This is a genomic window from Haemophilus seminalis, assembly GCF_006384255.1.
GTDB classification, from domain to species: Bacteria; Pseudomonadota; Gammaproteobacteria; order Enterobacterales; family Pasteurellaceae; genus Haemophilus; species Haemophilus seminalis.
In genome coordinates, this window is the sequence record NZ_VCED01000008.1 from 1 (window position 1) to 57,671 (window position 57,671).

44 protein-coding genes and 1 rRNA gene (1 of these 45 running past the window's edge) are annotated in these 57,671 nt (G+C 38.7%); 35 read left to right on the top strand and 10 right to left on the bottom strand.

The annotated features are described in order from the left end of the window. The first annotated feature begins 8 nt into the window (after positions 1-8). The 8 genes from rrf to tnpA all read left to right on the top strand — a co-directional run bounded on the left by rrf (position 9) and on the right by tnpA (position 6,575). Positions 9-124 (top strand): 5S ribosomal RNA (gene rrf, locus FE813_RS09250). A 257-nt stretch (positions 125-381) separates the two neighbouring features. After that, entirely contained in the window at positions 382-891 is a 510-nt protein-coding gene (gene def, locus FE813_RS09255; RefSeq protein ID WP_005633001.1) for a peptide deformylase, read from the top strand. Positions 892-966: 75 nt separating this feature from the next. Further along, a complete protein-coding gene (gene fmt / locus FE813_RS09260; protein WP_139990316.1) occupies positions 967-1,923 on the top strand; it encodes a methionyl-tRNA formyltransferase in 957 nt (318 codons plus the stop codon). Continuing rightward, positions 1,923-3,275, top strand: a complete 1,353-nt coding sequence (gene rsmB, locus FE813_RS09265; RefSeq protein ID WP_139990317.1) for a 16S rRNA (cytosine(967)-C(5))-methyltransferase RsmB — start codon at positions 1,923-1,925, stop codon at positions 3,273-3,275. The genes fmt and rsmB overlap by 1 nt, the downstream gene beginning before the upstream one ends. A gap of 8 nt (positions 3,276-3,283) precedes the next feature. Then, positions 3,284-4,087, top strand: a complete 804-nt coding sequence (locus tag FE813_RS09270; RefSeq protein ID WP_139990318.1) for a glycosyltransferase family 2 protein — start codon at positions 3,284-3,286, stop codon at positions 4,085-4,087. A 3-nt stretch (positions 4,088-4,090) separates the two neighbouring features. Then, positions 4,091-5,467, top strand: a complete 1,377-nt coding sequence (gene trkA, locus FE813_RS09275; protein WP_005633005.1) for a Trk system potassium transporter TrkA — start codon at positions 4,091-4,093, stop codon at positions 5,465-5,467. Between the two features lie 73 nt (positions 5,468-5,540). Continuing rightward, entirely contained in the window at positions 5,541-5,927 is a 387-nt protein-coding gene (mscL, locus tag FE813_RS09280) for a large-conductance mechanosensitive channel protein MscL (protein ID WP_005630888.1), read from the top strand. Positions 5,928-6,110: 183 nt separating this feature from the next. Continuing rightward, entirely contained in the window at positions 6,111-6,575 is a 465-nt protein-coding gene (gene tnpA / locus FE813_RS09285; RefSeq protein WP_139990319.1) for an IS200/IS605 family transposase, read from the top strand. 123 nt (positions 6,576-6,698) lie between these two features. Here the strand turns inward: tnpA and rpoD are convergent, their stop codons facing one another. The 3 genes from rpoD to rpsU form a co-directional block, all read right to left on the bottom strand. Then, complete coding sequence (rpoD, locus tag FE813_RS09290) at positions 6,699-8,582, bottom strand: RNA polymerase sigma factor RpoD (RefSeq protein WP_139990320.1); 1,884 nt, start codon at positions 8,580-8,582, stop codon at positions 6,699-6,701. A 71-nt stretch (positions 8,583-8,653) separates the two neighbouring features. Further along, a complete protein-coding gene (dnaG, locus tag FE813_RS09295; protein WP_139990321.1) occupies positions 8,654-10,435 on the bottom strand; it encodes a DNA primase in 1,782 nt (593 codons plus the stop codon). 133 nt (positions 10,436-10,568) lie between these two features. Further along, on the bottom strand, positions 10,569-10,784 hold the full coding sequence (gene rpsU, locus FE813_RS09300; RefSeq protein WP_005627632.1) for a 30S ribosomal protein S21: 216 nt from the start codon (positions 10,782-10,784) through the stop codon (positions 10,569-10,571). A 231-nt stretch (positions 10,785-11,015) separates the two neighbouring features. On the opposite strand from rpsU, the gene tsaD reads away from it, so the two are divergent. From tsaD to FE813_RS09315, 3 genes are read left to right on the top strand one after another with little or no spacing between them, the layout of a single operon-like run. Further along, positions 11,016-12,044: a tRNA (adenosine(37)-N6)-threonylcarbamoyltransferase complex transferase subunit TsaD gene (tsaD, locus tag FE813_RS09305; protein ID WP_139990322.1), complete on the top strand. Its 1,029-nt coding sequence runs from the start codon at positions 11,016-11,018 to the stop codon at positions 12,042-12,044. Between the two features lie 8 nt (positions 12,045-12,052). After that, positions 12,053-12,634 (top strand): thymidine kinase, encoded by a 582-nt coding sequence (locus FE813_RS09310; RefSeq protein ID WP_046942645.1) that lies wholly within the window; start codon positions 12,053-12,055, stop codon positions 12,632-12,634. 36 nt (positions 12,635-12,670) lie between these two features. Continuing rightward, positions 12,671-13,891, top strand: a complete 1,221-nt coding sequence (locus FE813_RS09315; protein WP_139990323.1) for an aromatic amino acid transport family protein — start codon at positions 12,671-12,673, stop codon at positions 13,889-13,891. 86 nt (positions 13,892-13,977) lie between these two features. On the opposite strand, the gene FE813_RS09320 is transcribed toward FE813_RS09315, so the two are convergent. Further along, positions 13,978-14,238, bottom strand: a complete 261-nt coding sequence (locus FE813_RS09320; protein ID WP_005627640.1) for a YfhL family 4Fe-4S dicluster ferredoxin — start codon at positions 14,236-14,238, stop codon at positions 13,978-13,980. 77 nt (positions 14,239-14,315) lie between these two features. Here FE813_RS09320 and FE813_RS09325 point away from each other — a divergent pair, with 77 nt between their 5' ends. The 3 genes from FE813_RS09325 (at position 14,316) to fbaA (ending at position 17,553) form a co-directional block, all read left to right on the top strand. Continuing rightward, on the top strand, positions 14,316-15,098 hold the full coding sequence (locus FE813_RS09325; protein ID WP_139990324.1) for a ribonuclease T2 family protein: 783 nt from the start codon (positions 14,316-14,318) through the stop codon (positions 15,096-15,098). A 95-nt stretch (positions 15,099-15,193) separates the two neighbouring features. After that, positions 15,194-16,354, top strand: coding sequence for a phosphoglycerate kinase (pgk, locus tag FE813_RS09330; RefSeq protein WP_046939837.1), 1,161 nt, complete (start codon positions 15,194-15,196; stop codon positions 16,352-16,354). Between the two features lie 119 nt (positions 16,355-16,473). After that, positions 16,474-17,553, top strand: coding sequence for a class II fructose-bisphosphate aldolase (fbaA, locus tag FE813_RS09335; protein WP_118843716.1), 1,080 nt, complete (start codon positions 16,474-16,476; stop codon positions 17,551-17,553). Between the two features lie 332 nt (positions 17,554-17,885). Here the strand turns inward: fbaA and FE813_RS09340 are convergent, their stop codons facing one another. After that, the gene (locus tag FE813_RS09340) at positions 17,886-18,263 is read right to left on the bottom strand and encodes a helix-turn-helix domain-containing protein (protein WP_046939835.1); all 378 of its coding nucleotides are present in this window, start codon (positions 18,261-18,263) and stop codon (positions 17,886-17,888) included. A 137-nt stretch (positions 18,264-18,400) separates the two neighbouring features. Here FE813_RS09340 and FE813_RS09345 point away from each other — a divergent pair, with 137 nt between their 5' ends. The 3 genes from FE813_RS09345 to FE813_RS09355 all read left to right on the top strand — a co-directional run bounded on the left by FE813_RS09345 (position 18,401) and on the right by FE813_RS09355 (position 21,701). Then, positions 18,401-19,015, top strand: coding sequence for a Slam-dependent surface lipoprotein (locus FE813_RS09345; RefSeq protein ID WP_114891198.1), 615 nt, complete (start codon positions 18,401-18,403; stop codon positions 19,013-19,015). Between the two features lie 54 nt (positions 19,016-19,069). Next, positions 19,070-20,425, top strand: a complete 1,356-nt coding sequence (locus tag FE813_RS09350; protein WP_139990325.1) for a surface lipoprotein assembly modifier — start codon at positions 19,070-19,072, stop codon at positions 20,423-20,425. A gap of 235 nt (positions 20,426-20,660) precedes the next feature. Continuing rightward, positions 20,661-21,701: a glycosyltransferase family 9 protein gene (locus FE813_RS09355; protein ID WP_139990326.1), complete on the top strand. Its 1,041-nt coding sequence runs from the start codon at positions 20,661-20,663 to the stop codon at positions 21,699-21,701. On the opposite strand, the gene yczE is transcribed toward FE813_RS09355, so the two are convergent. Beyond that, entirely contained in the window at positions 21,645-22,313 is a 669-nt protein-coding gene (gene yczE, locus FE813_RS09360) for a membrane protein YczE (RefSeq protein WP_139990327.1), read from the bottom strand. The two genes, FE813_RS09355 and yczE, sit on opposite strands and share 57 nt — an antisense overlap. A 209-nt stretch (positions 22,314-22,522) precedes the next feature. Between yczE and FE813_RS09365 the strand changes: the two genes are divergently transcribed. From FE813_RS09365 to rpoC, 8 genes are all read left to right on the top strand, one after another. Then, positions 22,523-24,067, top strand: coding sequence for a YjjI family glycine radical enzyme (locus FE813_RS09365; RefSeq protein ID WP_139990328.1), 1,545 nt, complete (start codon positions 22,523-22,525; stop codon positions 24,065-24,067). 8 nt (positions 24,068-24,075) lie between these two features. Next, a complete protein-coding gene (locus FE813_RS09370; protein WP_139990329.1) occupies positions 24,076-24,864 on the top strand; it encodes a 4Fe-4S cluster-binding domain-containing protein in 789 nt (262 codons plus the stop codon). Between the two features lie 101 nt (positions 24,865-24,965). Next, a complete protein-coding gene (locus tag FE813_RS09375) occupies positions 24,966-26,219 on the top strand; it encodes a NupC/NupG family nucleoside CNT transporter (protein WP_005633049.1) in 1,254 nt (417 codons plus the stop codon). A 69-nt stretch (positions 26,220-26,288) separates the two neighbouring features. Continuing rightward, the gene (gene deoD, locus FE813_RS09380) at positions 26,289-27,005 is read left to right on the top strand and encodes a purine-nucleoside phosphorylase (RefSeq protein WP_048952894.1); all 717 of its coding nucleotides are present in this window, start codon (positions 26,289-26,291) and stop codon (positions 27,003-27,005) included. 170 nt (positions 27,006-27,175) lie between these two features. Next, entirely contained in the window at positions 27,176-27,604 is a 429-nt protein-coding gene (rplK, locus tag FE813_RS09385; RefSeq protein ID WP_005633053.1) for a 50S ribosomal protein L11, read from the top strand. Positions 27,605-27,608: 4 nt separating this feature from the next. After that, positions 27,609-28,298, top strand: a complete 690-nt coding sequence (rplA, locus tag FE813_RS09390) for a 50S ribosomal protein L1 (protein ID WP_005649467.1) — start codon at positions 27,609-27,611, stop codon at positions 28,296-28,298. Between the two features lie 383 nt (positions 28,299-28,681). Beyond that, positions 28,682-32,710 carry a DNA-directed RNA polymerase subunit beta gene (gene rpoB / locus FE813_RS09400; RefSeq protein ID WP_139990330.1) on the top strand — a complete coding sequence of 1,343 codons (4,029 nt, stop codon included), beginning with the start codon at positions 28,682-28,684 and terminating at the stop codon, positions 32,708-32,710. 125 nt (positions 32,711-32,835) lie between these two features. After that, complete coding sequence (gene rpoC / locus FE813_RS09405; RefSeq protein ID WP_139990331.1) at positions 32,836-37,104, top strand: DNA-directed RNA polymerase subunit beta'; 4,269 nt, start codon at positions 32,836-32,838, stop codon at positions 37,102-37,104. Positions 37,105-37,299: 195 nt separating this feature from the next. Here rpoC and FE813_RS09410 read toward each other — a convergent pair whose 3' ends face one another. Both FE813_RS09410 and ansB read right to left on the bottom strand, forming a co-directional pair. Then, entirely contained in the window at positions 37,300-38,622 is a 1,323-nt protein-coding gene (locus FE813_RS09410) for an anaerobic C4-dicarboxylate transporter (protein WP_139990332.1), read from the bottom strand. A gap of 157 nt (positions 38,623-38,779) precedes the next feature. Further along, positions 38,780-39,829: an L-asparaginase 2 gene (ansB, locus tag FE813_RS09415; protein WP_139990333.1), complete on the bottom strand. Its 1,050-nt coding sequence runs from the start codon at positions 39,827-39,829 to the stop codon at positions 38,780-38,782. A 220-nt stretch (positions 39,830-40,049) separates the two neighbouring features. On the opposite strand from ansB, the gene FE813_RS09420 reads away from it, so the two are divergent. Together FE813_RS09420 and secB are read left to right on the top strand one after the other, a co-directional pair. Next, positions 40,050-40,496, top strand: coding sequence for a rhodanese-like domain-containing protein (locus FE813_RS09420; protein ID WP_139990334.1), 447 nt, complete (start codon positions 40,050-40,052; stop codon positions 40,494-40,496). A 13-nt stretch (positions 40,497-40,509) separates the two neighbouring features. Next, positions 40,510-41,019, top strand: a complete 510-nt coding sequence (gene secB / locus FE813_RS09425) for a protein-export chaperone SecB (RefSeq protein WP_005629412.1) — start codon at positions 40,510-40,512, stop codon at positions 41,017-41,019. 68 nt (positions 41,020-41,087) lie between these two features. Here the strand turns inward: secB and aphA are convergent, their stop codons facing one another. Beyond that, complete coding sequence (gene aphA / locus FE813_RS09430) at positions 41,088-41,795, bottom strand: acid phosphatase AphA (protein WP_139990335.1); 708 nt, start codon at positions 41,793-41,795, stop codon at positions 41,088-41,090. A gap of 216 nt (positions 41,796-42,011) precedes the next feature. On the opposite strand from aphA, the gene hslV reads away from it, so the two are divergent. Both hslV and hslU read left to right on the top strand, forming a co-directional pair. Continuing rightward, entirely contained in the window at positions 42,012-42,533 is a 522-nt protein-coding gene (gene hslV, locus FE813_RS09435; RefSeq protein WP_111407905.1) for an ATP-dependent protease subunit HslV, read from the top strand. A gap of 107 nt (positions 42,534-42,640) precedes the next feature. Beyond that, the gene (gene hslU / locus FE813_RS09440; RefSeq protein ID WP_139990336.1) at positions 42,641-43,969 is read left to right on the top strand and encodes an ATP-dependent protease ATPase subunit HslU; all 1,329 of its coding nucleotides are present in this window, start codon (positions 42,641-42,643) and stop codon (positions 43,967-43,969) included. A 71-nt stretch (positions 43,970-44,040) separates the two neighbouring features. On the opposite strand, the gene FE813_RS09445 is transcribed toward hslU, so the two are convergent. Beyond that, entirely contained in the window at positions 44,041-45,093 is a 1,053-nt protein-coding gene (locus FE813_RS09445) for an extracellular solute-binding protein (protein WP_139990337.1), read from the bottom strand. 141 nt (positions 45,094-45,234) lie between these two features. On the opposite strand from FE813_RS09445, the gene FE813_RS09450 reads away from it, so the two are divergent. The 6 genes from FE813_RS09450 to FE813_RS10570 form a co-directional block, all read left to right on the top strand. Next, complete coding sequence (locus tag FE813_RS09450; RefSeq protein ID WP_139990338.1) at positions 45,235-46,530, top strand: NAD(P)/FAD-dependent oxidoreductase; 1,296 nt, start codon at positions 45,235-45,237, stop codon at positions 46,528-46,530. 62 nt (positions 46,531-46,592) lie between these two features. Beyond that, positions 46,593-48,944: an LPS assembly protein LptD gene (lptD, locus tag FE813_RS09455; RefSeq protein ID WP_139990339.1), complete on the top strand. Its 2,352-nt coding sequence runs from the start codon at positions 46,593-46,595 to the stop codon at positions 48,942-48,944. Positions 48,945-49,111: 167 nt separating this feature from the next. Then, positions 49,112-50,635, top strand: a complete 1,524-nt coding sequence (locus tag FE813_RS09460) for a sodium-dependent transporter (RefSeq protein ID WP_139990340.1) — start codon at positions 49,112-49,114, stop codon at positions 50,633-50,635. After that, positions 50,632-50,727: a methionine/alanine import family NSS transporter small subunit gene (locus FE813_RS09465; RefSeq protein ID WP_139990341.1), complete on the top strand. Its 96-nt coding sequence runs from the start codon at positions 50,632-50,634 to the stop codon at positions 50,725-50,727. Before FE813_RS09460 ends, FE813_RS09465 begins: the two co-directional genes overlap by 4 nt. Positions 50,728-51,366: 639 nt before the next feature. Continuing rightward, positions 51,367-53,568, top strand: a complete 2,202-nt coding sequence (locus FE813_RS09470) for an ESPR-type extended signal peptide-containing protein (RefSeq protein ID WP_139990342.1) — start codon at positions 51,367-51,369, stop codon at positions 53,566-53,568. A gap of 170 nt (positions 53,569-53,738) precedes the next feature. After that, positions 53,739-57,671 carry the 5' portion of a YadA-like family protein gene (locus FE813_RS10570; RefSeq protein ID WP_258038809.1) on the top strand. 963 nt of this gene lie beyond the right edge of the window, so only the first 3,933 of its 4,896 coding nucleotides appear in the window; the start codon lies at positions 53,739-53,741; its stop codon lies off the right edge, out of view.

Here is a 57,671-nt window from a genome sequence, read left to right on the forward strand (position 1 = left end):
AGAATTATCCTGGCGGCGATAGTGCGGTGGAACCACCTGACACCATACCGAACTCAGAAGTGAAACGCTGTAATGCCGATGGTAGTGTGGGGCATCCCCATGTGAGAGTAGGGCACCGCCAGGTTACTAAATTTAGATTTAGCTATTTGAAATAAATAGGATAAAGCAAAGCAGAATAAAGAATAAAAGATAAGAACCCCAGTTGAAAAGCTGGGGTTTTATTCTTTTGGAATTTACTCATTATTTAATCAAATAAGAGTTTGATTTTAATTTCCAATAAACAAGTGATTTTTCAACTCATATGAAGTCACATTCCTATAAATGTTTTATTAGCTGTGCTACAATTTCACTAAAATTTTATTCTTAAAAACAAGAGAAATTATGACCGCACTTAATGTATTAATTTATCCTGATGATCATTTGAAGGTTGTCTGTGAGCCTGTTACTGAAGTTAATGATGCAATTCGTAAAATTGTTGATGATATGTTTGATACGATGTATCAAGAGGAAGGTATTGGTTTAGCAGCACCTCAAGTAGATATTTTGCAACGTATTATTACTATTGATGTTGAAGGTGATAAACAAAATCAGCTTGTCTTGATTAATCCTGAAATTTTAGCTTCTGAAGGCGAAACGGGAATTGAAGAGGGGTGTTTATCCATTCCGGGATTCCGTGCGTTGGTGCCTCGTAAAGAAAAAGTGAAAGTGAGAGCGTTAGATCGTGACGGTAAAGAATTTACTTTAGATGCAGATGGTTTGCTTGCGATCTGTATTCAACACGAAATTGATCATTTAAATGGTATTTTATTTGTTGATTATCTTTCTCCACTTAAACGCCAACGTATTAAAGAAAAATTGGTGAAATATAAAAAACAAATTGCGAAACAATAAGCTTCTGATTCTTAATTAAAGTGCGGTTGATTTTAACCGCACTTTTTCCTATCAATCACCATAACGTAGAACATTATGAAATCACTTAATATTATTTTTGCTGGTACGCCAGATTTTGCTGCACAGCATTTACAAGCCATTCTAAATTCTCAACATAATGTGATCGCTATTTATACTCAACCTGATAAACCAGCTGGTCGCGGTAAAAAATTGCAAGCAAGTCCTGTCAAGCAACTTGCTGAGCAAAATAACATTCCCGTTTATCAACCTAAATCTTTACGTAAAGAAGAGGCGCAGTCTGAATTAAAAGCGTTAAATGCAGATGTAATGGTTGTTGTGGCTTATGGATTAATTTTACCTAAAGCTGTATTAGACGCCCCTCGTTTAGGTTGTTTGAATGTGCATGGTTCTATTCTTCCACGTTGGCGAGGAGCGGCGCCTATTCAGCGTTCAATTTGGGCTGGTGATGCACAAACTGGTGTAACCATTATGCAAATGGATGAAGGTTTAGATACAGGTGATATGTTACACAAAGTCTATTGTGATATTTTACCGACTGAAACTTCAACAAGTCTTTATAACAAACTGGCAGAGCTTGCTCCATCGGCATTAATTGATGTTTTAGATAATCTTGAAAGTGGTAAATTTATATCTGAAAAACAAGATGATAGCCAAAGCAATTATGCAGAAAAGCTTTCTAAAGAAGAAGCACAATTAGATTGGTCGCTTCCTGCAATACAACTTGAGCGTAATATCCGTGCTTTTAATCCTTGGCCGATTGCTTATTTTTCAACAGAAGACAAAGATGGTAATGCGCAGACGTTAAAAGTGTATCAAGCGGAAGTGTTGTCTCATCAAGATAAACCAGCGGGAACTATTTTAAGTGCGGATAAAAATGGCATTCAAATTGCGACTGTTGATGGCGTCTTAAACTTATTGCAATTACAACCTGCAGGTAAAAAACCTATGTCTGCACAAGATTTATTAAATGGCCGTGCAGAATGGTTTATTATTGGTAAGGTGCTTGCATAATGAAAAAATTTTCTTCTAAAACTATCAACGTAAAAAATTCAGTAAAAATGACCGCACTTTCGACCAGAGCTATTGCAGCAAACTTAATTTTGCAAGTATTGGATGAGGGCAAATCCTTGTCAGCGTTAATCCCTGAAGTGCAACTTTCTGTAAAAGCTCAAGATTTGCCCTTACTACAAGAAATTTGTTTTGGCGTGTGTCGCGTATTGCCTCGCTTAGAGCAAATTATCAAACGTCTTGTGGATAAGCCGCTTAAAGGTAAAATTCGCATTGTTCATTGCCTGTTACTTGTAGGCTTATACCAATTGCTTTATATGCGAGTACCTGCTCATGCGGCAGTTGATGAAGTTGTGAATGCAATAAAATCATTAAAATCTGATAGTTTTAGAGGATTAGTGAATGCGGTTTTGCGTAGATTTTTACGTGAGCAAGATGAAATTTTGGCAATTGTCGATAAAAATTGGCAAACGCTTCACCCTGAATGGTTTGTGAATAAATTAAAAAAAACCTATCCGAATTGGCGTGAGATCATTGAGGCGAACAATCAGAAACCACCAATGTGGCTACGAGTGAATTCACAAAAAAACGCCCTCGAAACTTACCGTACTTTACTTGAAGAACAAGGTGTTTCTTCGAAAACAAGCCATCACTCTAATGCGCTATGTTTAGATATACCGATTGCTGTGCAAAAATTACCGCACTTTGAAGAAGGGGCTGTTACGGTGCAAGATTTGAGTGCTCAATGGGCGGCAACGTTGCTTGAGCCAAAAAATGAGGAATGGATCCTCGATGCTTGCGCGGCACCGGGTGGTAAGACAACTCATATTTTGGAATTGGCACCTAAAGCTAATGTGATTGCATTAGATGTAGAATCTCATCGCTTAAAACGAGTAGAAGAAAATCTTGAACGTTTAAATCAGCAAGCGATAGTGGTGTGTGGTGATGCGAGTCAACCTGATGAATGGTTAGCTGAAATCGGTAAAAGTGTAGTGAAATTTGACCGAATTTTACTTGATGCTCCTTGTTCTGCTACAGGGGTGATTCGACGCCACCCTGATATAAAATGGTTACGCAAAGAAACCGATATCGTTCAGCTTGTTGAACTACAGAAGAAAATTCTGAGTGCACTTTGGGAAAAACTTAAGCCAAATGGTGTTTTGCTTTATGCGACTTGTTCTGTATTGCCAGAAGAAAATTGCGAACAAATCCAAGCATTTTTAAATGTTCACGCGGATGCGGAGTTATTGCCGTTATCCTTTAGTGATGATGAAAGTGCGGTGGGTTTTCAATTCATTCCGCAACCAAATAGTGGTGATGGGTTCTATTATGCGAAGTTACGTAAATGTGCTTAGAGGCTAAAATGTTTGCCAATATTGATGTCATTATTCCTTGCTATAATGCAGAACAAACGCTATCTCGCGCAGTGCAGTCCGTATTGTCTCAAACTTATTTGGGGAAAATTTGGTTGATTGATGATGGCTCTAAAGATAACACGTTAGCTTTGGCGCAAGAATGGGCTACGCAGTATCCAGAAAAAATAGTTGTTGAGTCTGTGCCGAAAAATAGTGGCGTGGCGAAAGCGCGAAATTGGGGCGCTTTGCAATCAAGTAATGAATTTATTGCTTTTTTAGACGCTGATGATGCTTATGAACAGGGCGCATTAGAAGTTGCAGCGGCGACTTTTCATTTTCAACCAGATACCTCAGTGGTACGTTTAGCATTAAAACCGATTGATTTGCCAGCGCGTTACGCTGAACATCCTAATTTTGAGTTTGCATGGCAACATATGCGAATGACCTGTGGTGGGAGTGTGGTTTTTCGTCGAGCCTTTTTCTTGGCATGTGGTGGTTTCCCACAAGATGAATTATTTCGTCAATTAGGCGGTGAAGATGGCGCACTAGGTATTGCGACAACTAAGATAGCTAAAGTTGCAACGCTATTTAATGATGTTGGCGTACTTCATTACTGCAGAGATGGAATGCATGCAGAACGGCTATTAGATGCGATTTTATTCCAAAAAGCGCCACTGGAGATTACTGAAGAACAAATGGCGCAGGCTAATGGGGTGACAGATGAAATTTGTCGCCAAATTAATGCATTAAAGTGCGGTCTAAATTCATCAGAAATAGGCATTCGTCCTCTTGTATTAGAACGAACGGAGTAAGCGATGAAAATTATTATTTTGGGCGCAGGTCAGGTAGGAACAACGCTTGCCGAAAATTTGGTTAGTGAAGATAACGATATCACACTCGTTGATAACGAGTCCCCACAGTTACAAGCTTTACAAGAAAAGCATGATTTGCGTGTGGTGCAAGGCTCGCCATCATCACCAAAAGTGCTTCGTGATGCAGGTGCGGCCGATGCAGATTTAATGGTTGCCGTAACAGCCTCTGATGAAATCAATATGGTAGCCTGCCAAATGGGCTATACATTATTTAATACACCAACTCGTATTGCTCGTATTCGTAATTCAGAATATTTACGTGAAAAAGATAAGTTATTCAATGATGAAAATGTACCTATTGATCATTTGATTTCGCCTGAAAATCTTGTGACAGATGAAATTACACGCTTAATTGCTTATCCAGGGGCATTACAAGTTGCCCATTTTGCTAATAATCGTATTAGCATGGTTGTGGTAAGAGCTTATTATGGTGGTCCTTTGGTTGGATATGCACTTTCCGCATTTCGTGAACATATGCCACATATTGATTGCCGTATTATGTCTATTTTGCGTAACGGCAAACCGATTCGTCCACAGGGTTCTACTATTGTTGAGGCTGGTGATGAAATCACTTTTATTTGCGCAACTGAGCACATAAAAGCAGTAATGAGTGAACTTCAACGATTAGAAAAACCTTATAAACGCGTAATGATTGTTGGGGGGGGAAATGTTGCCGCTGGCGTTGCGAAATGTTTGGAAAATGTCTGTACCGTAAAATTAATTGAGCGTGATGAGGAACGGGCTAATTTGCTGGCTGAAAAACTTTCAAAAACCTTGGTTTTTTATGGTGATGCGTCTGATCAAAATTTATTGTTTGAAGAGCATATTGAAAACGTTGATGTGTTCCTTTCATTGAGTAGTGATGATGAGGCGAATATTATGTCCGCTTTATTGGCAAAACGTTTGGGAGCCAAGAAAGCAATGGTGCTGATTCAACGAATTGCTTATATAAACCTGATTCAAGGTGGAAGTATTGATATTGTAGTTTCACCACAGCAAGCGACAATTTCTGCTTTACTTGGGCATGTTCGTAAAGGGGATGTGAAAAATGTGGCTACATTACGACATGGTATTGCTGAGGCTATTGAAATTGTCGCGCATGGTGATGAAAGCACCTCCAATGTGGTCGGGCGCAAAATAGGCGAGTTGCGTTTGCCTATGGGAACCATTATTGGTGCTTTATTGCGTGGTAATGATGTAATTGTTGCACGACGCCAAGTTGTGATTGAAGAAGGCGACCATGTGGTGATTTATTTGAGTGATAAGAAGAATGTGCCTGAAATTGAAAAATTGTTCCAGCCAAGTGCATTCTTCATTTAACGATTTATTTACTTTTAAGAGCGACTCATTATAATAGGCGCTCTTTTATTCAATCTCTAAAGGAAAAATTATTATGAGTTTTATTAAAGAATTTCGCGAATTTGCAATGCGCGGTAATGTTGTAGATATGGCTGTCGGTGTGATTATCGGTGGTGCGTTTGGTAAGATCGTAAGTTCACTTGTTAGTGATATTTTTATGCCTGTGCTTGGTATTTTAACCGGTGGCATTGATTTCAAAGATATGAAATTTGTATTAGCTCAAGCACAAGGCGATGTTCCTGCTGTTACTTTAAACTACGGTGTGTTTATTCAGAATGTGATTGATTTCATTATTATTGCTTTTGCAATCTTTATGATGATCAAGGCACTTAATAAAGTGAGAAAACCAGAAGAGAAAAAAGCAGGTCCTACATCAGAAGATTTGCTCACAGAAATTCGTGATTTATTAAAGAATAAATAATGAAATTGAAAAATAAAGGTTGGTAAATATGCCAACCTTTTTTATTATAGTCAGACGCAAGTCTGGCTATAAAACCATACGCTATGCGTATGGAGCCAAATAGCTTAAGCGATGAACAGAAAAAATCCTCACTATATAATGAATAAGGCTGACAACTAAAATTCAACATATAGGAGGATTATCATAGTAAGTAAAACCAGTGACGGTTCGAGTTTATCACACACAAAATGGAACGATAAGTATCATATTGTATTTATCCCTAAGTACAGAAGAAAAGCAATTTATAGAAAGTTAAGAGCAGATATAGGGCAAATATTGAGGCTGTTATGTGACTATCAAAATATGGAGATAATAGAAGCGTATGCAATGCCAGATCATATCCATATGCTCTTAAAAATCCCACCTAAAATATCAGTATCAGGTTTTATGGACTATCTGAAGGGGAAGTCAGCGCTAATGATTTTTGAAAGACACGCGAACTTAAAATATAGATATGGAAATAGGCATTTCTGGGCGAAAGGATTTTTTGTAAGCACAGTAGGGTTAAATACAAAAGCAGTAGAGGATTATATAAGAAACCAAGAAAAAGAAGATATGGTTCAAGATAATTTATCAACGAAAGAACATGTTGACCCTTTTAAGGGGTAATCAAAGAAATAATTAGACGCAGTTGCCAGTTCTCACAAGCCCCTAGAGGGGCTTGTGAAGTATAGGCCCTGATAGGGGAGCCTAAAAACCGCACGTTTTACGTGTGGGTTGTTGTTTATAGATTTAGTCGTCAAGGAAACTTCTTAATGTTTCTGATCGGCTAGGATGACGTAATTTACGTAACGCTTTTGCTTCAATTTGACGAATACGTTCGCGTGTAACGTCGAATTGTTTACCCACTTCTTCAAGTGTATGGTCGGTATTCATATCGATACCAAAACGCATACGTAATACTTTTGCTTCTCGTGGTGTTAGACCTTCAAGAACTTCGTGAGTCGCAACTCTTAAGCTTTGTGCTGTTGCAGAATCTAAAGGAAGTTCTAAGGTTGAATCTTCAATAAAATCACCTAAATGTGAGTCATCGTCATCACCGATAGGCGTTTCCATAGAAATTGGCTCTTTTGCAATTTTCAATACTTTACGGATTTTATCTTCCGGCATACCCATGCGTTCAGCTAATTCTTCTGGTGTTGCTTCACGTCCCATTTCTTGTAGTAACTGGCGAGAAATGCGGTTAAGTTTATTGATTGTTTCAATCATATGTACCGGAATACGGATTGTACGAGCTTGATCTGCAATAGATCGTGTAATTGCTTGGCGAATCCACCAAGTAGCATATGTAGAGAATTTATAACCACGGCGATACTCAAATTTATCTACCGCTTTCATTAAGCCAATATTCCCCTCTTGAATTAAGTCTAGGAATTGTAAACCGCGATTCGTGTATTTTTTCGCGATGGAAATTACTAAACGTAAGTTAGCTTCTACCATTTCTTTTTTAGCACGACGAGCTTTTTGTTCACCTCGAGCGACCGCATCACAAATATCGCGCATTTGGGTAATAGTAAGTTTCGTATTTTCTTCAATGTTAGCTAAGTTGTTTAATGCCTCAAGAATACGTTCTTCATATTTGGGTAAACGTTTTGCCCATGGTTTGCTTGATTTTAAGGCTTTTTGTACCCATTCAGTATTGCTGCCATTAGTTGTAATGAGTTTTTCAAAATCATCTTTTGGCATTCCTGCAATATCAACTAATATTTTTTGTAATTGACGTTCTTCGTAGCGCACACGTTTCATCATTTCTTTCATTGATAAAACGAGTAAATCGAATTGTTTTGGTACTAAGCGAAATTGTTTAAAAATTTCACCAAGCTGCGAAATTTGATCTTGGGCGCGTTTTCCTGAGCGACCATGTTTTTCAATAACTGCAAGCGTTTTGGTGTGTTGCTCTTTTAATTGTTGGAATTTTTCTCTCGCGACTTCTGGATCGATGCTATTATCAGACTCGCTTGAATCTGATGTAGATTCTGACTCGCTTTCGTCTTCATCTTCATTGTCTTCAATATCTGCACTTTCTGATTCTTCTCCGTCTTCAGAAAAGTTTTCATCAATGACATTATGTTCTTCTATTTCAGCATTTGGATCGACAAAACCTGTAATTAGGTCAGCTAAACGGAAGTTTCCTTTTTCCACATCATCATAATTTTTTAGCAACCCATTTAAAGCTTCAGGATAGGCTGCAATGGATGTTTGAACTTCATCAATTCCTTCTTCAATACGTTTTGCAATGCTGATTTCATCTTCACGAGTAAGAAGATCAACCGTTCCCATTTCGCGCATATACATACGGACAGGATCGGTTGTTCGACCGATTTCAGATTCTACATTTGAAAGAATTTGGGTTGCCTCTTCTACCGCATCTTCATCCGGAATGGTGTCATTCAACATCATATCATCGCTTTCTGGGGCTTCGTCTAAGACGGGGATCCCTGCATCATTTTGTAGCGTTTGTAGCAACTTATCGTAATATTCAGGGTCGATGACATCTTCTGGTAATAAATCATTAATTTCTGCATAGGTTAAATAACCTTGAGTGCGACCTAATTCCATCAGTTGTTCGATTTGTTCTGAATATTGTTCAGCCGTAGACTGTTGATTTTTTTCCATTTTTATATCCGTTTTGCTTGATGTGATAGTAGCAATATAATTCTTGTTACGAACTTAGAATTTTATCATTGTTATTGCGGATTAACTAACTGTTTTTTCTGCTGTTCTTTCCCTGCTAAAAGGTGAACGAGTACTGTTTTTTCCTCGTCCGTAAGACCTTCAGCTCGTTCTTTAGCAATAAGCATTTCAATGTCTCGCTCAATGGCTTGAATATTTAAGCGACGATAGTTTTGTGAAAATGAATTGATCATTTCTGCTTCGTCTAATAAATGATCCCAAGTTGCCAGTATTTCAAGGGGATTGCTGTAAGGCGTATCACGGAAGTGCTCTAAAATCTGCCCTGTAGTAATTCCTTCTCGTTGGCGACAAAGTGCGGTCAATTTTTCCAAAATTTCAAAACCAGCTTCTGCACGTAATGCTTGCACACCGCTTTCAGACATACGTTTTACTAATTCAGGATTTTGCAGAAGCAATGAAATGACCATTCGCATTGGTGTCTTCTTGAGCTTATTATTAGCGACTTTTTGTTGTGTATTGGCTTGTTCTAATTGTTTTGGAATAAGATTTTCCAACTGTGTTTGATCAAAAATTCCTAGCTTCTGAGCAAGCATATTGCGTAGTGATAAGCGTAGCATTTCTCCTGGAATTTGGCGAATTAATGGTGCAGCCAAAGCAACTAATTTTCCGCGCCCTTCTTTGCTAGAAAAATCAACTTGTGGACTTAAGTGAGCAAACATAAACTCACTTAAAGATTGTGCACTTTCGATATATTCTTCAAATTTTTCTTTGCCATATTGGCGAATGTAAGTATCAGGATCTTCTCCTTCTGGCAAGAAAATAAATTTGAGTTGTCTGCCATCTTCTAAATAAGGTAACGCATTTTCTAATGCTCTCCACGCTGCATCACGCCCTGCACGGTCACCATCGTAACAACAAACAACTTGCTCAGTCGAACGAAAAATAAGTTGAATTTGTTCTGATGTCGTGGATGTCCCTAAAGAGGCTACCGCATAATCCACGCCAAATTGTGCTAATGCCACCACATCCATATAACCTTCAACAACAAGTAATTGTTTTGGTTCATCGTTGGCTTGTAAGGCTTCGTACAAACCATAAAGCTCGTTACCTTTATGATAAGTAATAGTTTCTGGTGAATTCAGATATTTCGGTTTTTCATCTGTTAATACCCGCCCTCCAAAAGCCACTGTGCGACCACGTTTATCGCGAATAGGAAACATGATGCGATTTCGGAATTTATCGTAAATATTGCCACGATCATTTCGAGAAAGCATGCCTAACTCAATGAGTTTTTGTTGTTCTTCACGATTAACACCAAATTTACGCAGTACCGTATCCATTGCATTCGGTACAAACCCAATTTGGAAACGCTCTATAATTTCAGCCGAAAGCCCACGTTGTTGTAAATATTCTTGCGCTTGCGTATTTAATGGTAATTGACTTTGATAAAACTTGGCAATCACTTGCATTAATTCATAGAGATTTCGTTTGGTTTGATAATTCGCTTGAGGTTTCCCGCTGTTATTAGCACGTTTTTCGTAAGGTACTTCAAGCCCTGCCATCGCTGCAAGTTCTTCAATAGCCTCTACAAATTCAAGTTTGTCATAATCCATTAAAAAGGAAATGGCATTACCGTGTGCGCCACAGCCGAAGCAATGATAAAACTGTTTCTTTTGACTAACGGTGAAGGATGGTGTTTTTTCGTGATGGAAAGGACAACAGGCTTGATAATCGCGTCCAGCTTTTTTTAGTTTTACGCGCGTGTTAATCACATCGACAATATCGGACTTTGTCAGCAAATCATCAATAAAGGGGCGTGGAATAGAACCTTTCATTGTCGAGCCTCCGTGATCGTGGTGTGAAAGTGCGGTCGTTTTTGGCGTAGATTTTTGTTTTACTTAAAGTAACAAAACCGTGAGTCCAAAGGATTCACGGTTTGTCTTAACTCGAGTCAGAAAATACTATAAATTAGTATAAACGGGTATTGCGCGCATTTTCGCGAGCGTTGCGTTTTGCGTGACGTTTTGCAAGTGTTGCATTTTCACGTTTACGAATTGTAGTTGGTTTTTCGTAAAATTCGCGAGCGCGTACTTCAGCTAAGATTCCCGCTTTTTCGCAAGAGCGTTTGAAACGACGTAAAGCTACGTCAAATGATTCGTTTTCACGTACTTTAATTACAGGCATAAGCCAATCACCTCAATGAGTTTAATTTAATTGCAATTTAAAATTTTATTTTCACCAAAGCACCACTGTGCAAATGGTAAATTTAATAAAGGACGCAATTCTAATCTACTTTTAGGGAAAAAGTAAAGGGAAGAATGCCAATTCACCTTAATATTTGTGGTTTCAACTGGTTAAAACCGCTTAAACAGGGTAAAATCGCGCAACATTTTAGGTAATAAATTAAGAAAATCAATGAAAATCTTAGGCATTGAAACCTCCTGTGATGAAACGGGCGTGGCGATTTATGATGAAGAAAAAGGATTAATTGCTAATCAACTTTATACTCAAATTGCCCTGCATGCAGATTATGGTGGTGTGGTTCCTGAATTGGCATCGCGCGATCATATTCGTAAAACAGCCCCTCTTATTAAAGCAGCGTTAGAAGAAGCTAAGTTAACGGCGAGCGATATTGATGGCGTGGCTTATACGAGTGGTCCAGGGCTTGTTGGCGCATTGCTCGTCGGCGCTACGATTGCGCGTTCTTTAGCTTATGCGTGGAATGTTCCTGCGATTGGTGTTCATCATATGGAAGGGCATTTACTTGCGCCAATGCTTGATGAAAATTCACCGCACTTTCCTTTTGTTGCTTTGTTGGTATCGGGTGGTCATACGCAATTAGTGCGTGTAGATGATGTAGGAAAATATGAAGTAATTGGCGAATCCATTGATGATGCTGCAGGTGAAGCCTTTGATAAAACAGCAAAATTACTTGGACTAGATTATCCAGGTGGTGCGGCACTTTCTCGTTTAGCAGAAAAAGGCACGCCAAATCGTTTCACATTTCCACGCCCAATGACAGATCGTGCAGGCCTTGATTTTAGCTTTTCTGGTTTAAAAACGTTTGCCGCGAATACGATTAATCAAGCGATTAAAAACGAGAACGAACTGACAGAACAAACTAAATCGGATATTGCTTATGCTTTCCAAGATGCGGTGGTGGATACACTTGCCATTAAATGTAAGCGCGCATTAAAAGAAACAGGTTATAAACGTTTAGTGATTGCGGGAGGGGTGAGCGCAAATAAAAAACTCCGAGAAACGCTTGCGCACTTAATGCAAAATTTAGGTGGCGAAGTGTTTTATCCTCAACCCCAATTTTGTACAGATAATGGCGCAATGATTGCTTACACAGGTTTTTTACGTTTAAAACAAGGTCAGCATAGCGATCTGGCTATTGATGTTAAGCCTCGTTGGGCAATGACGGAATTACCAGCAATTTAGGAGAAAAAATGGCAAAACTCTACTTCTATTACTCCACAATGAATGCTGGAAAATCAACGACGTTGCTACAATCTTCCTATAACTATCGTGAGCGCGATATGAACACAGTAGTTTATACGGCTGCGATTGATGATCGTTTTGGCGTGGGGAAAGTTACATCGCGTATTGGCATTTCGCAAGATGCTTTTTTATTTCGCTCGGAAACCAATTTGTTTGATGAAATCAATGAGCACTTAAAAAAAGAAAAAGTGCATTGTGTGCTGGTGGATGAAGCTCAATTTCTTAGCAAACAACAAGTTTACCAGTTGAGTGATGTCGTCGATAAACTCAAAATCCCTGTGCTTTGTTATGGCTTGCGTACAGATTTCCAAGCGGAACTTTTTGAAGGAAGTAAATATTTACTGGCTTGGGCGGATCAGCTCGAAGAATTAAAAACAATTTGTTATTGTGGTCGCAAGGCTAACTTTGTTTTGCGCTTAAATGATCAAGGTGAGGTGATTAAAGAAGGCGCGCAAATTCAAATTGGGGGCAATGACTCTTACCTTTCTGTTTGCCGTTTACACTATAAAGAAAAGTGCGGTCAACTTTAAATTAGTTTTCAAACACAACACTATAAGGATAATTTTATGTTACAGAATAAAACATTTGGGAGTGCGCTGATTATTGCAGGCACAACCATTGGAGCAGGTATGCTTGCTATGCCGCTTACATCAGCGGGCATGGGCTTTGGTTACACCGTGTTATTGCTCGTGGGCTTGTGGGCTTTGTTGGTTTACAGTGGATTGTTGTTTGTAGAAGTGTATCAAACAGCGGATCAGTTGGATGACGGTGTCGCCACGCTCGCTGAAAAATATTTTGGTGTTCCGGGTCGAATTTTAGCAACGTTGAGTTTGTTAATTTTACTTTATGCACTTTCAGCTGCTTATATTACGGGTGGTGGATCTTTACTTTCAGGTTTGCCAACTGCGTTTGGAATGGAAGCGATGTCGCTTAAAACGGCGATTATTATCTTCACTGTTGTACTGGGTTCTTTCGTGGTTGTAGGAACGAAAGGCGTGGATGGTTTAACTCGCGTGTTATTTATTGGTAAGTTAGTCGCCTTTGCTTTTGTTCTATTTATGATGCTTCCAAAAGTGGCAACAGATAATTTAATGGCATTGCCTTTGGATTATGCTTTTGTGGTTTCTGCTGCCCCGATATTTTTCACCTCTTTCGGTTTCCACGTTATTATGGCGAGTGTAAATAGCTACTTAGGTGGAAGTGTAGAAAAATTCCGTCGTGCTATTTTGATTGGTACTGCGATTCCATTAGCTGCTTATCTTGTATGGCAGTTAGCAACCCATGGTGTATTAAGTCAAAGTGAATTTGTGCGTATTTTACAAGCTGACCCAACGCTAAATGGATTAGTGAATGCAACACGTGAAATCACAGGTTCGCATTTTATGGGAGAAGTGGTTCGCGTGTTCTCATCACTCGCTTTAATTACTTCATTCTTGGGCGTAATGCTTGGTGTGTTTGAAGGCTTAGGTGATTTATTCAAACGCTATCATTTGCCAAATAATCGCGTTGTATTAACCATTGCCGCATTTTTACCACCACTTGTATTTGCATTATTTTATCCTGAAGGATTTATTACAGCATTAAGTTATGCAGGTTTGTTGTGTGCGTTCTATTGCTTAATTTTACCAATTGGCTTGGCATGGCGTACACGTATTGAAAATCCAACATTGCCATATCGTGTTGCTGGCGGTAATTTTGCTTTGGTGTTTGCGTTATTAATTGGCGTGGTGATTATGGTCATTCCATTTTTAATTCAATGGGGATATTTACCAGCCGTAGCGGGATAAGGTAAAGGAAAGTGCGGTGAAAAAGATAATAAAAAGAAGCTTAAAATTAACCGCACTATTTAGCTTAAAAGATATAACAAGTTAAATTACAACTTGTCTGAATGATGAATCATCACAAAGCGTTCCCAAAGCTGTTCTTCGGTTTCTTGATGTTCTGGATCGGGCTTAATGCAGTTCGTGATTGGGCAAACTTTTTGGCAGGTTGGAGTGTCGTAATGGCCGACACATTCCGTGCAAAGTACAGGATCGATCACATAAATCTCATCGCCAATGGAAATGGCTTCGTTCGGGCATTCTGGTAAGCACATATCGCAGTTGGTACATTTGCTAGTGATGAGTAATGCCATTGTGATCCTTAATAGAAAGTTGAAAGCGGCGAATTATAGCCGACAAAAACTTGATTGACAAAAACTAAACAAAATTTATGAAAAAATTCACTTCCACCCTTTCTCTTATTGTCCTCGTTGTATTAGCAATTTGGCAATATTTTACCGATTCAACCAAAACTAAAAACCAATCATCTTCTCCGGTAATCGAACAGACTAAGCAAACAAAAGTATCTGAGCCTAAATTTGAGCCTCAATTTGAGACAAAGCGGACGGATATTGAAAAAAGTGCGGTGAAAAATCCGAATATTTTTGCCAATTATGATGTGATTATGCGCGATGATCCTATCGGGCAAAATGCAAAGGCGCCTGTCGATTATTATATGTTGGCATTATCTTGGTCGCCAGGATTTTGTGATATTCAGCGTGAAAAATATGGTAATCAGTTGCCTTCCTCGTCTCAATATCAATGCGGAAATAACCGCACTTTAGGTTGGGTCGTTCATGGGCTATGGCCTCAAAATGCGAATGCACTTTCAGTGACGGATCATCCACGTTTTTGCAAGGGCGATTTACCCGCATTGCCAAAAGATTTATTAGCACAATATTTGGCTATCTCACCAGGTGAACAATTATTGCAAGGCGAATGGGAAAAACACGGCAGCTGTGCGTTTGATTCTGCCCAACAGTATTTTGCTAAGGAGCAGGAATTATTTAGCTCATTAAAATTACCGAATCAAAATTTAAGCCGTAATGAACTTTTTCGTTGGATGAAACAACATAATCCACAATTAAAAAATGCTTATTTAGGTGCAAGCCAAAACGAATTATTCATTTGTTATGATAAAAAATGGCAGGTAATGAATTGCCAAAGCAAATAAGAATTTCTTTGATCTAAATCGTTACAACCTAGCGCGAAGTAGGTATAATACGAAAAGTTTTCAATTTTAATTTTAACTTAACAAGAGGATAGATTATGTCAGTAATCAAAATGACCGATTTAGATTTAGCCGGTAAACGTGTATTTATCCGTGCGGATCTTAATGTGCCAGTAAAAGATGGCAAAGTGACCTCAGATGCGCGTATTCGTGCGACCATTCCTACTTTAAAATTAGCCTTAGAAAAAGGCGCAAAAGTGATGGTGACTTCTCACTTAGGTCGTCCAACTGAAGGTGAATTCAAACCAGAAGATTCTTTACAACCAGTTGTTGATTACTTAAAAGACGCAGGCTTTAATGTTCGTTTAGAACAAGACTATTTAAATGGCGTAGATGTTAAAGAAGGCGAAATTGTTGTTTTAGAAAACGTACGCGTGAACAAAGGTGAAAAGAAAAACGATCCTGAATTAGGTAAAAAATATGCCGCACTTTGCGATGTATTCGTGATGGATGCGTTTGGTACCGCTCACCGTGCGCAAGCATCAACTTACGGCGTTGCAGAATTTGCACCAATCGCTTGTGCAGGTCCATTACTTGCAGCAGAATTAGATGCATTAGGTAAAGCATTAAAAGAACCTGCTCGTCCAATGGTTGCGATCGTAGGCGGTTCAAAAGTTTCCACTAAATTAGAAGTATTAAATTCTCTTTCAAAAATCGCTGACCAAATTATTGTGGGCGGTGGTATTGCAAATACTTTCATTGCGGCAGCAGGCCATAATGTAGGTAAATCTTTATATGAAGCTGATTTAATCCCAGTCGCGAAAGAATTAGCAGCAAATACTGATATTCCTGTGCCAGTTGATGTTCGAGTAGGGTTAGAGTTCTCTGAAACCGCAGCTGCAACAGAAAAAGCAGTAAACGAAGTGAAAGATGAGGAATCTATCTTTGATATTGGTGATAAATCTGCAGAACAATTGGCAGAAATCATCAAAAATGCAAAAACCGTTTTATGGAATGGTCCAGTTGGCGTGTTTGAGTTCCCTAACTTCCGTAAAGGGACTGAAATTATTTCTCACGCGATTGCAAACAGCGATGCATTCTCTATCGCAGGGGGCGGTGATACTTTAGCAGCTATCGATTTATTCGGTATTGCAGACAAGATCTCTTACATTTCAACGGGTGGCGGTGCGTTCTTAGAATTCGTAGAAGGCAAAGTATTACCAGCAGTAGAAATTCTTGAAAAACGTGCGAAAAACTAACCGCACTTTTCCTATGTGACATATCGATGGCGATCATTAAAAATGTCGCCATCAATAAAAAGTCAAAAAATTCTCCAATTGTGGGTTTGTCCCGCTAAACATAAAAAGGAAACACAAGTATGGCTAAATTATTAGATATCGTGAAACCTGGTGTCGTAACAGGTGAAGATGTGCAAAAAATCTTTGCTTATGCAAAAGAGCATAACTTTGCTATCCCTGCGGTAAACTGCGTAGGTTCTGACTCAGTTAATGCCGTGTTAGAAACTGCTGCACGCGTAAAAGCCCCAGTGATTATTCAATTTTCTAATGGCGGTGCTGCATTCTATGCGGGTAAAGGTATTAAACCTGCAAGTGGTGCTCGTCCTGATGTACTTGGTGCGATTGCTGGAGCGAAACACGTTCATACTTTAGCGAAAGAATACGGTGTTCCTGTTATTCTTCACACTGACCACGCTGCGAAAAAATTACTTCCATGGATTGATGGTTTACTTGAAGCGGGTGAAAAACACTTCGCAGAAACTGGCCGTCCATTATTCTCTTCTCACATGCTTGACCTTTCTGAAGAGCCAATGGAAGAAAATATGGCAATCTGCCGTGAATACCTCGCTCGTATGGATAAAATGGGGATGACCCTTGAAATCGAAATCGGTATTACCGGTGGCGAAGAAGATGGCGTAGATAATTCTGGTGTTGATGAATCTCGTTTATATACTCAACCATCTGACGTGCTTTATGTTTACGACCAATTAAACCCAGTAAGCCCTAACTTTACGGTTGCAGCAGCATTCGGTAACGTACATGGTGTTTATAAACCAGGTAACGTAAAATTAAAACCATCTATTTTAGGCGCATCACAAGAGTTCGTGGCGAAAGAACGTAATCTTCCAGCGAAACCAATTAACTTTGTCTTCCACGGTGGTTCTGGTTCTAGTCGCGAAGAAATCCGCGAAGCAATTAGCTACGGTGCAATCAAAATGAATATTGATACCGATACTCAATGGGCATCTTGGAATGGTATTTTGAACTTCTATAAAGCAAATGAAGCTTATCTTCAAGGTCAATTAGGTAACCCTGAAGGTCCAGATGCGCCAAACAAAAAATACTACGATCCACGTGTTTGGTTACGTAAAATGGAAGAATCTATGTCTAAACGCTTAGAGCAATCTTTCGAAGACTTAAATTGTGTTGATGTTTTATAATTAGTAAATTATATTAAAATTATTGAGGCTAAATTCTAATAGAATTTAGCCTTTTGTTTTGAATTAGAGGTGAAAATAGCAACTTTAATTTTTATGCACTTTTTCTTTTTATTTAGGAATTAATCTTCGAATTTATTAAATAGCAGTAATGGATTAATGCTTCTATATTGAATTCTACTAACTAATACACAATTTTATTTTTATCATGTCTTTATTTTTATTGTTTAACAGAAAATAAATTTAATGGAACCTATAAAGATAGCTTGTTTATAGCAAGTATTTTATTGATTATTTTATTTTTAAATATAGTTTCTTAACATAAGGAGATGAGGCTATGGGTAGGTTTTAAGAAGTGCTTGCATCAAATTGAGAATTAAATACTTATGCTCATTATTTAATTGAAGAAAACTCTCTAAACCTTGTTTTTCAATAAGTGATTGTGCGTTTAAGGTGGTATTACTTGCCCCTGTTTTTAACCACTCTGCAGAAACATTTAACCAATCGGCAAGTACTTGGATTTTGTCAAAAGAAGGGATTGATTGGCCATTTAACCATTTATAGATTGCTTGGGGTGTGACAGACCCTGAAACATAACGTAAGTTAAATTCCCTCTCAATGTCTGATACTTTAAATGTACCGTAAGAAGCGGCTTCAAGAGCAACTCGTAACCGTTGACTAAAAAGTGCTTTTTCATCAAATATTTTCTGCATTTAGTAATTATAACGATAACCCAAATAATAAATTCACCAAATGATTTTTAAATTAACAACTGGACAGTTGATATATAGAGTCTAGTTTCTTATTAGAATTAAAGTTAATCTTTCTAAGAAAAAATGAGGAAATCGTTATGTTAAAACAATTAAATAATGTTGCTATTTTAGGATTATCAGCCTTAGCTGTCGCTTGTGGTTCTGGTGGTGGTTCTGGTACTGCACAAACACCAGATGGCGCAAAAGTGGATTTAAATAATAGTGACAAAGGACTAATTGGCGGTAATACGATGGATGGAACACTAATTGGTTATAACCAAAATCATTCATTTTACGGTGTGTGGGTGAATCACGATAAAACTCGCCAAGAAATTCGTTATCAAGGTACAGTAACACCAACTTCAAGTATTCCAAAAGGCTCTGCAACTTATACGGGGCATGCAGTGCGTGCAAGAGATAGTATCATTGCTCAAAATATTAATGGCGTACAAGCAGATGGAAAAACCACTCTTAATGTAAATTTTGATACTAAAAAAGTTGATGGAAAAATTGAGATGCCACTTGCTCGTGATATTACTCTGCATGAAACTAGTTTAAATGGTAATAGTTTTAGTGGTAAAGCTAGTGTATTCTTGAATGATGGTGGTAAATATACAGGTGCATTATATGGGCCAAATGCCGAAGAAGCTGCTGGTATTGTAACTTTTGATAATAATTCAGCATTAAATACTTCTTTTGGTGGCTATCGTTAATTTATTTTTATATGTTAATAGGCGGATTATTCCGCCTATTTTATTAGGTGTAATATGAAAAAAGCGTTATTTTGGCTATTCTACTCATCTTTTTCATTTTCTGCGACTGCTCACACATTATCGTTACCAGATATAACATATCTTCAAAGTAATCCTAAAGTGATTGAAAAACTATTATCCGAAAATATGTATTCTTTATCTGGAAAAGAACTGGCCCGATTAATAGATCTGTATCAATATAATCCTCATTTCAATAAACATTTAGCTCAATTTGCACAAGGGCGTATTGCCTTTTTAGAACAAGATTATTACGAAGCAATTCGGCTTTATCGACAAGTCTTATCGGAAAACCCAGAATTAAACCCAGTTAGAATCGAGTTAGCGATTGCATTATTTCATCAAAGGCAAGATAGTGCAGCAAGAACTCAATTTGAAAAAGCAAAAGTGGAAAAAGATCTGCCTGATGGTTCGTTGTTGGTTATTAATAATTATCTGCAAGCATTAGATGAGAGACAAAGTTGGGAAATAGATTTTGCAGCTCATTATATCCGAGATAAAAATGTCAACCATGCAGCAAATGTCAATTATGTGCCATTGTCTAATCGTGCAGTACTGACCAAATCCCCAAAAATGTTGCCACAATCAGCCCATGGAGTTGGATATTTTTTCTCGGTTTCTCGAGATTTGAATTTATTCGATTCTCACTATTTTTTATTCGGCAATCGAGCTTGGGGTAAAGAGTATTGGGATAATCATGAATATGATGATATTTTAAACCGCACTTTTTTAGGTTATGCCTATAAAAATGCATCTCATATAATAAAAGTGAAACCTTTTTATGAGCGCCGTTGGTATGGCAACCATCGTTATCGCTGGAATAATGGTGTGCAAGTTGAATATGATTTTCACTTTAACCCACATTGGCAACTGGCTTATTCTGCTGAATTTGAAAAACAACATTATTTTATTGAAAAAGAGCTTAATGGACATCTAACACAGCTTACACCAACCTTAATTTTTCAGCCAAACACACGACAATTTTTCTATATTGGAGGTGACTGGATAAATGAAAAAACACAAGTAAGACAATATGGCTCTAAAAGCAAAGGTCTGCGTTTAGGTTGGGAGCAAGACTGGGGAAAAGGAATATCTTCACAAATAGCCGTGTCATTTATTAAACGAAATTATAAAGATGTTGCTAAATTAGGTAATTTAGATATTTTCTCCTTTAATAAAAACCGTAAAGATCATATTTATTCTCTAAATTTATTAGTTTGGAAACGAGATTGGCATTTGGGGGGAATTACACCTAAACTGCAGTTTACTTGGAAAAAACAAATAAGTAACATTCCTCAAATGTATTCTTATCAACAGAAGAATATTAATCTGATTTTTGAAAAGAGTTTTTAGTAAAACATCTTAATAAAAATAAGGTAAAAGTTTATACCAGATAATTAACTGGCTTTCATGAATAATTTCTATTGCTATCTAGTACGACTTCCATCATTTATCTGAAGAATCTATGTCTAAACGCTTAGAGCAATCTTTCGAAGACTTAAATTGTGTTGATGTTTTATAATCCACAAAAATAACATAAAATACGACCGCACTTTCAAGTGCGGTTTTTTATTCTAGCGGAGAAATTATGGAAAAGATCTTGGTTATTCGTAACGATAAATTAGGCGATTTTATGCAAGCATGGCCTGCTTTTGCTATGCTGAAGTTATCGAATCCTTCTTTAAAATTAACCGCTCTTGTTCCGAGTTACACTGCGCCTTTAGCGGAAGTTTGTCCGTTTATTGATAGTGTTATTATTGATAGCAAAAAAAATGATAAAACGGATTTCAAACGTCTTGTGCAGGAAATCAAATCGCAGCAGTTTGATGGAATGATTAGTTTCTTTTCCAATACCCATAATGGAAAACTCGCTTGGAAAAGTGGGATTAAATATCGTCTCGCGCCTGCGACTAAATGGGTTCAAATTCTCTATAATCACCGCCTAACACAACGCCGCTCTCGTTCTGAAAAATCGGAAGCAGAATACAATCAAGATTTAGTTCGAGCTTTTTTGCAAAAGCATAATATGCCAATTGTTGAACCTAAACCGCCTTATTTAACCTTTGAGAAAAGTGCGGTGGAAAATCAACGTGTTTTCTTGCAAGAGAGCTTAGGGCTTTCCGAAAACAAAAAATGGATCTTTGTACATAGCGGTTCTGGTGGTTCAGCTACGAATCTTTCTTTAGCGCAATATGCGGATTTAATTAAAGGCTTATTGGCTGAATTTGATTGCAATGTTGTGCTGACTGCAGGGCCTGGCGAAAGTGAAAAGGCCCATGAATTGGCAAATTTGGTGGATGATTCACGCGTAGTCGTTTACGATAAGAATAAAGGTTTAGTTGATTTTGCTCATTCTTTGGCTTGTGCGGATTTATTTATTGCGGGATCTACTGGGCCATTGCATTTGAGTAGTGCGTTTAATATTCCGACTATCGGGTTTTATCCAAATAGCCGTTCTTCTCAGCCGAGACGATGGAAACCGATTAATGATGTCGATAAGCATCTTGCATTTTGCCCACCCGAGGGAAAAGAGACTCAAATGAATCTAGGTTTAATTTCAATAAATAATGCTTTAGTAACCATTTTCCCCTTTGTGAGAAAAATGTGGGCATTGCGCAATGATGTTTAAGCAAATCTGAACTATCCATCCTATACTGGCGGCAAAAATAATTGTCCCTAAACCGACGGTGCCACCAAGGATAAACCCTAGAATACAAACAAAGATTTCAATGCTTGTTCTGACGATGCTCACTTTTAAATAAAATATTTGACAGAAACCAACCATTAATCCATCCCTTGGTCCCGCGCCTAAATGACAGGTAAGATATAAGGCTGTGCCTAAGCCATAAAGTAATAAGCCCACCGCACCACATAATAGTTGTTCTGCCAATGAGCTTGGTGTGGCCAGTATTTTTGTTGTGAGACCAAGGAAAAAAGCAATAATAACGATATTAAGTAGAGTGCCCAATCCTAATCGAAGTTTTAGTGGAAACCAGGCTATCATTACGATACAACTGATAAAAAATGATGCCCAACCAATGCTCATATTAGTTTGTATTGCAATGCCTTGTGAAAGCACCGTCCAAGGCGTTGAACCTAAATTCGAAAGTACGATTAATCCATCGCCGATACCGAGGATTGATAAGGCAAAGATCAAAACTGACAATGTTTTGATGTCCAACGACCAAAGAGATGTCGCCGCCCAAGATGTATGGGGAATAACACGTACTTTTTTCTTCATAAAATATCCTTTTAATTCTTGCCATAATAAAAGGAAATGTAGAAAAAATGAAACAATTTAATGTTCTATTTTAGAATTGTATCTTATAGAAATACACGACCATTTGTATCAATATTAATTTCTAAAACTGTGATCTTACTCACATTTTGAAAATTGTTTAATATCTCTCCATTTCGTACAATATGCCCAATTCTTAATGGGAGAAAATTATGTTAGCAACACTTCAAGATATTCTCGATACGGTTAAAGCCAATAATCTGACTTATCATCAAAAATTAATGACATTAGGCAATATTGCTGAGCGTTTATTTGATCCTCGCGATTTGCTTGGCTATACCGATGAAGAATGGGGCTTTTTACAGAATCAGATGATTTGTGATTTATGTGAAGGTTACGCTATTTATCGTCCTCGCTATATCCTGCCTGATTATAATGTGTATATCCAAAAAGGCTGCGAATTTTTAGAGTTACCGCCACCAAAAGATCTGGATGAAGCACTTGATGGATTATTGATTCTTTACTCCCATGTGCCATCCATTACAACTTATCCTGTTTATGTTGGTCGTCTTGATGTATTGCTCGAACCTTTCATTACTGATGAAGAAAAAGACTACATCAAAATTAAACGTTTCTTAAATCATATCGATAAAACTGTGCCTGATTCATTCTGTCATGCCAATATCGGGCCTTATGATACGAAAGCGGGTCGCTTGATTTTACGTGCAGTGATTGAGCTTGAAGCGCCAACACCGAATATGACCATTCGTTATGATAAATCCAAAACGAGCCGTGAGTTTGCTGAACTTGCAGCAAAAGCCTGTTTATTAGTTTCTAAACCATCTTTTGCAAACGATGCTTACTATATTTCCGATCTAGGTGAAGAATATGGCGTAGCAAGTTGCTATAACGCACTGCCTGAATGTGGCGGTGCTTACACATTAACGCGTTTACGTCTAGGTACAATTGCTCGCGCGTGTAAAAGTGCGGATGAAATGGTAAACGAATTACTACCACGTGTGGCGAAATGTGCTCTTTCAACGATGGATAAACGCCATAAGTTTGTGGTAGAAGAAAGTAATTTCTTTAACAGTTCATTCCTCGAAAAAGAAGGCTTTATCAAACGTACTAATTTTACGGGGATGCTCGCAATTGTGGGCTTGGCAGATGCCGCAAACCACTTATTGCAATGTGAAGGATTAAATGAAACCTTTGGTAAGAGTGCTCGTGGTGATGAAATTGCGACAGCAATTATGGATAAACTTAAAGAAATCACTGATGCACATGAAGGGGTTTATGCAGAACGTACTGGCAATCGTTATTTATTACATGCGCAAGTTGGCGCAAGTAACCACGAAGAAGACAAACGTAACGCACCGGCTCACCGTATTCGTGTAGGCGAAGAACCAACGTTACTTGCGCATTTAAAACAGTCTGCGCCGTTCCATAAATATTTCCCATCTGGTACAGGGGATTTATTCGCCTTTGATCAAACCTATGTGGATCACTGCGATGCAGTGGTGGATATTATTGATGGTGCATTCTCTTTGGGCTATCGCTACATTACTACCTATTTGAAAAACACGGATTTAATTCGCGTTACGGGTTATTTGGTGAAGAAAAGCGAAGTTGAAAAATACCGTAAAGGCGAAGTTGCATTACGCGATACAACCTGGTATGGCTCGGGTACGGATGAATGTGCTAACGTGTTTGATCGCCAATTACGCGATGAAAAAGATGTCACTGCTGAAAAATAATTGGAAAAATGACCGCACTTTCTGAGATTTTTGTGCCGTTGCATCGGATTATTCCTTTTTCAAATGTAGAGGGACAAGGCAATCGTTCGAGTATTTTTCTGCAAGGTTGCAAGTTAAATTGCTTGTATTGCCATAATCCGGAAACTATTCCTCGTTATACGGAAAATGCGAAATTGGTTAGTTTGCAGTATTTGTATGAACAGGTTATGGAGGCGGTTCCATTTATTCGAGGTGTCACAATTTCAGGTGGTGAACCGACTATCCATCATAAAAAACTAGTCCCGCTATTTGAGGCTTTACGTTCACAAGGATTAACCTGTTATTTGGATAGTAGCGGCTTTTTTGAGTTTGATCGTATTCGTTCGTTAATCGATGTCACTGATAAATTTTTATTCGATCTGAAAGGAGAGGGTGCTGGTTTACAAACACTCTGTTTTGACCGACAAAATCAAACAGGAATCGTGCCACAGAAAGTGATACCCGAACGTTTACATATAAAAAACGATAAACTTGAGCGAAATTTGCAGAATCTGGCTGCCTTGTTGCCGTTAAATAAAGTGGAAGAAGTGCGGTTAGTTTTTTTAAAGAATTTTTTTGATGCTGAACATTTGGTGGGCAAAGTTGCGCTACTTTTACGAAATTATCCTGATGTGGCATTAAAAATTATCCGTGTGCATAGTAAAGGTGCGCGCGATGAAACTGGGTTATCAACGCACATTCCAAGTGCGGAAGAAACTAATGCATTGGCTGCTTATGCGCGTCAATGTGGAATTAACAAGGTTTTGACTATTTTGTAGTCGTTTACAAAAAAGTGCGGTGAAAACTCGCCGACTTTTTGTGAGAAAACAAGTAGAATAAGCCGACTTTTTTATTAACTTAACCAATCTAGGGGAATCAAATGAGTGTGTTAAGCAGCATTTTGGGAATGGTCGTATTAATCGCTATTGCCGTGTTACTTTCCAATAATCGTAAAGCGATTAGTATCAGAACCGTGCTCGGGGCGTTAGCAATCCAAGTTGGATTTGCCGCCCTTATTTTATATGTGCCAGCAGGTAAACAAGCACTTGGTGCAACTGCTGATGCCGTATCAAATGTTATTGCTTACGGTAATGAAGGTATTAACTTTGTATTTGGCGGTTTAGCTGATCCAAGTAAACCTTCAGGTTTCATTTTTGCAGTGAAAGTATTACCAATTATTGTGTTCTTCTCTGGCTTAATCTCTGTGCTTTATTATCTTGGCATTATGCAAGTGGTGATTAAAGTATTAGGCGGTGCATTACAAAAAGCATTAGGTACTTCAAAAGCAGAATCCATGTCAGCAGCTGCTAATATTTTCGTTGGTCAAACTGAAGCACCATTGGTTGTTCGCCCTTACATTAAAAATATGACCCAATCTGAATTATTTGCCATCATGGTGGGTGGTACGGCGTCTATTGCGGGTTCAGTAATGGCGGGTTATGCTGGAATGGGCGTGCCATTGACATACTTAATCGCGGCGTCATTTATGGCGGCACCAGCAGGTTTGTTATTTGCAAAATTAATGTTCCCACAAACAGAACAATTCTCTGATAAACAACCGGAAGACAATGATTCAGAAAAACCAACTAACGTACTTGAAGCAATGGCGGGCGGTGCGAGTGCAGGTATGCAACTTGCGTTAAACGTAGGTGCAATGTTAATCGCATTCGTTGGTTTAATTGCATTAATTAACGGTATTTTAAGTGGCGTTGGTGGTTGGTTCGGTTATGGCGACGTAACTTTACAATCTATCTTTGGTTTAGTTTTCAAACCATTAGCATACTTAATCGGTGTAACTGACGGTACCGAAGCGGGTATCGCAGGACAAATGATCGGGATGAAATTAGCGGTTAACGAATTCGTAGGTTACCTTGAATTTGCAAAATACTTGCAACCAGATTCTGCGATTGTATTAACTGAAAAAACCAAAGCGATTATTACTTTCGCACTTTGTGGTTTTGCTAACTTCAGCTCAATTGCAATCTTAATCGGTGGTTTAGGTGGAATGGCGCCAAACCGTCGTAGTGATGTTGCACGTTTAGGCTTAAAAGCAGTAATCGCAGGTACTTTAGCAAACTTAATGAGTGCAACGATTGCAGGTTTGTTCATCGGACTCGGTGCAGCAGCGCTTTAATTCTCGGATAAGTGCGGTGAAAAATGACCGCACTTTTTATTTTTACATTTGAAAAAAGGAAGGAAAATTATGACTCCACATATTAACGCGCCTGAAGGTGCATTTGCAGATGTTGTTTTAATGCCGGGTGATCCACTTCGTGCAAAATACATTGCAGAAACATTTTTGCAAGATGCAGTAGAAGTAACAAATGTTCGTAATATGCTTGGTTTTACTGGGACTTATAAAGGTCGTAAGATTTCTATTATGGGCCACGGTATGGGGATTCCATCTTGCTCTATTTATGCGAAAGAATTAATCACTGAATACGGTGTGAAAAAAATTATCCGTGTAGGTTCTTGTGGTGCCGTTCGTATGGACGTAAAAGTGCGCGATGTAATTATCGGTTTAGGCGCATGTACTGATTCAAAAGTAAACCGTATTCGTTTCAAAGATAACGACTTTGCAGCTATTGCTGATTTCGATATGGCACAAGCCGCTGTTCAAGCTGCAAAAGCAAAAGGCAAAGCCGTTCGTGTAGGTAACTTATTCTCTGCGGATTTATTCTATACACCTGATGTAGAAATGTTCGATGTAATGGAAAAATACGGCATTCTAGGCGTGGAAATGGAAGCAGCTGGAATTTATGGTGTAGCTGCAGAATATGGTGCAAAAGCATTAACAATTTGTACCGTGTCTGACCATATTCGTACACATGAACAAACCACAGCAGAAGAACGTCAATTAACATTCAATGATATGATTGAAATTGCGTTGGATTCAGTATTAATTGGTGATGCACAATAATATCTTCTAGCGGATTTAAGAAGTGCTTGAAAAACAACCGCACTTTTTATATAATCCGCGCCCGTTATGAGCCGTTCGCGGCTCATATTTTTGTGTGGTGCAATATGTTGCACTGAAAATTATCGGGGAGCTATTTAATAGCGTTATTACCCAATTAGAGGAAAACTAAAATGGCAAAAAAAGTCCAAGCCTACGTTAAGTTGCAAGTTGCAGCTGGTATGGCAAACCCATCACCACCAGTTGGTCCTGCATTAGGTCAACAAGGTGTGAACATCATGGAATTCTGTAAAGCATTCAACGCTCGTACTGAGAGCTTAGAAAAAGGTTTACCAATTCCAGTTGTTATCACTGTATATGCAGACCGTTCATTTACTTTCGTAACTAAAACTCCACCAGCAGCAGTATTATTGAAAAAAGCTGCAGGTATCAAATCTGGTTCTGGTAAACCGAACAAAGAGAAAGTGGGTAAAGTAACTTTAGATCAAGTTCGTCAAATCGCTGAAACTAAAGCAGCAGATATGACTGGCGCGTCTATCGAAACCAAAATGAAATCAATTGCTGGTACTGCTCGCTCAATGGGCTTAGTGGTGGAGGAATAATACGATGGCTAAATTGACTAAAAAAATGAAAGCAATCAAAGCTGGCGTAGATTCTACTAAAGCATACGAAATCAACGAAGCGATCGCGGTATTAAAACAATTCGCAACAGCTAAATTTGTTGAAAGTGTTGACGTTGCAGTAAACTTAGGTATCGATCCTCGTAAATCTGACCAAAACGTTCGTGGTGCAACTGTATTACCACACGGTACTGGTCGTGAAGTACGCGTAGCTGTGTTCACTCAAGGTGCTAACGCAGATGCAGCTAAAGAAGCTGGCGCTGATTTAGTCGGTATGGAAGATTTAGCAGAGCAAATCAAAAAAGGCGAAATGAACTTTGATGTTGTTATCGCTTCTCCTGATGCAATGCGTGTTGTTGGTCAATTAGGTCAAGTATTAGGCCCACGTGGTTTAATGCCAAACCCTAAAGTTGGTACTGTAACACCAAACGTTGCTGAAGCAGTTAAAAATGCTAAATCTGGTCAGATCCGTTATCGTAATGATAAAAACGGTATCATCCACACCACTATCGGTAAAGCAAACTTCTCTGAAGTTCAATTAAAAGAAAATCTTCAAGCATTATTGGCTGCTTTAAACAAAGCAAAACCAACTACTGCAAAAGGTATCTTCATCAAGAAAGTAAGCATCTCTACCACTATGGGTGCAGGTGTTGCTGTTGATCAAGCTTCTTTATAATTTAAAGAATTGATAGATTTTAAACCGCACTTTTTTTAAAGTGCGGTTTTTTATTTCATAAAATTTCTCCATAAGTTTTAAACTTGACGAGAAAGCTGCATTCATTTAAAATTTACCGCCTTAAAATTAGCAAAGATTTAGATTGATTTTTAATCAATTTTGACCTTTTATTGTTTAATTTAACCGTGTTTTTGATAGAAAGCACATCCATGCAATGGCAGATTCACCGTTATTTGTCGTTGTTTTGCTCAAGTTGTCGTTCTATGTAATTTGAGTTGTCACCCCACTACAGAAGTAAGGTTCAGAGTGCGGTCATTTTAACGGTCATTCACGTCACAGTTAGTTTGTGGCTAGGTCACTGAACAGTTAGCAGAGGAAAACCAATGGGTTACTCCTATTCTGAAAAAAAACGAATTCGTAAAGATTTCGGTAAACGTCCGCAAGTTTTAAATGTTCCTTATTTATTAACCATTCAGTTGGATTCTTTTGATAAATTTATTCAAAAAGATCCTGAAGGTCAGCAAGGTTTAGAGGCGGCATTCCGTTCTGTATTCCCTATTGTAAGTAATAATGGCTATACAGAATTACAATATGTAGATTATCGTTTAGAAGAACCTGAATTTGATGTACGTGAGTGCCAAATTCGTGGCTCAACTTATGCAGCAGGCTTACGTGTAAAATTACGTTTAGTGAGCTACGATAAAGAATCTTCTTCACGCGCAGTTAAAGATATTAAAGAAAATGAAGTTTATATGGGTGAAATCCCATTAATGACTGATAACGGTACTTTCGTAATTAATGGTACCGAGCGTGTTATCGTTTCACAATTACACCGTAGTCCAGGCGTATTCTTCGATTCTGACAAAGGTAAAACCCATTCTTCAGGTAAAGTGCTTTATAATGCACGCATCATTCCTTACCGTGGTTCTTGGTTGGATTTTGAATTCGATCCAAAAGATAACTTATTTGCGCGTATTGACCGTCGTCGTAAATTACCGGCAACAATCATTCTTCGTGCATTAGGCTACACCACTGAAGAAATCTTAAACTTATTCTTTGACAAAATTACCTTTGAAATCGCCAGCGATAAATTGTTAATGACTTTAGTGCCAGAACGTTTACGTGGTGAAACAGCTTCTTTTGATATTGAAGCAAATGGCAAAGTTTATGTTGAACGTGGTCGTCGTATTACCGCACGCCATATTAAGGCATTAGAAAAAGATAAAATTTCACAAGTCGTTGTACCTTCTGAATATATTTTAGGTAAAGTTGCGTCGAAAGATTATGTTGATTTAGAGTCTGGCGAAATTATTTGCCCTGCAAATGGTGAGATTTCTTTAGAGACTCTTGCAAAATTAGCACAAGCAGGTTACACCACGATCGAAACTTTATTTACTAATGATTTAGATTACGGTCCATATATTTCTGAAACACTACGTGTAGATCCAACTTATGACAAAACCAGTGCGCTTTACGAAATTTATCGTATGATGCGTCCGGGTGAGCCACCAACACCAGAATCTTCAGAAGCGTTATTCAATAATTTATTCTTCTCTGCAGAGCGTTATGATTTATCTGCTGTCGGTCGTATGAAATTCAATCGTTCTTTAGCGATCGCAGAAGGTGAAGGCGCTGGCACTTTAAGCAATGAAGATATTATTGCGGTAATGCGTAAATTGATCGACATCCGTAATGGTCGCGGCGAAGTGGATGATATTGACCACTTGGGTAACCGTCGTATCCGTAGTGTAGGCGAGATGGCGGAAAACCAATTCCGTATTGGTTTAGTGCGTGTAGAAAGAGCGGTGAAAGAACGCTTATCTTTAGGTGATTTAGATGCAATCACACCGCAAGACTTAATTAATCCAAAACCAATTTCTGCAGCGGTGAAAGAATTCTTTGGTTCTTCACAACTTTCGCAATTTATGGACCAAAACAACCCATTATCAGAAGTCACGCACAAGCGTCGTATTTCTGCATTAGGTCCAGGCGGTTTAACTCGTGAGCGCGCAGGCTTTGAAGTGCGTGACGTACATAATACCCACTATGGTCGTTTATGTCCGATTGAAACCCCTGAAGGTCCAAACATCGGTTTGATCAACTCACTTTCTGCTTTTGCACGCACTAATGATTATGGCTTCTTAGAAACACCATATCGTAAAGTGGTTGATGGCCAAGTTACTGAAGAAATTGAATACTTATCTGCAATTGATGAAGCAAACTATATCATTGCACAAGCAAACTCAAATTTAGACGAAAATAACCGTTTTACTGATGCCTTTGTTACTGCACGTGGTGAGCGTGGTGAATCAGGTTTATATAAACCTGAAGATATTCACTATATGGACGTTTCGACACAACAAGTGGTATCTGTTGCGGCTGCATTAATTCCATTCCTTGAGCATGACGATGCGAACCGTGCGTTAATGGGTGCGAACATGCAACGTCAAGCAGTTCCAACATTACGTGCTGACAAACCATTAGTTGGTACAGGTATGGAAAAACCAATCGCACTTGACTCAGGTGTTGCGGTTGTTGCAAAACGCGGTGGTACAGTTCAGTACGTCGATGCTTCTCGTATCGTTATTAAAGTAAATGAAGATGAAACCATTGCAGGTGAAGCTGGTATTGATATTTATAACTTAATCAAATATACCCGTTCTAACCAAAATACTTGTATTAACCAAATTCCTTGTGTGAATTTAGGCGATCCAATCAATCGTGGTGAAGTATTAGCAGATGGTCCTTCTACTGATTTAGGTGAGCTTGCATTAGGTCAAAATATTCGCGTGGCGTTCATGCCTTGGAACGGTTATAACTTCGAAGACTCAATGTTAGTTTCTGAACGTGTTGTTCAACAAGACCGTTTCACTACCATCCATATTCAAGAATTATCTTGTGTTGCGCGTGATACCAAGTTAGGTGCAGAAGAAATTACAGCGGATATTCCAAACGTAGGTGAGTCAGCGTTAAGCAAACTTGATGAATCTGGTATTGTTTATGTTGGCGCAGAGGTTAAAGGTGGTGACATCTTAGTAGGTAAAGTAACGCCTAAAGGTGAAACTCAATTAACTCCAGAAGAAAAACTTTTACGCGCAATCTTTGGTGAAAAAGCTTCTGATGTGAAAGATTCTTCATTGCGCGTACCAAATAGCGTAACAGGTACTGTAATTGATGTTCAAGTCTTCACCCGCGATGGCGTGGAAAAAGACAAACGCGCACTAGAAATTGAAGAAATGCAATTAAAACAAGCGAAAAAAGACCTTTCTGATGAATTAGAAATCTTGGAAGCTGGCTTATTCGCACGTGTTCGTAATCTTCTTATCTCTGGTGGTGTTGATGTTGCTCAATTAGATAAATTAGAGCGTTTAAAATGGTTAGAACAAACCATTGCAGATGAAGAAAAACAAAATCAATTAGAACAGCTTGCAGAGCAATACGAAGAACTTCGTAAAGAGTTTGAACATAAACTTGAAGTGAAACGTAAGAAAATCATCAAAGGTGATGATCTTGCACCGGGCGTGTTAAAAGTGGTTAAAGTTTACCTTGCAGTGAAACGTCAAATCCAACCGGGTGATAAAATGGCGGGTCGTCATGGTAACAAAGGTGTTATCTCGAAAATTAACCCAGTTGAAGATATGCCATACGATGAGAATGGCCAACCCGTTGAGATCGTATTGAACCCACTGGGCGTACCATCTCGTATGAACATCGGTCAGATCCTTGAAACTCACTTAGGTTTAGCTGCGAAAGGTATTGGTGATCAAATCAATGCAATGCTTAAACAAAAACAAGAAGTGGAAAAATTACGTGGTTATATTCAAAAAGCGTATGACTTAGGTAATGGCTCACAAAAAGTGGATTTAAGTACCTTCACTGATGAAGAAGTATTGCGTTTAGCTGAAAATCTACGTAAAGGTTTACCAGTTGCGACACCAGTATTTGATGGTGCAGCTGAAGCTGAAATCAAAGAGTTATTAAAACTTGGTGGATTACCAACTTCAGGTCAAATCACTTTATATGATGGTCGTACAGGCGAGAAATTCGAGCGTCCAGTAACAGTAGGTTATATGTACATGCTCAAATTGAACCACTTAGTTGATGACAAAATGCATGCTCGTTCAACGGGTTCTTATAGCCTTGTTACGCAACAACCATTGGGTGGTAAAGCTCAATTCGGTGGTCAACGTTTCGGTGAGATGGAGGTATGGGCACTTGAAGCATATGGTGCAGCTTACACCTTACAAGAAATGTTAACGGTGAAATCTGATGATGTGAATGGTCGTACGAAGATGTATAAAAACATCGTAAGTGGTAACCAACACATGGACCCAGGCACACCGGAATCTTTCAATGTAATTATGAAAGAAATCCGCTCACTTGGTTTAAATATCGAGTTAGACGAAGAGTAATCAGTAGGGGAGTGAAGAATTTATGATTCACTCACCTTACGAAAGAAAAATCGCCGAAGTGCGGTGGAAAAACATCGAAATTTTTAACCGCACTTTAAACCTTTAACTCCGACAGGAGAACATTTGTGAAAGACTTAGTTAAGTTTTTAAAAGCACAGTCAAAAACCAGTGAAGATTTTGATGTGATTAAAATTGGGTTAGCTTCCCCAGATATGATCCGTTCTTGGTCATTTGGTGAAGTGAAGAAACCTGAAACCATTAACTACCGTACGTTCAAGCCTGAACGTGATGGTCTTTTCTGTGCGCGTATCTTCGGGCCTGTAAAAGATTACGAATGTTTATGTGGTAAATATAAACGTTTAAAACACCGTGGTGTGATTTGTGAAAAATGTGGTGTTGAAGTCACTCAAACTAAAGTTCGTCGTGAACGTATGGGCCACATTGAACTTGCATCGCCAGTTGCACATATTTGGTTCTTAAAATCATTACCGTCTCGTATCGGTTTACTTTTAGATATGCCATTGCGCGATATCGAACGTGTACTTTATTTTGAAATGTATATCGTGACCGAACCGGGTATGACTGATTTAGAGCGCGGTCAATTATTAACAGAAGAACAATACCTTGACGCTGAAGATCGTTGGCAAGATGAATTTGAAGCGAAAATGGGTGCTGAAGCGATTCAAGATCTCTTAAAAGGTATGGATCTTGAAGTTGAATGTGAAAAATTACGTGAAGAATTACAAGAAACTAACTCTGAAACTAAACGTAAAAAAATCACTAAACGCTTAAAATTATTAGAAGCGTTTGTTCAATCTGGTAATAAACCAGAGTGGATGGTGATGACTGTATTACCAGTTCTTCCACCAGATTTACGTCCATTAGTACCGCTTGATGGTGGTCGTTTTGCAACTTCAGATCTGAACGATTTATATCGTCGTGTGATCAACCGTAACAACCGTTTAAAACGTTTATTAGATTTAATTGCACCAGATATTATTGTGCGCAACGAAAAACGTATGTTACAAGAATCTGTTGATGCGTTATTAGATAATGGTCGCCGTGGTCGTGCAATTACTGGTTCTAACCGTCGTCCATTAAAATCATTAGCGGACATGATCAAAGGTAAACAAGGTCGTTTCCGTCAAAATTTATTAGGTAAACGTGTTGACTATTCAGGTCGTTCTGTAATCACTGTTGGTCCATACTTGCACTTACACCAATGTGGTTTGCCGAAGAAAATGGCCTTGGAATTATTCCGTCCGTTTATCTACGCTAAATTAGAAAGCCGTGGTTATGCTACGACAATCAAAGCGGCTAAGAAAATGGTTGAGCGTGAAGATGCGATCGTTTGGGATATTCTTGCAGAAGTTATTCGTGAACACCCAATTCTATTGAACCGTGCGCCAACACTTCACCGTTTAGGTATCCAAGCCTTTGAACCGATCTTAATCGAAGGTAAAGCGATTCAATTACACCCACTCGTTTGTGCGGCGTTCAACGCGGACTTCGATGGTGACCAAATGGCGGTACACGTTCCATTAACGCTTGAAGCTCAATTAGAAGCTCGTGCGTTGATGATGTCAACCAACAACGTGCTTTCACCAGCAAACGGTGATCCGATTATCGTTCCATCACAAGACGTGGTCTTAGGTCTTTACTATATGACCCGCGAAAAAGTGAACGGTAAAGGCGAAGGCATGTTATTGCAAGATCCTCGAGAAGCTGAAAAAGCATATCGTACAGGTGAAGCAGAATTACATTCTCGCGTGAAAGTACGTATTACTGAATATGTGAAGAATGAAGCAGGCGAATTTGATGCGAAAACCACGCTTACTGATACAACTATCGGTCGTGCGATTTTATGGATGATTGCACCACAAGGTATGCCTTATTCATTGTTCAACCAAACATTAGGCAAAAAAGCCATTTCTAAACTGATTAACGAAGCATATCGTCGTTTAGGTTTAAAAGAAGCAGTAATGTTTGCTGACCAAATTATGTATACCGGTTTTGCTTATGCGGCACGTTCTGGTTCATCAGTTGGTATTGATGATATGGAAATTCCTGCTAAGAAATACGAAATTATTTCTGCAGCGGAAGAAGAAGTGGCAGAGATCCAAGAACAATTCCAATCAGGTCTTGTGACTGCAGGCGAACGCTATAATAAAGTAATCGATATTTGGGCCGCAGCGAATGAACGCGTAGCGAAAGCGATGATGGAAAACCTATCTCAAGAAGAAGTCATCAACCGAGAAGGTAATCCTGAAAAACAAGCGTCCTTTAACAGTATCTTTATGATGGCTGATTCTGGTGCTCGTGGTTCTGCAGCACAGATTCGTCAGTTAGCAGGTATGCGTGGTTTGATGGCTCGTCCAGATGGTTCGATCATTGAAACCCCAATTACAGCAAATTTCCGTGAAGGTTTGAACGTATTACAGTACTTTATTTCAACCCACGGTGCACGTAAAGGTTTGGCGGATACCGCATTAAAAACAGCTAACTCAGGTTACTTAACTCGTCGTTTAGTTGACGTAGCACAAGACTTAGTGATCGTAGAAGATGACTGTGGTACGCACGAAGGCTTAGTCATGACCCCATTAATCGAAGGTGGAGATGAAAAAGTTCCACTTCGTGAATTAGTGTTAGGTCGTGTCGCTGCAGAAGATATTTTAAAACCAGGTACAGAAGAAGTATTAATTCCTCGTAACACGTTATTAGATGAAAAACTATGTGATGTGTTGGATGCAAACTCTGTAGACAGCGTAAAAGTACGTTCTGTTGTAACTTGTGATACTGATTTTGGTGTATGTGCGAAATGTTATGGTCGTGATCTTGCGCGTGGTCATTTAATTAACCAAGGTGAAGCAGTGGGTGTTATTGCTGCTCAATCTATCGGTGAGCCGGGTACACAGTTAACCATGCGTACGTTCCATATCGGTGGTGCGGCATCTGCGGCAGCGAAAGAATCGAGTGTACAAGTTAAAAACACTGGTACATTACACTTAATGAATGCGAAATTTGTTACTAATGATGAAGGTAAATTAGTATTAACTTCTCGTAATACTGAATTAACTATTACCGATGCATTTGGTCGTACTAAAGAACACTATAAAGTGCCTTACGGTGCGGTGTTAAGCAAAGGTGACGGTCAAGAAGTTACTGCAGGCGAAACTATCGCAAATTGGGATCCACATACAATGCCAGTTGTCTCTGAAGTATCTGGTTTTGTGAAATTCGTTGATATTATTGATGGTTTAACTGTAACGCGTCAAACCGATGAATTAACAGGTTTATCATCAATCGTGGTTCAAGATGTGGGTGAACGTGCTACTGCTGGTAAAGATTTACGTCCAACCATTAAATTAGTTGATGCAAATGGTAACGATATTTTCTTACCTGAAACTGATGTTCTTGCACAGTATTTCTTACCGGGTAAAGCAATCGTAAGTTTAGACGATGGTGCGGCAGTAAAAGTGGGTGAACCATTAGCACGTATTCCGCAAGAATCTGTGGGTACTAAAGATATTACCGGTGGTCTACCGCGCGTTGCAGATTTATTTGAAGCACGTAAACCAAAAGAACCCGCTATCTTGGCTGAAATTTCTGGTATCGTGTCTTTCGGTAAAGAAACCAAAGGTAAACGCCGTTTATTAATTACTCCTGTGGAAGGCGAAACTTACGAAGAAATGATTCCAAAATGGCGTCAGCTCAACGTATTTGAAGGCGAAATGGTACAACGTGGTGACGTAATTTCTGATGGTGCTGAAACACCACATGACATTTTACGTTTACGTGGCGTGCGTGCTGTAACTGAATATATTGTGAACGAAGTACAAGATGTTTACCGCTTACAAGGGGTAAAAATCAACGATAAACATATCGAAGTTATCGTTCGTCAAATGTTACGTAAAGCGGTAATTACTAAAGCTTACGACTCAGAATTCCTTGAGGGGGAACAAGTCGAAGTCGCTCGCGTAAAAATCATCAACCGTCAACGTGAAGCAGAAGGTAAACCACCAGTTGAGTTTGAACGCGAATTATTGGGTATCACCAAAGCGTCTCTTGCGACTGAATCCTTCATCTCTGCCGCATCGTTCCAAGAAACTACTCGTGTTCTTACCGAAGCAGCAGTGGCAGGTAAACGTGATGAATTACGTGGCTTGAAAGAGAACGTAATCGTTGGTCGATTAATCCCTGCAGGTACAGGTTTTGCGTATCATCAAAGCCGAGTTAAAAATCGTCAAAAAGCGGCTGATTTAGCAACATTAGCTGCGGAAGATGTGGCTTCTGCTTTCGCAAGTGATGCGGATATCGCTGATGAATTTGAAATGATCGCAGATGATGCTACACAAAATCTTGCTGCATTATTAAATTCAGAAATGGAAGATTAATTTCCCAAAGATGAAAAAAGCCCCGAAAGGGGCTTTTTTATTATAGCTACTCAAAGTTTGATTATAAAAGTCATATGCTATTTGTATGACGGGAAATAGTTTAAGTGAATGATAAATAGAAAAATCCTCGCTATATAATGAATAAATCTGATAAGCAAAATTCAATATATAGGAGGATTGTTATTGAATCACATCTTAAAGAAGAATGTGAGAAAGACCTAAACCGATTAATAAGCAGAAAAGCATGCTTAATAAACCAGGAATCATAAAGCTATGGTTTAAAATATATTTACCAATTTTGGTTGTACCCGTAGTATCGAAATCAATGGATGCAATGATTGGACCGTAATTAGGAATAAAGAAGTAACCATTTACTGCCACAAATACACCGATTAATACTGGTGCAGGGATACCTAATGTGATACCAAGTGGGAACAATGTTGCGACTGTTGCGCCTTGACTGTTTACTAATACTGAAAGTACAAATAGCGCGAAAGCAAATGCCCATGGTGCAGTTTCAACTAAGCCTTTCACCATTTCTTTTACTTCGGTCATGTGCGCTTGCATCAATGTATCGCCTAACCATGCAATACCGAAGATTGCAATTACTGCACGCATACCTGCGTGGAATACAGAACCTTTAGTGATTTCAGTGCCATCTGGTTTACAAGTTAAGATAATTAACGCACCAATCGCTAACATAATGATTTCGATAGTGTGTGCCATCCCCATTGGTTTACCATCAAATACTGGACGTAAAGATGGAACAGCACCCATGATTACAACAAGTAATGAACCAAATAAGAATAAAGAAACAGAAATTTTAGCGGTTTTGCTCACTTCTACTTCTTTGACTGAAGTGGTAGAAGCAAAAGTATCTGCATATTTTGGATCATTTAAACGACGTTGATATTCCGGATCATCTTTTAATTCTTTACCCATTTTGTTTACAAATAAACAAGCAATAAAAATACCTAAGATGGTTGAAGGAATAGTTACCATTAATACGTCGCCAAGATGGATGCCTTGAGGTTCAAGGTAAGCCACGACCGCTACAACAGCTGCCGCAATAGGGCTTGCTACGATAGCAAATTGTGATGCGATTACCGCCATTGACATTGGGCGTTCTGGACGGATACCGTTTTGACGGCTCACTTCAGCGATAACTGGTAATACAGAATATGCTACGTGGCCAGTACCCGCTAAGAAAGTGAATAACCAAGTTACTGCTGGTGCGATAAACGTAATGTGTTTAGGATTACGACGTAAGATTTTAGTTGCGATTTTGATCATGTAGTCTAAACCGCCAGCTGCTTGCATTGCCGCCGCCGCTGCCACTACAGCCATAATCATAAACATAACATCAATAGGTAAACCTGCTGGTTTTAGACCAAAGCCAAAAGAAAGAATAGCAAGGCCTAAACCACCAAATACACCTAAACCGATACCACCTACACGTGCACCCACAAAGATACACAATAATACGATGGCAAATTGTAGTAAGAACATTGCAGACATACTGCCCCCTAAGTTAATTAAAAAACATCTTTGTTTTATTTGTTAAAACAGCGCTTAATATAGCAACAAATAGGTATCGATTCCATAACATGGATCAATAAATTGTGGTCAAAAGTGCGGTTATTTATAACCACACTTTTGTTTCTTACAATTGATCTTAGAAGTCTTCGAAATATTGTTGAATTACTTTTGGATCTTTAGTTTGAGTTAAAGCTAATTGCAAGAGTACGCGGGCTTTTTGTGGATTTAAAGTACCTGATGCTACAAAGCCATATTTACTATCATCAACTTCAGCGTCACGAGTTGTATAGCCAGTTGGTACACGAGAAGAACGAACTACAACGACGCCATCTTTCGCGGCTTTTTCTAAGCGATCTAAGTGTGCAGCATTAACATTTCCATTGCCAACTCCTGCAGATACAATCCCTTGATAGCCAGCATTGAGTAATGCGTTTAGTGGTTCAACAGGTGCATTTGAATAAGCATAAATAATTCCCACTTTTGGTAGGCTATCTAATTTTTCTATGTTAAACGGAGTGTTGATGGTATGTTTGCTTTCTGGGGAACGTTCATAGTCCACTTTGCTGTTATGAATATAGCCTAGAGAACCATAATTTGGTGAATGGAAAGTTTGCACTGCGGTCGTACTGGTTTTTGTGACATCGCGAGCACCTAGTACTTCATTATTCATTGCGACTAAAACGCCACGACCACTCGATTTTTTGTCTGCTGCGACAACGACAGCATTGTAAAGATTTAATGGACCATCAGCACTTTTTTCTGTTGCAGGACGCATTGCCCCTACGAGAACAACCGGTTTTTCACATTTTACGGTTAAATCTAAGAAATAAGCCGTCTCTTCCATGGTATCTGTACCATGGGTAATGACAAATCCATCAGTACTTTTACATTGAGCATTGATGGCTTTTGCAAGTTTTAGCCAGACTTCGTCATTCATGTCTTGTGAACCTATTTTTACAATTTGCTCACCTTTAATGTTGGCAATATTTTTCATTTCTGGTACAGCTTCAATTAAAGTATCAATACTTAATTGTCCAGCTTTATACGCAGAATTTACCGAACTTTGCCCGCTTCCTGCAATAGTACCACCCGTTGCCAAGATTGTAATATTTGGTAAGTCAGCTGCATTTGCTATTGAAATACCTAGACCAAATAAAGTACATAAGGCTAATTTAGTTAATTTCATAGATTTCTCCTAATGAATAAAAATTACTTTCTAATCATCTAACTAAATTGAGCTATTCTGAATAATGAAAATGTAAATTTATGATCCCGATCACATAATTTTTTGTTGATTGTATAACCTTTATACAAGTACGGAATTTAAGCATAATTTTTTTGAAAGATAACCCAAGTGCGGTTATACTTGAGCCCTATTTTGACGTATTTAATCAATAGAGAAAATAATGCAAGAATTTATCCCAATGGCAACAGAGTTTGCTCAAAAACATACTCTTTTAGCGGTTTCTTGGTTTGCGATTTTCGTGATGGTGGTTTATACCTTCTATAAAGGCGCAACGAGTAAATTTAAAGTCATCGCTCACAATGAGGTGATTCGTTTAATAAATGCGGATGAAGCTATTGTGGTTGATTTACGCAGTATTGAAGAATTTCAACGTGGTCATATCATTGATAGCATTAATTTACTTCCAAGCGAAATTAAAAATCAAAACATCGGTAAAATTGAACAACACAAAGAAAAAGCAATCGTGTTGGTAGATATTAACGGTGTTTCCGCACCAGCTTCAGCTACACTTTTAGCGAAACAAGGTTTTAACCGTGTGTTTGTGTTAAAAGAAGGCATTTCTGCATGGGCTGCGGCAAATTTACCTTTAGTTAAAAAACATAAATAATAAGGAATAGAAAATGTCAGAACAAAAACAAGACGTTGCTGCAACAGAAGAACAACAACCCGTTCTTCAAATTCAACGTATTTATGTGAAAGATGTGTCTTTTGAAGCACCAAATCTTCCACATATTTTCCAGCAAGAATGGAAACCAAAACTTGGTTTTGATTTAAGCACCGAAACGACTCAAGTTGGTGATGATTTATATGAAGTGGTATTAAACATTTCTGTTGAAACTACACTTGAAGATAGTGGTGATGTCGCATTTATTTGTGAAGTAAAACAAGCTGGCGTGTTCACTATTAGCGGTTTAGAAGATGTTCAAATGGCGCATTGTTTAACTTCTCAATGCCCGAATATGCTTTTCCCTTATGCGCGTGAATTAGTGTCTAACTTAGTAAATCGTGGTACGTTCCCTGCGTTGAATTTATCTCCAGTAAACTTTGATGCATTGTTTGTTGAATATATGAATCGCCAACAAGCAGAAAATGCAGAAGAAAAATCTGAAGAAGGTCAAACTAAACACTAATAAAGTGGTAAAACAAAAGGCAAGCTAGGAATCCTAACTTGCCTTTTTTGTTGTTAAAGTGCGGTTAATTAATAGCTTGAATTGATTAACACTTCTTCACCGTAGCCACCTAAAGTCGGCATTGGTTGATAAGTTGAGTTTGCTGCACGCATTAAACGAATACCACGAATACCCGCTTCTTTAGCTGCTAATACATCATCATCGCTGTCGCCATAGTGAATGCTAACTTTATGTGCAATAATGCCCGGAGTTTTGTTGTATTTAGTTGTGCGTTCACGTCCGCCCATAAATTCAACAGGGTGCATATTTTTAATATCAAACGCTTTTTGTAATATAGGTGTTACGCCATCCACATTCCCTGCTGTACGACCTGTAATAAAATAAATTTGGTCTCCGCGTTCTTGGTGCATTTTGATCAAATCAGCAGCGATTTGTTTTGGAATGGAATATTTATCACAACCTGCGTTAACTTCATTCCAGAAATCTTGGTTTTTCAAATAGTCTTGTTTACCTGGAGAATATTTTTGTTGACCATAATAGAAACAAGAGCTGGTGAAAAGTACGGTATCATCAATATCAAAGCTGACATTAATTGGGCCTTTACCTTCTAATTCTTTTTTAATTTGCTCTACTGAAATCCAGTGAATTGGTTGCTCTTGCAACATTTCACGCGCATTTGTACCAGATTGTGTATAAGGTTCAGTTTTGCCAGCCATGGCGGGAATCGCTGCGGCAGTTAACAATGCCACTAAAGATAATTTCATTAAATTTTTCATAGAGAATCCTTCTAGGTTGGGTTTAAAATCCGCGTCATAATACGCTTTTTATTGCATCAATCAATTAGAAGCAATCGTTTTCGATGTTAAAATATGATCATGATCACATTTTTTAATTTCTTTTGATGAATAAATATACAATATATATTTTAACTTGAATTCTGATAATTCATCACCATATAACGAAAAACTTTTCTTTAATCAAAGGATAGAACAATGACAACGATTGTATGTGTTCGTAAAAATGGCAAAGTGGCAATTGGTGGAGATGGACAGGCAACACTTGGTAACTGTGTGGAAAAAGGAAGTGTACGTAAAGTGCGCCGTTTATATAAAGATAAAGTAGTGACAGGTTTCGCTGGTTCTACTGCTGATGCTTTTATTTTACGAGACTTATTTGAGAAAAAATTAGAATTGCATCAAGGACATTTAGTTAAATCTGCGGTGGAGTTGGCAAAAGAATGGCGTACAGAGCGCTCATTGCGCAAACTAGAGGCCATGATGATTGTAGCAAATGACAGCGATTTTTTACTCGTATCAGGTTCTGGTGATGTAATTGAACCCGAGTTTGATGTGTTGGCTATCGGTTCTGGTGGCAACTACGCAAAATCTGCTGCACTTGCCTTACTTAGAACTAAAAATGATTTAACCGCAAAAGAAATCGTCGCGGAAGCGCTAAAAATAGCGGGTGATATCGATATTTACAGTAACCATAACCACGTTATTGAAGAAGTATAAACTTACTCATGTAGGTGTGAAAAGCGAATTTCATATACAAATATGAAATGGTGATCCATGTTAATAAAAGCATTTCTCCTACATTTTCATTATATAAAGGATAATTTATGTCAATGACCCCTCGTGAAATCGTTTCTGAATTAGATGCACATATTATTGGACAAAATGAGGCTAAACGTGCAGTGGCGATAGCATTGCGTAACCGCTGGCGCCGCATGCAGTTAACTGAAGAACTTCGTCAAGAAGTAACGCCGAAAAATATTTTAATGATTGGTCCAACAGGCGTAGGTAAAACAGAAATTGCACGTCGCCTAGCAAAACTTGCTAATGCACCATTTATCAAAGTAGAAGCGACCAAATTTACTGAAGTGGGGTATGTAGGTAAAGAAGTAGATTCTATTATCCGAGATCTTACGGATGTTTCCCTGAAGTTGGTTCGCCAACAAGCGGTAGAAAAAAATCGTATACGTGCACAAGATGCTGCAGAAAATCGTATTTTAGATGTGTTACTTCCTCCAGCAAAAGATCAGTGGGGTAATGTGCAGGATTCTGATAATACTAGTACGCGTCAAATCTTCCGTAAAAAACTACGTGAAGGGCAGTTAGATGATAAAGAAATTGAAATTGATGTATCTGCTGGAGTATCAATGGGGATAGAAATTATGGCACCTCCAGGTATGGAAGAGATGACAAGTCAATTGCAGTCGCTTTTTCAAAATTTAGGTACCGAGAAGACTAAAAAACGCAAAATGAAGATTAAAGAGGCGTTGAAAGTTTTAATTGATGATGAAGCGGCAAAGCTCATTAATCCAGAAGAGCTTAAGCAACAAGCCATTGATGCGGTAGAACAAAACGGTATCGTCTTTATTGATGAAATTGATAAGATTTGTAAAAAAGGTGAGCACTCAGGTGGTGATGTTTCACGTGAGGGCGTACAACGCGATTTATTACCGATTATCGAAGGTTCAAGCGTGAATACTAAACATGGTATGGTAAAAACGGATCATATTTTATTTATTTGTTCTGGTGCATTTCAAATAGCACGTCCATCTGATTTATTGCCAGAATTACAAGGTCGTTTGCCAATCCGAGTGGAATTGAAATCCCTGACGAAAGAAGATTTTGAGCGTATTTTAACTGAGCCAAATGCATCACTTACATTGCAATATCGTGAGTTAATAAAAACAGAAGGTGTGGAAGTTGAGTTTACTCAAGATGGAATTAGTAAAATTGCAGAATCAGCGTTTAGAGTGAATGAAAAAACGGAGAATATTGGTGCTCGTCGTTTACATACTGTATTAGAGCGTTTAACGGACGGAATTTCTTTTGACGCAAGTGAACGCGCGGGGGAGAAAATTGTGATAGATGAAAAATATGTTTCTGAAGCATTAAATGACGTTGTTGAAAATGAAGATTTGAGTCGCTTTATTCTTTAAGTATTTTCTTTTCTGATACAAGAAGTGCGGTGAATTTTCACCGCACTTTTTTGCTTTTTTAAATTAAGAAATTAATTGGTTTTTAATTTGCTCCAATATTTTTCATAAATATCGACAGCTTCACCAACATCACCTTGCATAATCCCTTTTTCTACTTCTGATGCTGGTGGAAATAGTTTAGGATCGTTGGCAACTTCTGGGCTGAGTAATGCTTTGACTCCTTCATTTGGCATAGAAAAGCCCATGCGTTCTACCACAACTTTGGCATTTTCTGGACGAAGTAAGAAGTCAATGAACTTATGTGCGCCTTCAACATTTTTTGCTGTAGTTGGAATCGCATAGTTATCCATCCAGAAAATTGCGCCTTCTTTGGGATACACAAATTGAAGAGATGGATTTTCTTTATGTGCTAAATAAGCAGAACCATTCCAAATCATACCAATTGCAGCTTCACCTTGTACGTAAGGGACTTCTGGCGAGTCAGAGTTAAAGGTTGCTACATTTGGTAAAAGTTTTTCTAAACGCTCATAAGCTGTTTTGATGTCTTCTTCATTGGTGGTATTTGGTGATTTACCATCAAGTAATAATGCTACGTGGAACACTTCACGTGCATCACTGGTCATAAGAACTTTGCCTTTAAATTCAGTTTTCCATAAATCCGCCCAGCTGGTGATGGTTTTAGGATCAATCTCATCAGCATTAACTTCAATACCAGTAAGTCCGTAAACATAAGGTAATGAATATTTATTTTCTGGGTCGAATTCTTTATTTAATAAATGTTTAGGGATTTGATGAATATTGGTCAATTTACTTTGATCAATCGGTTGAAGCATCTTTTCCTTAATCATTTTATTTACGTAGTAACTTGATGGAAACACCAAATCATAGCCAGAGCCAGTATTCTGAGTAAGTTTGAGTTTCGCGTACATTTCTTCGTTGCTTTCAAAGGTAGAATAAATCACCTCGATGCCAGTTTCTTTAGAGAACTGTGCGACTAAATCAGAAGGTACATAGTCTGTCCAGTTATAGACGTAAAGTTTGTTATTGGCAAAAGCGGAAACCGCGAAAAGTGCGGTGGTGGAAAGGAAAAGATTTTTGAGTGAGTGAGCAAAGAATTTTTTCAATTTATTGACCTCCGAGGGTTATCGTTCATCATAAAACGCACAAATTTTGCGCGCGCGCAGTATAGCATTTTTTTCGTAAAAGGTTTGACATATTTCCCTTTCGGGGTAAGATTTTGCCAGTTTTTTCCTAAGAGATTTTTTATGCTTAATTTTGCCTATCAAGAACACGTTCGCTCTTATTATTTCGACTCTCGTAACCAAGATTTTCAATTCCCGCCGTTAACTCAAATTGAACATGCTGATGTGTGTGTGATCGGGGCTGGTTTTTTTGGTTTATCTGCGGCACTAGAACTGGCGGAGAAAGGAAAAAAAGTCATTGTATTAGAGGGCGCTCGAGTAGGATTTGGTGCTTCTGGTCGTAGTGGTGGGCAGGCAATTAATGGCTTTGAAGAAGGCATTGATGAATACGTTAAACAAGTTGGCGAAGATAAAGCGCATAAACTTTGGAATATGTCATTAGAGGCTATTGATATTATTGATGAACGCATTGAGAAATATGGCATTCAGTGCGACTGGAAAAAAGGCTATGCCACATTGGCATTAAATGAACGCCGAATGGATGACTTAATTGAAATTGAAAAAGAAAGTCATGAGAATTTTGGCTATCAGAATATGCAACTTTGGGATAAGGCTAAATTAAAACAGCACTTAGGCAGTGATATTTATGTGGGGGGCTTATTTGATAGTAACTCAGGGCATTTGCATCCACTTAATTATTGTTTAGGTTTAGCGAAAGCTTGTGTCGATCTGGGTGTTCAGATTTTTGAACAATCTCCCGTAGTGGATATGGTTGAGAAAAATGGTTGCGTTGAGGTTAAAACAGCTAAAAGTGCGGTGATTTCTCAAGACGTTATTTTAGCCACCAATGCTTATATTGATGCGCTCCCGAAATCTATTCATCACGGAATTAATCGTAAAATATTACCTGTAGAAAGTTTTATTATTGCCACAGAGCCGTTAAGTCAAGCGGTTGCTGATTCTGTTATTAATAATGGCATGTCGGTGTGCGATAACAATTTATTATTAGACTATTATCGTTTGAGTGCTGACAATCGTCTTCTTTTTGGTAGTGATTCTAGCTCAGAAAAAGATATGGTCGCGATTATGCGGAAAAATATGTTGCGCGTATTCCCGCAACTTGAAAATGTAAAAATCGATTATGGCTGGGCCGGCCCGATTGATATGACGTTAAATTCAACGCCACATTTTGGTCGTATTTCTCCGCACATTTATTTTGCTCATGGTTATTCTGGTCACGGTGTTGCTTTGACGGGGCTTGCAGGACGAATTGTAGCCGAGGCAATTTTAGGTGATGATGAACGCTTATCTATTTTTGAAAGTCTGAAAGTCCCTTCTGTTTATGGTGGTCGAATTATCAAAGATCTTGCGACAAAGATTGGTGTGCAGTATTACAAATTTTTAGATCGTTATTGTTAATAATATTCGGAAACACATTTTTCCCGTATAATCGTAGATATTTTTTACAGCAGAACGGCATTATGAATAAAAATCAAACCTTAGTTTCTCTTGCTATTTTCACCGCACTTTACAGTCAGCAAAGTATGGCGGATTTACGTGATCAATGTTTAATGGGGGTACCACACTTTACTGGCGAAGTGGTACAGGGGGACTTAAATACCTTACCCGTCTATATTGAAGCTGATGATGCAGAGATTAATCAGCCTACACAGGCCGTATATCAAGGTAACGTAGATGTAAGACAGGGAAACCGCCATTTAATGGCTGATTCTGTTGAAGTGAAACAATTGGGGAATCACCAAGCTCCACAGCGTTTTGCCTATATACGAGGTGGATTTGATTATAAAGATAATCAACTTAATATGCTGGGGAAAAATGCTGATTTTAATTTAGATAACCATGACGGTCATGCTACAAATGCGGATTATGAATTGGTTGGGCGACAAGGAAGAGGCAAGGCAGAACATATCAATTTACAAAATGATTACCGTGTAATGAAAAATGCCACATTTACCTCTTGTTTACGAGGTGATAATGCCTGGGCGGTAGATGCATCAGAAATCCGTCAATATGTAAAAGAAGAATATGCTGAAATGTGGCATGCACGTTTTAAAGTGCATGGCGTGCCTGTTTTTTATACCCCTTATTTGCAATTACCAATTGGTGATCGCCGTCGTTCGGGATTATTGATTCCAAGTGGTGGCTCATCTAGCCGTGATGGTTTCTGGTATATGCAACCGATTTATTGGAATATTGCACCGAATTACGATATGACGGTTACGCCTAAATACATGTCGCATCGTGGTTGGCAATTAAATGGTGAATTTCGCTATTTAACCTCTATAGGGGAAGGAAAAGTTGCAGGAGAATATCTAGGCCGAGATCGTTATGACGAATATATTAGTGATAAACGTAAACGCCATTTATTCTATTGGAATCACAGTTCAAGCTTCTTAGAAAACTGGCGTTTTAATGTAAATTATACACGAGTGAGTGATAAACGTTACTTTAACGACTTTGATTCACAATACGGTAGCAGCACAGATGGCTATGCAGATCAGTATGCGCGAATCGCTTACTATAAACCTAATTATAATTTCTCGCTTTCAGCGCGCCAGTTCCAAGTTTTTGATGAAAATCTATCTATTGGTCCTTATCGTGCGATGCCACAAATGGACTTTAATTATTACAAACATGATTTAGCTAATGGATGGTTAGATTTTAAATGGTATTCTCAAGCTGTACGTTTTGATAATGACAGTGATCTCATGCCAACGGCATGGCGTTTTCACATTGAACCAAGTTTAGCTTCATCAATGTCAAATGAATATGGTGGCTTGAAAGTAGAAACTAAACTTTATGGCACACGTTATGAACAGAAAAAGGGTTCAGGAGTGAATGCGGAAGAGGTTCAGAAAAACATAAATCGTGTCATTCCGCAATTTAAGCTTGATTTACAAACTGTATTAGCTAGGGACACCACTTTCTTAAAAGATTACACTCAAACTTTTGAACCACACATTCAATATTTATATCGCCCTTATCGTGATCAAAGCAATATTGGTTCAAAACAACGTACGAGTGATTATTTAGGATTTGGTTATGATTCCGCATTGGTACAGCAAGATTATTATTCGCTTTTCCGTGATCGCCGTTACAGTGGATTAGATAGAATCTCCTCTGCGAATCAAATGACATTAGGTGGAACAACTCGCTTTTATGATAAAGCCGGTGATGAACGCTTTAATTTATCAGCCGGTCAAATTTATTATTTAAATGATTCACGTATTGATGATAACCCCGCAAATAAAACGCCAACATCGTCATCATCTTGGGCTTTAGAGTCTAACTGGAAAATGAGTGATCATTGGCGTTGGCGTGGCAGTTATCAATATGATACGAATACGCACGCAACATCGTTAGCGAATACATCATTGGAATATAACCCTGCAAAGGATAATTTAATCCAATTAAATTATCGTTACGCTAGTCAAAATTATATTGATCAAAATTTAGGGCGATCAGCAAATGCTTATCGTCAAGATATTCAGCAGATAGGGCTTGTTACTGCATGGGAAGTTTCAGATAACTGGTCGGTTGTGGGAAAATATTATCATGATCTTGCACTTAAAAAACCGGTTGAACAATATCTTGGTATTCAATATAACACTTGTTGTTGGGCTGCCGGAATTGGTGCAAGACGCTATGTGACAAGCCGTCAACATCAAGATGAGGATTCTGTGCTCTATGATCATGGTATAGGTTTTACCTTAGAATTACGTGGTCTAGGTACAAATAATTACCAAAATGGTATTGATGATATGCTCGAAAAAGGTAAGTTACCTTACATCCGTGCATTTAGCCTTGAATAATCCATTCTAAAACCGATAGCGATTGCTGTCGGTTTTCTCATTTTTTTAAACGAAATCACTTTCACCAAAAATTAGTATAAATTTCACCGCACTTTCATCTCTTTTATTGACTGATGTCAAGATTTCATTATATTGACAGCTTTCATTCTAACTTATAGGAACAACTTATGGCGCAATCTGCACCAAAGCGTGAAACCTTCTCTGGTCGTAACGCGTTTATTATGGCTGCCATTGGCTCAGCGGTGGGCCTTGGTAATATTTGGCGTTTCCCTTATACCACTTATGAAAATGGTGGGGGCGCTTTTATTATCCCTTATCTTATTGCATTATTAACTGCAGGGATTCCTCTTTTATTTTTAGATTATGCGATTGGGCACCGTCACCGTGGTGGGGCACCATTGTCTTATCGTCGTTTTAGTCCACATTTTGAAGTGTTTGGCTGGTGGCAAATGATGGTGAATGTCATCATTGGCTTATATTATGCCGTTGTGCTTGGCTGGGCTGCAAGTTACACCTATTTCTCAATTAATGGTGCTTGGGGAGATAAACCGATCGATTTTTTCATTGGTGAATTTCTGAAAATGGGCGACATCAAAAATGGGGTGAGTTTTGAGTTTGTGGGAATGGTCACCTGCCCATTAATTGCGATGTGGATTATTGCCCTCGGTGTACTTTCACTTGGTGTACAAAAAGGCATTGCAAAAGTTTCATCGGTATTAATGCCGGTGTTAGTCATTATGTTTATGGCTTTGGTTATTTATTCCTTATTTTTACCTGGTGCGGAAAAAGGCTTAGATGCTTTATTTACACCAGATTGGTCAAAGCTATCGAATCCAAGTGTATGGATTGCCGCATATGGACAAATATTCTTTTCTCTCTCAATTTGTTTTGGAATTATGGTGACATATGCTTCTTATCTTAAAAAAGAATCAGATTTAACCGGAAGTGGATTAGTAGTAGGTTTTGCAAATAGTAGTTTTGAAGTGTTAGCAGGCGTAGGTGTTTTTGCAGCATTAGGTTTTATTGCAACGGCACAAGGCCAAGAAGTGAGCGAGGTAGCAAAAGGCGGAATTGGTTTAGCATTTTTCGCATTTCCAACCATTATTAACAAAGCACCATTTGGTGAAGTATTAGGTGTCTTATTTTTTGGTTCATTGACGTTTGCAGCATTGACTTCTTTCATTTCTGTTATTGAAGTGATCATTTCCGCTATTCAAGATAAGCTACGTATTCGCCGTGTGAAAGTAACCTTTATTGTGGGTGTTCCAATGATGCTGGTTTCAGTGCTCTTATTTGGTACGACAACAGGATTGCCAATGTTGGATGTCTTTGACAAATTCGTAAACTATTTTGGTATTGTTGCTGTTGCATTTGTATCATTAATTGCAATTGTGGCAAACGAAAAATTAGGGTTATTGGGCGATCATTTAAATGAAACCTCTTCTTTCAAAGTTGGCTTTTTCTGGCGTTTATGTATTGTGCTGACCACAGGTATTTTAGCATTTATGTTATTTAGTGAGGGCGCCAAAGTCTTTTCTGAAGGATATGAAGGATACCCAAGTTGGTTTGTCAATATTTTTGGTTGGGGAATGGCAATCAGTTTATTAATTGTGGCATTTATGCTTTCTCGCTTAAAATGGAAAAATGATACCCAATTAATCCTTGATGAAAAAAAAAGGAGAGTAAAATGAGTTTGAGCGCAATGATTATGATGATTGTAGCTTTTGGCGTTATTTGGGGCGGCTTTATCTACGCCTTGATGCGCTTACCCAAAGAAAAATAAGGATAGTATTAACCGCACTTTAATCGTGCGGTTATTTTTTAGTTCGCTTGATAATTTAATAATATCAGTTTAATTCATGTCATATACTGAAGTAGGCATAACATCCATTCATGCCGTAGGGGTTTATTAAAAAGTAAATTTTTACATTAAGTTATAAATTTTTTATTTTCATTTCCATTAATATTGTGTAGAATACGAAGATAACCTAATTTCTTAACTCATTTCTCCCTTATTTAGATTTATCGAGAGTTTAGTTCAGTTTTTAGATTGGAGTCATGGATGTTTCCACTTATATCTACCTATGACAGACTTTTTCATTTTTTATTAAAGAAGAATAAAATGTCTCATCTGAATAATGTAATACGGAATATTACTTATTATTACCCATTCGCTACATATTTAGCATTTAACATATCAAAGAAAATACATTCATTTCGTTTATTAACAAGTTTAATTGGCTTCAGGTTTAGGTTTTGTCTTGCTTAAGATGAAATTGTAGGGCACCAATTAAACGTTCTGTTATTTCTTATTTTTCTTTACAGTATAAAGGTATTTATATGCTTTTTGAGCTGTGCCTTTATGTTTTTCGCTTATTTCACGTCCGAGAGAGTGCATTTAAATTAATATAGGATTATCAATATGAATCATATATATAAAGTTATTTGGAATACAATCACACAAACATGGGTTGCAGTTTCCGAACTTAGCCGCGCAAAAGGCAAAACAAAATCAAGTAAAACATTAAGTGCGGTAGTTTTAGCAGCAGTTTCTGCTGGGGCTATTGTTGGGGGTGCAGAGGCTGCGTATATAGCGGGCGTAGGAAACGGTATCGCAATTTCACTCAAAGGAGGGGCGCTTCCAGCAGACGCTAAAGATCGATGGTCAATAGCTATAGGCACTAACGCTTCCGCAGAAAAGGGTTATGACATAGCAATTGGAGGCAACTCACACGCTAAAAGTCAAGACACCAGAGATGCTCAAGGTAAGTTACTTGAAGGAGCTGCAATTGCAATAGGTAAAGAGACAAAGGCAACAGGTCAAGGAACAATTGCAATTGGGCGAAAAACTCTTGCTGAAGGTGAATATGGAAGCGCTTACGGTTCTCAAGCGAACGCGCATGGGGCGCGCTCAACTGCTCTAGGTTATGTTGCTTCAGCAAGTGGCAATGACAGTTTAGCTGGAGGGGCTTTAGCTGAATCCCGAGGAGAGGGTTCTGTTGCACTCGGTAAAGACGCTCAAGCTACAGGAGATTACGCTAACGCTATAGGTTCAAGCGCTAGAGCTACGGAATGGGCTACTGCAGTTGGCCCAGGAACACAAGCAAATGGAGTAGCATCTGCAGCTTATGGCGATGGTTCTGTTGCCGATGGTAAAAAAGCCATTGCTATGGGTTCACATGCTACTGCAAAAAATGAGAGTACTATTGCGATAGGTAATGGAGCTAAAGTGGGTGCAACAAATGGAGATGTTGCGGCAACTAATGGCATCGCTATTGGTACAGAATCTGAATCAAAAGATCAACAAGCTATTGCCGTTGGTAAACAAGCAATTGCAGCAGGTAATAACTCTATTGCCTTGGGGAATGAAACTACGACAACTGGAGGTGAGGGGGTTGCCATTGGTAATACAGCAAGTGCATCTAACCAGTCTGTAGCCTTCGGTTCCAAAGCCAAAGCTACTGCACAGAAAGGGTATTCATCTGCATTTGGTAATGAATCCGTAGCTGATCAAGCAGATGCGTCAGCCATTGGTAATACAGCAAAAGCCTTAGCAGAAAATGCAACATCGGTGGGGGCACATAGCACGGTAGATACTGGAGCAACATACGGCTCTGCATTAGGTCGAAGTGCAAATGTTAGTGCAGCAAATGGTACCGCACTAGGAAGCTCATCAAGCGTAACTGCCGCGGACGGCACGGCTGTAGGTACTGGTGCAACTGTAAGCACAGCAGGCGGCGTAGCATTAGGTCAAGGATCAAAATCTACTCGAGCTGCATTAGATGGTGGAAGTATCACAATTAGCTCAGCAGGCAACGTCATATCATCAAATCATATTACTGATAAGGATATTACTGATAAGGATAACAGCACGGTAAATGACGTTTATGCCCCAGTTAAATTAATTAAATTAATCAATGACAAATCAATCTTAGAAAGAGTAAAAAATACTATTAAAGGTACTGCTGGTGCAGTCTCCCTAGGTAACAACACCACTACTCGCCAACTCACCAACCTAGCACCAGGTAGTGCAGACTATGATGCTGTAAACGTGGCTCAGTTAAAGGCTGTTGTGGGGACAATCAAACATTATAACGTAACCTCTAAAGATGGGGATATTACCATTAATCCCGATACCACCGATCCAAATAAGACTGTTTGGGATTTAAAAATAAATCCTAAATATAAAATCAAATATTTCTCAGTCAAGTCAGAGGGTGGCACCAACGAAAATAATGATGGTGCCACAGCAACAGATGCGATTGCGATTGGTAAAAATGCCTCTTCTACCGGCTCTAATGCCGTAAGTTTAGGCTTTGAAGCTAAAGCCTTAGGAAATTATAACACAGCCATTGGACCGGGCGCGCAAGCAAAAGATGTTAGAACAACAGCTATTGGTTACAATGCTAAAGCTGAAGCCGCAAGTGCGGTTGGCATTGGATACGAAGCTAATGCGACCCAATCCCGTTCTTTGGCAATAGGTCAAGATGCAACAGCCACAGCAAATAATGCCATTGCACTTGGCTCAAGTGGACAACACAGCGAAAACAAAACTACTGCGAGTGCTGCGCTGTTGCCATTGGCTCAGGTGCCGAAGCAAACATCGCTAATGGTATTGCTTTAGGCTCACAATCAAAAACAACTGCAGCTTCAGGTCAAACTGGCTTTGATGCTTCTCAAGATGCAGATGGGGCTCGCGTTAATAAATATGTCAACCTAACGAATAACAAGAAAAATGTCCGCACTTCTACTTTAGCGGGTCTTTCTATTGGTGATACTGACAAAACCCGTCAAATCAACCACCTCGCAGCTGGTACCGCAGATGATGACGCGGTAAACGTAGCACAATTAAAATCCGTGAACCTTGCTTTCAAAGGTGACAACAACACAAAAGGTGATGTACGTTTACACGATCAACGTTTATCTGTTGTTGGTGCGACAGGTAGTTTTATTACAACCAAAGCAAATGATAATAAATTAGAAATTAGCACTACACAAGGAACATTCTCTACAACGGCGGATGGCAAATCATCTCCTACCACAGCAGGTTTAGCTACAACGACTGCTGTTGCTAGTGCAATCAATAACAGCGGCTGGGAAGTACGAGCAAAAGGTACAAAAGTTGGCCTTGTAAATCCAGGTGATAAAGTTGACTTCACCAATGCAGATAACAGCATTGAAATCGAATCTTCCGCCGAAGCCAACGGCTTATCTACAATTAAATTTAAAGCAGTCACTGCAAAAATTAACACCGAGAAAAAACATCCAGTTGAAATTACCATAAATAACGGTATAACAACCAAAAAAATAGATAAAACAAAACAAGCTACCCCTACAGGTAAATTTGTTGTACCAACAGGAGATGATACTAATAAATATGCCTTAGCTACTGCTTATGATGTGGCCGATAAAGTCAATCAAACAGGTTGGAATTTATACACCAATGGCGGAGCGCCAGCTTTAATTAACCCTGGTGATTATGTCAACTTTAAGTCAGGCAATGCTACTAATGCAAATGTTGTGACTGAAGCAAGCGAAGGGGCAACCATTAGCTATGATGTAAACGTAGATAACACCACAATAAAAATTGACCCTAATGGTAATAAGCTTACTGCAAATACCGGAGACGTAGATTCGGTAACAAATACCGAAGGTAATAGTAAAAAAGGACAAGTTACAATTCACAAAGACTCGCTAGAGCCGTCAAAAACTGATTCAGGTAAACTTGCTACTGTTGATACTGTAGTAAAAGCGGTTAATAACGCCAAATGGTTTGCTAAAGCCGATAACAACGGTGGTGAGATTGCAGATGATGCGAAAACTAATGACGCAGATGACGCTGATGGTCAAGCCATGGGTGCGGGCGATAAGTTAACCTTGAAAGCGGGTAAAAACTTACGCGTGAAACGTGATGGTGCAAACTTTACCTTTGCAACGGATAACGATGTTACGTTCAACAAGGTAACCTCAAATGAGTTTGTGGTAAATCCAAATGGCAAATTTACCGTAGGTACAGGCGCAACCATTAATATGGGTAACAATATTATTCATGGTGTAGCTACTGGTGTGGCAGATACGGATGCGGTAAATGTGGCTCAGTTGAAAGCAAATACCACAACTGTTGAAGCAGGTAAAAACGTAACCGTAAATAAAACAAAAGACGATGCAACAGGTAAAACATTTACCGTGCATTCAGAAAAAGCAACGGTATCAAAAGAGGATAATAGCCCAATTAAATTGACCTCAACCTCGAATACATCAGAGCATACAACAGATTATAAAGTTGGCTTAGACATTGATGAAGGCACACTTGAGGTTAAAAACGGAAAATTAGCCGCTAAAGCACAGGCGAAAGCGATTGAGGTTGTCGAGAGCAAAGAAGGCGATGACAACATTGCAAAAGTAAATGTGAAGTCAGGCCAGAATAAAGGTGATGCCGGTGCAACTTATCAAGTTAGCGTGACTAAAAATGATGTAAAAGATGCAGCGAAAGAAGCCGTTGATGTGAGAGGTAGTGATTTTATTACCGTCACCCCGACAGATGGGGAGCATTTAAAAACCCATACGGTTGCTGCTAAAACAGGCGAGATTGCTGTCACAGAAACAACAGGCGCGGTAACCTCCATGGCAACTGCAACAGGTTTAACAACCAATAAAGCAGTAGCAGATGCGATTGCAAAATCAGGTTTCCAATTAAAACAAGGGGAAGAAGCTACAGCTAAAACTGTTATCAACCCGGGTGATAGCTTAACCTTTAAAGATGGGCAGGGAACCAAAGCAGTTGTTAATGCAAATGGCGATGTTCAAGTGAATGCGGATGTGGCAAGCTTGACAGGTGGAGATAATGTCACTGTTAAGGATAATGGAAATGGCAGCTTCACAATAAGCGCGACCGATACCAACACGCAAGCAAGTGTATCCAAAGCCGCAAACAGTCCAATCACAATTAACGCAACTGGTGCTGATAATGCTAAAAACTATGAGTTAGATGTAGCTGTTGATGGCACCACCATAAGTAAAGCAGGTGGCACATTGCATGCAGAGACAGGTGCGATTGAAGAGGTCACTACAACAACAGGTGATAACGCGAAGAAAAAAGGTCAAGTTCAAGCAAAATCTAACGATGAGAATAAGGTCGCTACAGTAAGCAATGTGGCTAATGCAATCAATAAAGCGAAATGGTTTGCTAAAGCCGATAACAACGGTGGTGAGATTGCAGATGATGCGAAAACTAATGACGCAGATGACGCTGATGGTCAAGCCATGGGTGCGGGCGATAAGTTAACCTTGAAAGCGGGTAAAAACTTACGCGTGAAACGTGATGGTGCAAACTTTACCTTTGCAACGGATAACGATGTTACGTTCAACAAGGTAACCTCAAATGAGTTTGTGGTAAATCCAAATGGCAAATTTACCGTAGGTACAGGCGCAACCATTAATATGGGTAACAATATTATTCATGGTGTAGCTACTGGTGTGGCAGATACGGATGCGGTAAATGTGGCTCAGTTGAAATCAACTGAACGCCATATTACACCAACCAGATACACTTATAATGACACAGATAAGTCAGTTACACTGACTTATACCGATGGCACTGGAAAAGTTGTACCAAACACTGAAGCTAAAATTGATTTAAGCGGCTTAGCAAGCAAAATCAAAGATTATAGCTTTAAAACAAATGCAACAGGTTCAAACCTAGTGGGAACAGGAACAGACACCAAAGTTGAATCAGGCAAATCAGTCGACTTTGCTGCAAGCGATAACTTGACTTTAAAACAAGACGTGAAGGACGGTAACGTGACTTACACTTACGGCTTGAAAAACCAAGTTGTTGTGGGAGAAAAAGGTACACCAGGTAAAGATGGTATTGATGGATCTATCGGCGTAAATGGTAAAGACGGTTCTGCAGTTGCAATCAACGGTGAAGACGGTTCTATCGGCTTAAATGGTAAAGATGGTAAAAACGGTTTAACCATTAAGGGTCAAGATGGCAAAGTGGGCGTGGATGGCAAAGATGGTGAAACACGTCTAGTTTACGTTGAGAAAGCTGACCCAACTAAACCAGGAAGTTCTGATAAAACTCATGAATTGGCAACGCTTGATGATGGTATGAAATATGGGGGTGATATTGGAGAGGTTGCCAATGTCAAACTTAATAAACAAGTGGATATAAAAGGTGGCGTTACGGATAAAACCAAGTTGTCTGACAACAATATTGGTGTAATTTCAACACCTAATGCAACGACAGGTGGTACAGAATTAACCGTAAAACTGGCAAAAGAACTGAAAGGTTTAACTTCAGCTGAGTTTAAAGGTGGAGACGACAACGCTGTAACAAATATCACAAATAGTGGTATTACCATTAAGCCGGCTAATTCAAACGATGACAGCAAAACTGTTTCTTTAACAAATACTGGCTTAAACAACGGTGGTAACAAAATCACCCATGTTGCAGAAGGTAAAGATGACACTGACGCTGTAAATGTAAAACAGTTGAAAGACTTCAAATCTGAGGTTGCTGAGGGCGGATTAACTTTCGCAGGTAATAGTGGTACAGATCATAAAGCGAAGTTAAACTCAACTGTTAATATTAAAGGCGCTGAAGGTAATACTGATGCTAACCAATTTGACAATGGTAAAAATGTAATGACCGCAGTAAATGGCAATACTGTTACTGTTTCCATTAAGAAAACACCAGAAGTTGAGGGCATCAACATCACTGAT

Bases quoted from the DNA above. Each gene is read 5' to 3' on its own strand.
- def (WP_005633001.1), top strand. From the start codon at position 382: ATGACCGCACTTAATGTATTAATTTATCCTGATGATCATTTGAAGGTT.
- fmt (WP_139990316.1), top strand. From the start codon at position 967: ATGAAATCACTTAATATTATTTTTGCTGGTACGCCAGATTTTGCTGCA.
- rsmB (WP_139990317.1), top strand. From the start codon at position 1,923: ATGAAAAAATTTTCTTCTAAAACTATCAACGTAAAAAATTCAGTAAAA.
- FE813_RS09270 (WP_139990318.1), top strand. From the start codon at position 3,284: ATGTTTGCCAATATTGATGTCATTATTCCTTGCTATAATGCAGAACAA.
- trkA (WP_005633005.1), top strand. From the start codon at position 4,091: ATGAAAATTATTATTTTGGGCGCAGGTCAGGTAGGAACAACGCTTGCC.
- mscL (WP_005630888.1), top strand. From the start codon at position 5,541: ATGAGTTTTATTAAAGAATTTCGCGAATTTGCAATGCGCGGTAATGTT.
- rpoD (WP_139990320.1), bottom strand. From the start codon at position 8,582: ATGGAAAAAAATCAACAGTCTACGGCTGAACAATATTCAGAACAAATC.
- dnaG (WP_139990321.1), bottom strand. From the start codon at position 10,435: ATGAAAGGTTCTATTCCACGCCCCTTTATTGATGATTTGCTGACAAAG.
- rpsU (WP_005627632.1), bottom strand. From the start codon at position 10,784: ATGCCTGTAATTAAAGTACGTGAAAACGAATCATTTGACGTAGCTTTA.
- tsaD (WP_139990322.1), top strand. From the start codon at position 11,016: ATGAAAATCTTAGGCATTGAAACCTCCTGTGATGAAACGGGCGTGGCG.
- FE813_RS09310 (WP_046942645.1), top strand. From the start codon at position 12,053: ATGGCAAAACTCTACTTCTATTACTCCACAATGAATGCTGGAAAATCA.
- FE813_RS09315 (WP_139990323.1), top strand. From the start codon at position 12,671: ATGTTACAGAATAAAACATTTGGGAGTGCGCTGATTATTGCAGGCACA.
- FE813_RS09320 (WP_005627640.1), bottom strand. From the start codon at position 14,238: ATGGCATTACTCATCACTAGCAAATGTACCAACTGCGATATGTGCTTA.
- FE813_RS09325 (WP_139990324.1), top strand. From the start codon at position 14,316: ATGAAAAAATTCACTTCCACCCTTTCTCTTATTGTCCTCGTTGTATTA.
- pgk (WP_046939837.1), top strand. From the start codon at position 15,194: ATGTCAGTAATCAAAATGACCGATTTAGATTTAGCCGGTAAACGTGTA.
- fbaA (WP_118843716.1), top strand. From the start codon at position 16,474: ATGGCTAAATTATTAGATATCGTGAAACCTGGTGTCGTAACAGGTGAA.
- FE813_RS09340 (WP_046939835.1), bottom strand. From the start codon at position 18,263: ATGCAGAAAATATTTGATGAAAAAGCACTTTTTAGTCAACGGTTACGA.
- FE813_RS09345 (WP_114891198.1), top strand. From the start codon at position 18,401: ATGTTAAAACAATTAAATAATGTTGCTATTTTAGGATTATCAGCCTTA.
- FE813_RS09350 (WP_139990325.1), top strand. From the start codon at position 19,070: ATGAAAAAAGCGTTATTTTGGCTATTCTACTCATCTTTTTCATTTTCT.
- FE813_RS09355 (WP_139990326.1), top strand. From the start codon at position 20,661: ATGGAAAAGATCTTGGTTATTCGTAACGATAAATTAGGCGATTTTATG.
- yczE (WP_139990327.1), bottom strand. From the start codon at position 22,313: ATGAAGAAAAAAGTACGTGTTATTCCCCATACATCTTGGGCGGCGACA.
- FE813_RS09365 (WP_139990328.1), top strand. From the start codon at position 22,523: ATGTTAGCAACACTTCAAGATATTCTCGATACGGTTAAAGCCAATAAT.
- FE813_RS09370 (WP_139990329.1), top strand. From the start codon at position 24,076: ATGACCGCACTTTCTGAGATTTTTGTGCCGTTGCATCGGATTATTCCT.
- FE813_RS09375 (WP_005633049.1), top strand. From the start codon at position 24,966: ATGAGTGTGTTAAGCAGCATTTTGGGAATGGTCGTATTAATCGCTATT.
- deoD (WP_048952894.1), top strand. From the start codon at position 26,289: ATGACTCCACATATTAACGCGCCTGAAGGTGCATTTGCAGATGTTGTT.
- rplK (WP_005633053.1), top strand. From the start codon at position 27,176: ATGGCAAAAAAAGTCCAAGCCTACGTTAAGTTGCAAGTTGCAGCTGGT.
- rplA (WP_005649467.1), top strand. From the start codon at position 27,609: ATGGCTAAATTGACTAAAAAAATGAAAGCAATCAAAGCTGGCGTAGAT.
- rpoB (WP_139990330.1), top strand. From the start codon at position 28,682: ATGGGTTACTCCTATTCTGAAAAAAAACGAATTCGTAAAGATTTCGGT.
- FE813_RS09410 (WP_139990332.1), bottom strand. From the start codon at position 38,622: ATGTCTGCAATGTTCTTACTACAATTTGCCATCGTATTATTGTGTATC.
- ansB (WP_139990333.1), bottom strand. From the start codon at position 39,829: ATGAAATTAACTAAATTAGCCTTATGTACTTTATTTGGTCTAGGTATT.
- FE813_RS09420 (WP_139990334.1), top strand. From the start codon at position 40,050: ATGCAAGAATTTATCCCAATGGCAACAGAGTTTGCTCAAAAACATACT.
- secB (WP_005629412.1), top strand. From the start codon at position 40,510: ATGTCAGAACAAAAACAAGACGTTGCTGCAACAGAAGAACAACAACCC.
- aphA (WP_139990335.1), bottom strand. From the start codon at position 41,795: ATGAAAAATTTAATGAAATTATCTTTAGTGGCATTGTTAACTGCCGCA.
- hslV (WP_111407905.1), top strand. From the start codon at position 42,012: ATGACAACGATTGTATGTGTTCGTAAAAATGGCAAAGTGGCAATTGGT.
- hslU (WP_139990336.1), top strand. From the start codon at position 42,641: ATGTCAATGACCCCTCGTGAAATCGTTTCTGAATTAGATGCACATATT.
- FE813_RS09450 (WP_139990338.1), top strand. From the start codon at position 45,235: ATGCTTAATTTTGCCTATCAAGAACACGTTCGCTCTTATTATTTCGAC.
- lptD (WP_139990339.1), top strand. From the start codon at position 46,593: ATGAATAAAAATCAAACCTTAGTTTCTCTTGCTATTTTCACCGCACTT.
- FE813_RS09460 (WP_139990340.1), top strand. From the start codon at position 49,112: ATGGCGCAATCTGCACCAAAGCGTGAAACCTTCTCTGGTCGTAACGCG.
- FE813_RS09465 (WP_139990341.1), top strand. From the start codon at position 50,632: ATGAGTTTGAGCGCAATGATTATGATGATTGTAGCTTTTGGCGTTATT.
- FE813_RS09470 (WP_139990342.1), top strand. From the start codon at position 51,367: ATGAATCATATATATAAAGTTATTTGGAATACAATCACACAAACATGG.